The following is a 43,639-nucleotide window of genomic DNA, read 5'->3' as shown; positions in this document are numbered from 1 at the left end:
CCCCGCCCCCCTCCCCCCCTCCCCCTCCCCCCCTCCCCCCACCCCCCCCCCCCCCCCCCCCCCCCCCCCCCCCCCCCCCCCCCAAAAAACCCCCCCCCCCCCCCCCCCCCCCCCCCCCCCCCCCCCCCCGGGGCGTACTGACCGCTCGGTCGTACGAGTCGTACGGAAGGACGTGACGGTCCAGGTGGCAGCCCACCGCAAGCCCCCGCAACGCCCGCTCAGCGGCCACACGGCCCGGACAGCCGCCACGCTCGCCCTGGCGGGCGCGGCCACCGCGACGGCGTTCGACGGGACGGGACACGCCGAGCCGCAGCTGACGCCGACGCAGGTGAAAGCCAAGGTGGACACGTTGTACCGGGAGGCCGAGGCCGCCACCGAGAAGTACAACGGGACGAAGGAGAAGGCGGACGCGGCCCAGCAGCGGCTGACCGCGCTCCAGGACGAGGCCGCCCGCAGGCAGACGAAGCTCAACTCGGCCCGGGAGGCGCTCGGTTCCTTCGCGGCGGCGCAGTACCGGGACGGCGGCATCGACCCGGCCTGGCAACTGGCCCTCTCCAGCGACCCGGACCGGTACCTGGACGGTGCCGCGTTCGCCGAGCGCGCCGGTGACCGGCAGGCCGCCGCGGTCTCGCGGGTGCGCCAACAGCTGCGGGAGATCGAGCGGTTGCGCGGTGCCGCGCGCATCGAGCTGAAGTCGCTGCGGTCACGGCAGGCGGAGCTGAACCGGCAGAAGAAGACCGTCACCGGCAAGCTGGACGAGGCCCGGCGGCTGCTGACGCGGCTGACTCCGCGGCAGCGGACGGAGATCACCGGTGCGGGCGGCACGGGCGGCGCACACGTGTCCCGGTCGGCCGCGGGCCCACGGGAGCCCTTGGAACGGGCCGGCTCCGTCCCGGCGCCCACCGCACGCGCGGCGGCGGCCGTCGCCTACGCCTACGGCAAGCTCGGCAGCCCCTATGTGTGGGGCGCGACCGGTCCGAACGCCTTCGACTGCTCGGGCCTGGTCCAGGCCGCCTACCGCTCCGCCGGCATCTCCCTGCCGCGCACCACCTACGCCCAGATCAACGCGGGCCGGCGGGTCTCCCGCTCCGAACTCCAGCCGGGGGACCTGGTGTTCTTCTACTCCGGGATCAGCCACGTCGGCATCTACGTGGGCAACGGGCAGATGATCCACGCCCCGAACCCCTCGGCACCGGTGCGCCTGGCCCCGATCGACCAGATGCCGTTCGCGGGAGCGACCAGGGTGGCGTGAGGGTCCGGTGCGGGCTGGGCGCGGGCGGGCCCGTAGGGGTCAGACCAGTCGGCGTGCGGTCGCCCAGCGGGTCAGCTCGTGCCGGTTGGACAGCTGGAGCTTGCGCAGCACCGCCGAGACATGGGACTCGACCGTCTTCACCGAGATGTACAGCTGCTTGGCGATCTCCTTGTAGGCATAGCCACGGGCGATCAGCCGCAGCACCTCGCGCTCCCGCTGGGTGAGACGGTCCAGATCCTCGTCCACCGGCGGGGCGTCGGTGGAGGCGAAGGCGTCCAGGACGAACCCGGCCAGCCGCGGGGAGAAGACGGCGTCGCCCTCCTGGACGCGGAAGATCGAGTCGATCAGGTCGGTGCCGGTGATGGTCTTGGTGACATAGCCCCGGGCGCCGCCGCGGATCACCCCGATCACGTCCTCCGCCGCGTCCGACACGGACAGCGCGAGGAAACGGACCGGCTGCTCGGGGTCCGTCATCAACGCCGCGCACCGGCGCAGCACTTCGACCCCGCCGCCGCCCGGCAGATGGACGTCGAGCAGGACCACCTCGGGCCGGGTGGCGGTGATGACCGTGACCGCCTGGTCGACGTCCGCGGCCTCGCCGACCACCTCGACCCCGGTCTCGGCGGTCTGGCCGATCTCGGCCTGGACGCCGGTGCGGAACATCCGGTGGTCGTCCACGAGCACCACCCGTACGTGCCGCCCGCCCGCGCCGCCGTCGGGCCGGCCGGACTCCGCCGCCTCCGCCGCTCCCGCCGTGCCGTTCGCCTCGGTCGCGTCGCTCATGACGTCTTCTCCGCCCTCTCCATCTCCAGCTCGACCTCGGTGCCGCCGCCCGGCACCGCCCGCAGCCGGGCCGTGCCGCCGTTGCGCTCCATGCGGCCGATGATCGATTCTCTGACACCCATGCGGTCGGCGGGTATCGCGTCGAGGTCGAAGCCGGGGCCGCGGTCCCGCACGGACACGAAGACCGTCTTCCCCTCGACTTCGGCGTAGACCTGTACGGCACCGCCCTCGCCACCGTACTTGGCGGCGTTCACCATCGCCTCGCGCGCGGCCTGCATCTGCGCGCTGGTCTTCTCGTCGAGCGGGCAGTCACCGACGATCACGACCTCGATGGGTACGCCGTGCTTGTCCTCCACCTCGGCGGCGTTGCGCCGCACCGCCTCGGCGACCGTGTCCGGCTCGTCGGCCTCGTCCTTGCCGGTGCCCTCCGGCTTGTAGAGCCAGGTGCGCAGGTCGCGTTCCTGGGCGCGGGCGAGGCGGCGCACCTCTCCGGCGTTGTCCGCGTTGCGCTGGATCAGGGTGAGGGTGTGCAGCACGGAGTCGTGGACATGGGCGGCGACCTCGGCGCGCTCCTGGGCGCGGATGCGCATCAGCCGCTCCTCGGACAGGTCCTGGGTCATGCGGACCAGGTAGGGGCCGGCGAGCAGGGTGATGCCGACGAGGACGGCGAGCGCGGCCTGCAGGACCGCGCCCAGGTGGGCTGCGGAGCCCTGGAGGACGAAGATGGCGGTCACACCGGCCGTGACGAGCAGGACGCCGCCGGCCGCGCGGAGCAGGGTGAGGGTGCGGCGCCGGCGGCCGGCCTCGACCCAGCGGGCCCGGCGGGCGTTGTCCGCCTGCCGCCAGACGAGGGCGACACCGGCCGCGACGAGCACGGCGGGCACCAGATACGCCTTGGCCGCGCTGCCCAGGTTGACGCTGCCCACGAACACCATGGACACGATGACCATGAGGAGCAGGGCGACGATCTGGCCCCGGTCCGGCTTGCGCGCCACCAGTCTGCGGCGGCCGTCCGGAGAGGTCTCCGTGCCCACCAGCGAGGGCTTCTGGCCGCCGACGCCGCCGACGCCGAGCGGGACGAAGAACCAGAACGCGGCGTACAGCAGCGCTCCGAGTCCGTCGGCCATGAACAGGCCGGCGAAGACGAGCCGCACCCAGACGACGGGCAGCCCGAGATGCCCGGCGAGGCCCCGCGCCACTCCGCCGAGCCAGCGTCCGTCGCTGCTGCGGTAGAGCTTGCGCGGCGGCCGCGGGTCGTCGAGTGGCAGGCTTGCGGCTTCCGGCATGCCAACGATGGTCACACGGCAGGGCGGACGGAGCATCAGGGTCGGTCCCCGAGACGCCCCTGATCTTCCGCCGGGGCCGCTTGCGGGTGGGCGGGCCGGCCGGTGTTCCGCGGCGGTCCGTGCCGGTCGAACGCTTCCCCGCCCCGTCTCAGGGCCGATTTCAGGGTCGGCCCAGGGTCGTCCCGACTGCCGCGGCGGCGGCCGGGCCGTCACCATGGACGCATGACGGATCACGAGCACGCCGCGACGGGTCCGGGACCCGGCCCCGGCCCGCGCCCGGCCCCGGGCACCGGGCCGACGGATGCCGCGCCCGCCGCGACGGAGGAGACGGGAGCGGCCGGCACCGGCACGCACTCCCCCACCGACGAGCCCGGGCAGCAGGAGGGCGCCGGGGTTTCCGACCGGTTCCGGCGCGACCGCGGACACAAGATGATCGCGGGCGTGTGCGCGGGACTGGGCCGGCAGACCGACATGGACCCGGTGATCTTCCGGATCACGCTGGCCGTGCTGTCCGCGACCGGCGGCCTGGGCCTCATCTTCTACGGCTTCGCCTGGCTCCTGGTGCCGTACGGGGACGAGGAGGAGAACGAGCTGCGCAAGCTCTTCACGGGCCGGGTCGACGGCCAGGCGCTGGCCGCCGTGCTGTTCGCGCTGGTCGGCTGCGGGATCTTCCTGACCATGCTGAAGAACGGCGGGGTGCTGGCGTTCGCCACGGTGCTCTCGCTGCTGCTCGCGGGCGCGGGGTACTGGTCGCGGCGCCGTGGCGCCCCCGACCCGGATCCGCTGGCCGCGCAGGCCGCCGCCGACGCCCCGCCGGAGGCCCAGGCTCCGCCGGTGGTCACCACCTACCCCTCGTGGTGGCGGGACCCGATCGTCAAGGACGGCACCCATGTCGGCGGGACCGGCTATCTGTGGGGGCCGGGCGATGCCCGCGAGCGGGACCTGACCTCGGTCGTGGACGTCGGCATCGCCACCCCGTGGACGCACCACGGGTGGACACAGCCGCCGCACGCCGCGCCCCCGAGACCGCGCGGCCCGCGCTGGATCGGCGGCTGGGTGTTCCTCATAGCCCTGCTGGCGGGCGGCCTGGGCGCGGGGACCGGCTGGCACACGCAGCCGCTGGGCACCAGCCTGCAGACCGGTCTGGCGTGCGCGCTGGCGGTGTTCGGGCTGGGCATCACGCTCAGCGCGGTCCTGGGCCGGACCGGAGCCGGGACGGTGTTCCTGGCCCTGCTCACCGCGGCGCTGCTGGCCGGGGCGGCGGCCCTGCCCCGGGACATCACCACCGACTGGCGGGAGACGTCCTGGAAGCCGGCCGCGGCGGCCCAGGTGCGGTCCGCGTACGACCTCGGCACAGGTCGGGGCACCCTCGATCTGACCCGGGTGCACCCGGCGAGGGGGCAGACGGTCCCGACGGACGTCCGGGTGGGCGCGGGAGAGCTGAAGGTGGTCGTGCCGGCGGACGCGAGGGTGCGGATGAGCATCGATGTGGGGGTGGGCGACATCCGGTTGCCCGGGGACAGCGGAAAGGACGTGGATGTGCGGCCGGGCAGGCACCAGGAGGTGACGCTGGCGCCGGCCGAGGGCGCCGGGAGGGCCGGCACGCTCGATCTCACGCTCGGCGTCGGAGTGGGACAGGTGGAGGTCAGCCGTGCTGCGTCATGAGTTCCAGCCCGGGAAGCTGGTCGCCGGGCTCTTCCTCACCGCCACCGCTGCGGTCTACGCGGGGGACGCGGGCGGTCTGTGGGACACCCCGTGGTTCGTGGCGGTGCCGCTGGTCGTGGGCGGGCTCTGTCTGGCCGGGGCCACGGCCGCGCTGGCCCGGGGGATACGCAGACGGGGCGGTGCGGAGGGCGGTCAGCGGTAGCCGCCGGCCCGGCGCCGGGACCGCCAGGCCGCGTCCACGGAGAGGTAGGGGGCGCCGGCGAGGACCAGGGGGAGCCAGGCCATCAGGTAGGCGAGGTCGTTGCCGTAGTAGTAGGGGGTGGTCGCCCAGCTCATCGTCAGCCAGAGGCTGAGCGAGATCAGCGCGCCGCCGAGGGCGGCCAGCCGGCCGAGCAGCCCGAGCAGGGTGCCGAGGCCGACGGCCAGTTCACCGAGGGCGATGCCGTAGCCGAAGCCGACCGGGCTCTTCAGGGCCAGGTCGACCAGGGCCGGGATGGCGGCGGAGTCGCGGGCCGCGCGCATGGTCTCGCCGATCGAACCGGTGCCGCCGGACTGCATGAACGCGCTGTCGGTGAGCTTGTCCAGGCCGGCGTAGACGAAGGTGACGCCCAGGAAGAGGCGCAGCGGCAGCAGGGCGTAGTGGGCGGCGGTGTCCCGCCAGGTGCGGGGGCTGCTCAGCCCGGTGATGTGTGTCTCCGTCCGCATGCCGTGAGTCATCGCTGCAGCCGCCTCTCGCCCGCCGTGCCCCCTCGATTGACCATACGTATGACGAAGGGGACAGGTTCAATCCTCTCCGGATGATTCTCCGGATTTCGCCACCTGACGCGAGCGGCGGGCGGCAGGCGGCTCATCGTAGGTGAGGAAGGGACCGTCTCCCCGACCGCTCCTCCGGCACCCGGTCGCTCACCCCGTCACCCGGTCGCTCACCCCGTCACCGGTCGCTCACCCCGTCACCCGGTCGCTCACTCCGTCACCTGGACGATGCACCGGTTGGTCGCCACGCCGGCCGCGGTCACCACCTGGACCTCGACCGCGCCCGGCTCCACCTCGGCCGGTACGGGGACGGTCAGGGTGTTGTCCGTGGGGTTGCGGAAGCCGCCGGTGACGGGGACCAGGGGGACGTGGACGTCCACCGCGCCGATGCGGACGACCGTGCGGGAGAGCCGGTCGGCGGTCTGGGCGCCGGGCGGGACGAAGCCGCTGCCGCGGATCTCGATGTCGTCACCGGTGCGGATCGGGCCGTCCAGGTCGCCGGGTTCGCGGGCACGGACCACCGAGAGGATCACCGGCCGGCCGCCCTCGGCGTACTTGCCGGCCAGGTAGGTCGCGGCCGAGATCAGCACGACCACGGCCAGGCCCCAGGGCAGGTCGGGCAGTCGGTCGGGACGGCGGGCCAGCCGGACGGCGGCGAACAGCAGGGCGACGGCGCTGATGGCGACGTACTGGATGTCGGCGAAGGCGCCCCGGCCGGAGTCGTCGGTGAGCAGGTCGGCGGCGCGCGGGCGGTGGGCCGGGATCTTCTGCAGCCGCTGGGCGAGGACGCGCAGGCCCACCACCCGGCGGACCAGGACGGCGATACCGCATACCACGGCGAGGACGGTGACCACGCCCGCGCCGCGCGCGAGATCGAGGCCGGAGATCAGCGCGTCGCGTTCGGCGTGGCCGGAGGCGGCGGCGAGGCGGGCGGCCAGCAGCAGGACGGCGTACCCGACGAACAGCACCCAGCAGGCGGCGACGGTACGGGAGGTGGACATGCGGTTGTCCTCGCCGATGACCGGTGCGAGCGCTCCGCCGCGCGCCCGGTGGAGGAAGCAGGCGGCGGTGAGGGCACCGGCGACGGCCAGCGCGGCGAGCAGGGCCGCGGTGCGGGCGCCCGTCCAGCCCGCGCCGATCGCGGTGAGCGCCTCGGTGAGCAGCAGTGCGGTGACCGCGCCCCACACGGCGCACACCGTCCGCAGCCAGAGCCGGGCGAGCCAGGCCGCGCCCTCGGCCCGCCCCTGTTCGGCGACGGCCTCGGCCCGCTGGGTCAGTTCCTCGGAGACCCACTGGCGGGACGCCGAGGCGGAGTGCGCCACGGCCGTCGGCAGCCCTCGGCCGGCGGCGAACTCGTCGCGCCGGCGCAGGAACGCGGCGACGGCCCGCCGGTGTCCCTCCCGGGCGCCGTGCGGGCAGTCCCCGCAGGTGCAGCCGCCCTGGTGGACGCCCTCGGAACCCGTGTCCCTTCTCGCCTCCTGCACCGCCACGCCCGACGCCCGCCTTCCCCACGACCCACGACCCACGACCTGCCGATCCGGCCGTCGGCACCGCGGTGCGCACGACGGCCGGGCAACTCCCCTGTGCTGCCAGCGAATTGTGCCCTACGTCGGGCCCTTCGGGGCGGCCGGACGGGGTCACCGGGGGTGAAGCGGGGACCGCCGTGTTGACGCGGCCGCGCGGATCTCCGTACCGCCGGCCCGGTCCGCCGACCCGGTCCGCCGACCCGGTCCGGCGGGCCGGGGCGGCCGGCCGGGGCGGCGGCGGGGGGGTCAGCTGAGCAGGTCCGGTTCGCTGCGGCTGATGTCCTGCCACAGCGGCTGGTAGTTGATCCAGGCCACCAGGTCGCCGCCGAGTTGCTCGCGGGTGGCGACGGCGAGTTTGTGGTCGATCAGGACCGGGCGGCCCGCCGCCTTCGCCAGCAGCTGCACCTGGCAGGACCGGTCCAGGGAGAGAAACCACCAGGCCGCCGCGTCCACCGAGTCGCCGACGGTGAGCAGCCCGTGGTTGCGCAGCACCAGCGCCTTGCGGGAGCCCAGCGCGGCGGCGATCCGGCGGCCCTCCTCGGCGTCCACGGTGACGCCGGTGTAGGCGTCGTAGAGGGCGAGGTCCTCGTAGAAGGCGCAGCTCTCCTGCGTGATGGGGTCGATGAGGTCGCCGAGGGCGGCGAGGGCGCGGCCGTGCACGGAGTGGCAGTGGGCGACGGCGACCACGTCGGGCCGGGCGGCGTGCACCTGGGCGTGCACGGTGAACGCGGCCTGGTTGACGTGGTAGCGGCCCTCGACGACCTGCCCGTCCTGGTTGACGAGGACCAGGTCGCCGACGGTGACGTGCTTGAACGGCATGCCGAACGGGTTGACCCAGAAGCAGTCGCTGAACTCCGGGTCCCGGGCCGTGATGTGTCCCGACACCCCGTCCTCGAAGCCGGCCCGCCCGAAGATCCGCAGGGCGCCCGCGAGCCGCTCCTTGCGGTGCCGGCGCTCGTCCTCGACCGACTCGTGCATCGGCGGCATGGCGAACCGCAGCCGGTCGGTGGGCAGCGGCAGGGGCGGGTTGGGCCCGTGCATAGATCCTCCCGTACGGGGATTGCGGTACGGCCGGAAGGTACCGTCGGGCAGCGGAAAAAGGCAGAGCCGTGCTGTAAAGATGCCGTGCACTGCGCATACCCGACAGAAGATGTCGGGATTCCCGGGGAGAGTGATCCTCATGACCCCTGTGAACTGGGCGGCCTTCGGCACCGCCGCGCCCGAACTGGCGAAGACCGCGGAAGAGCGCTTCGGCGCCTACCGGCACCACGTCCTCGCGACCCTCCGCAAGGACGGCTCGCCCCGCACCTGCGGGATCGAGGTCCGCTTCCTGGGCGGGGAGCTGTGGCTCGGCATGATGCCGCACTCCCGCAAGGCCCTCGACCTGCGCCGCGACCCGCGTTTCACGCTCCAGGCCAATCCCGGCGACGGCACGGGCATGGGCGGTGGCGACGTCCGGATCGGCGGACGGGCGTACGAGGTCGAGGACGGCGAGGCCAGGGCCGCGTACGTGAAAGAGGTGGAACCGCCGCAGCCGTTCCACCTCTTCCGCACCGAGCTGACGGAGGTCGTACGGACCTACGTCGAGGATGACACGTATCTGGTCACCCAGGTCTGGAGGCCCGGAGAGCCGGTGCGCGCTCTCAAGCGGACGTGACCTTCACACGCGGGAGGACTACTCCCACTCGATCGTGCCCGGGGGCTTGCTCGTCACGTCGAGGACGACCCGGTTGACGTCACGGACCTCGTTGGTGATGCGGGTGGAGATCCTCCCCAGCACGTCGTACGGCAGGCGCGACCAGTCGGCCGTCATCGCGTCCTCGGAGGAGACCGGGCGCAGGACGATCGGGTGGCCGTAGGTGCGGCCGTCGCCCTGGACGCCCACACTGCGGACATCGGCGAGCAGGACCACCGGGCACTGCCAGATGTCGCGGTCCAGACCGGCCGCGGTCAGCTCCTCGCGGGCGATGGCGTCGGCCTCGCGGAGCAGGTCCAGCCGCTCCTTGGTGACCTCGCCGACGATACGGATGCCCAGGCCGGGGCCGGGGAAGGGCTGGCGCTGGACGATCTCCTCGGGCAGGCCCAGCTCCTGGCCGACCATCCGGACCTCGTCCTTGAACAGCTTGCGCAGCGGCTCGATCAGCTTGAACTCGAGGTCCTCGGGCAGACCGCCGACGTTGTGGTGCGACTTGATGTTCGCGGTACCGGTGCCGCCGCCGGACTCGACCACGTCCGGGTAGAGGGTGCCCTGGACCAGGAACTCGACGGCCGGGCCCTCGTCGGCGATGATCTCGGCCTGCGCCTGTTCGAAGACGCGGATGAACTCCCGGCCGATGATTTTGCGCTTCTCCTCGGGGTCGGTGACCCCGGCCAGCGCCTTGAGGAAGCGCTCCTCGGCGTCGACGACCTTCAGCTGGACGCCGGTGGCCGCGACGAAGTCCTTCTCGACCTGCTCGGTCTCGCCCTTGCGCATCAGGCCGTGGTCGACGTACACGCAGGTCAGCTGGGAGCCGATGGCCTTCTGGACGAGGGCGGCGGCCACGGCGGAGTCCACGCCGCCGGACAGGCCGCAGATCGCGCGCTTGTCGCCGACCAGCTCGCGGATGGCCTCGACCTGCTCCTCGATCACGTTGCCGGTGGTCCAGTTCGGCTTGAGGCCGGCACCGCGGTAGAGGAAGTGCTCCAGCACCTGCTGGCCGTGCGTGGAGTGCATGACCTCGGGGTGGTACTGGACGCCGTAGAGCTTCTTGTCGTCGTTCTCGAAGGCGGCGACCGGGACGACGTCCGTGGACGCGGTCACCGTGAAGCCCTCGGGAGCGGCGGAGCAGGCGTCGCCGTGCGACATCCACACGTGCTGCTCGTCCGGGGTGCCCTCGAAGAGGGTGGAGGAGTTCCTGGAGACGTGCAGATCGGTGCGGCCGTACTCGCGGGCGCCGGTGTTGTCGACGGTGCCGCCGAGGCTCTGCGCCATGAGCTGGAAGCCGTAGCACATGCCGAAGACGGGGACGCCGGCCTCGAAGATCGCACGGTCGAGGGTGGGGGCGCCCTCCTCGTACACGGACGAGGGGCCGCCGGAGAGGATGATCGCCGCGGGCTTCTTGGCGAGCATGTCGGCGACCGGCATGGTGCTGGGCACGATCTCGCTGTAGACCCGCGCCTCGCGGACGCGACGGGCGATGAGCTGGGCGTACTGCGCGCCGAAGTCGACGACCAGGACGGTGTCGGGGGTGGCGGCAGACTGGGTCGCTGATGACACGGGGTGCCTTGCCTTCCGGCGGATCGGGCGGGGGTCTGTGCTTCCGATTCTACGGGGTGGGCGGGACACCTCCGAGGGAAGCCGCCGTGGCATACTGAGCCCATGCTCCAGCACTCGATCTTCGTCTTTACCTATGGCACCCGGCCCGCCGGCTGCCATGGTCGTGCTGCTTGAGCGAACCGCCAAGCGACTTCCCAGGCGCCCCGGGCCGACAAGGCCCGGGGCGCCTGTCGTTTTCCGGGCCGTGCCGTTCCGGGGCACTCATCACCCCGAGGAGCCCCACATGACCACCACCGCACCCAAGACCGCACAGGAGACCGCCCCCGGCACCGCGCCGGAAGCGGTCATCGCCGGCGCCCGTGAGCGCATCGACGCGCTCGACGACCGGATCATCGGTCTCATCCAGGAGCGGATGGCCGTCTCCGCCGTCGTCCAGCAGACCCGGATCGCCTCCGGCGGGCGCCGGGTGCACCTCTCCCGTGAGATGGAGATCCTCGCCCGCTACCGGGACGCCCTCGGCAAGCCCGGCACCGCCCTGGCCATGAGCCTGCTGGAGCTGAGCCGGGGTCGTATCTGAGTTCGGTCCCGCTCTCACCCGTACGGCGCCGTGACCGGCCCGCGCACCGCTTCGTTGAGGGGGGTGTCCGTGCCAGCCAGGGGCGGGCCCGAGAGAACCACGCGTGGCTCGCTGGAGCGATGAGGCGTACGGGTCGTGCCGTACGCCGTGGGACCTCGCTCCAGGAAGTGACCGGACGGCAGGGGACAGCAGCCCGGTCACCCAAGAGAACGGCCGGCTCCGGGGACGCCCGGGGCCGGCCGGCGGAAAACTGCAGACAGGCCACAGGGCACACGAACAAGCGGCGCAATCCCCCGGCGCCGCTCCCGGGCACCGGCGCTGCCCTGACGCCGGTGCTGACCGAGAGAAGGGCCCCGCGGCCTCTCCGCCCCGCGGGGCCCTTCGTCATGCCCGCGGCCCGCGGCCCCCTCGTCGACGCGCCTCCGATGCGACTCGCCCCCGATGCGACTCGCCCCCGATGTGACTCGCCTCACACGAGAATCCCGGGCATCCGGAGCAACCCTTCACGCTTTTCGCTGATCAAACCTGCCGGATCAAGAAACGGTGAGAGGGACCTGCCTTCGGAGGGGGAGGCAGGTCCCTCTCTGCCGTTCCGGTCACTTCTTCGGCGGTACCGCCGGCATCCCCAGGAACGGCAGCCGCAGCGCGCCGAACGCGTCCGCCGGGACGGCCGGGGCCTGGGGCTCGACGGGCTTCAGCCGCTCGTACGCCGCTCCCGGCGCCGGCCGCGGGTCCTCCTCGCCCTTGTTCGGCCAGAACGACATCGCCCGCTCGGCCTGCGCGGTGATCGTCAGCGAGGGGTTCACGCCCAGGTTCGCCGAGACCGCGGCGCCGTCCACGACCGAGATGCCGGGATGGCCGTAGAGCCGGTGGTACGGGTCGATCACGCCGGTCTCCGGGGAGTCGCCGATGGGGCAGCCGCCGAGGAAGTGCGCGGTGAGCGGGGTGCCCATCAGCTCGCCGACGTTGCTGCCGGCGAAGCCGTTGATCTCGGCGGCGAGCGCGGAGGCGGCCTCGGTGGCGGCCTTGATCTGCTTGGGGTTCGGGGCCCCGTGTCCCTGCCGCGCGGTCAGCAGGCCCTTGCCGACGCCGCCGGGCTTCAGACAGGTGGTCAGCGAGTTGTCCAGGGACTGCATGACCAGGCCGATGATGGTCCGCTCCGACCAGCGCCGGTTGGACAGCGAGCGGGCGACCAGCACCGGGTGCCGGGCCGCGTTCGCCAGCCAGGCGAGGACGCGCGAGGAGCCCTCGGCGTAGGGCACCTGGAGGATGGACAGGCCGCCCATCGCGTTGGAGCCCTTGCCGTAGCGGACCGGCTCGATGTGGGTGTTCTCGTCGGGGTGGATCGAGGACGTGATGGCGACGCCCTGCGTGAAGTCGGCCTTCGGCGCGCCGGTCGCCCTGCGGTAGCGGCGGTTGTCGGTCTGCGCGCCGACCAGCGCCTCGGAGTTGGTGCGGGTCAGGTCGCCGAGCCGGGCGGACAGGTACGGCAGCTGGCCGCCGGCCTTCATGCGGTGCAGCAGGGTCTGGGTGCCGTAGGTGCCGGCCGCGAGGACCACCCGGCGGGCGGTGAAGAGCCGGCCCTCGCCCTTCCTCTTCCGGTCCGTCGGCAGGGTCGCCACCGCGTAGCCGCCGCGCGAGTCGTCGGTGACGGACACGACGGTCGTCATGGGGTGGACGACGGCACCCGCCTTCTCGGCGAGGTACAGGTAGTTCTCGTTGAGGGTGTTCTTCGCGCCGTGCCGGCAGCCGGTCATGCACTCGCCGCACTCGGTGCAGGCCTTGCGGTCGGGTCCGGCCCCGCCGAAGTACGGGTCGTTCACCTGCTCGCCCGGCCGTGCCTTCGTCTTCCCGTGGGCGTCCTTGCCGTCGCCGAAGAAGACGCCGACCGGGGCCAGGTGGAAGGTGTCGCCGACGCCCATCCGCTGGGCCGCCGCCTTCAGGTGGACGTCGGAGGGGGTCATGGTGGGGTTGAGCCGGACGCCGAGCATGCGCTGGGCCTGGTCGTAGTACGGCTTCAACTCCTCCTGCCAGTCGGTGATGTGGCGCCACTGGGGGTCGTCGAAGAACGCCTTCGGCGGTACGTAGAGGGTGTTGGCGTAGTTGAGCGAGCCGCCGCCGACGCCCGCGCCGGCCAGCACCATGACGTTGCCCAGCAGGTGGATGCGCTGGATGCCGAACATGCCGAGTTTCGGGGCCCAGAGGTAGTTCTTCAGGTCCCAGGAGTTCCTGGGCAGCGACGAGCGGGTGAAGCGGCGGCCGGCTTCGAGCACACCGACCCGGTATCCCTTCTCGGTCAGGCGCAGGGCGGACACCGAGCCGCCGAAGCCGGAGCCGACGATCAGGACGTCGTAGTCGTAGGCGTCTTGCGGCACGGGTGTCTCCTCGTCGAGTTTCGCGTGCGGGCCGTCTGTGGCTGGTCGCGCGGTTCCCCGCGCCCTTTCAGGGCGCATCACCTGAACCGGAAAGCCTTCATCAGGCGCAGACTCGTGCTCATGAAGCGGGCGTACGCCTCGTCCGTCATCCCCAGCGACGGCGCCATCGGCAGCAGCCGCTGCTGGGCCACCGTCTGGGCCTCGGTGTACTTGAGGATGCCCTCGGAGCCGTGACGGCGGCCGAGGCCGGAGTCCTTCATGCCGCCCATCGGGGACTGGACGCTGCCGTAGGCGGGGGCGTAGCCCTCGTTGACGTTGACGGTGCCGGTGCGCAGGCGGGCGGCGACGTCCCGGCCGCGGCGGGCGTTCGTCGTCCAGACGGAGGAGTTCAGGCCGTACGGCGTGGCGTTGGCGCGCTCGATCGCCTCGTCGTCGCTCTGGAAGCGGTAGACGGACACGACCGGGCCGAAGGTCTCCTCCTCGCACACGGACATGGACGACTCGACGCCGTCCAGGATGGTCGGCTCGAAGAAGTAGGGGCCGATGTCCGGCCGGGCGACCCCGCCCGCGATCACCTTCGCGCCCTTGGCGACGGCCTCCTCGACATGCCGCCGCACGGTCGTCAGCTGGCGTTCGCCGACCAGCGAGCCCATGTCGGCACCGTAGGCGAGGGAGTTGCCGAGGCGCATGGCCCTGGTGCGGGCGGCGAAGCGCTCCAGGAAGGCGTCGGCGACGGACTCGTGGACGTAGAGCCGCTCGATGGAGATGCAGAGCTGGCCGGCGGAGGAGAAGCAGGCGCGTACGGCGCCGGCGGCGGCCTTCTCGATGTCGGCGTCGTCGAGGACCAGCATGGCGTTCTTGCCGCCGAGTTCGAGGGACACGCCGACCAGGCGGGAGGCGGCGCCGACGGCGACCTCGCGGCCGGTGCGGGTGGAGCCGGTGAAGGAGACGTAGTCGGCGTGCTTGACCAGCTCCGGGCCGACGACCGGTCCCTCGCCGAGCACGACCTGGAAGACGCCCTCGGGCAGCCCCGCCTCGATGAGCAGGTCACGGGCCCACAGCGCGGTGAGGCAGGTCTCCGTGTCCGGCTTCATCACGACGGCGTTGCCGGCGACGAAAGCGGGCAGGGCGTCGCCGACGGACAGCTCCAGCGGGTAGTTCCAGGGGGCGATCTGGCCCACGACCCCGCGCGGGTGGCGGAGTTCGGTGACCTTCGTCAGGGTCGGCATGGCGCCCGCGTGCCGCTTGGCCCTCAGGTACGCGGCGGCCCGGCGGCCGTAGTGGCGGGCCGCGACGGCGACGGCCTGCACCTCCTCGTGCGCGTGCAGGCGGGCCTTGCCGGTCTCCAGCTGGATCAGGTCCAGGACCTCGGCCTGCCGCTGGAGCACCAGGTCGTGGAAGCGGAGCAGGACGGCGGCGCGTTGCCGGACCGGGGTCCTCTCCCACACGGTCTGGGCGGCGCGGGCCGCCTCGAAGGCCTTGCCGACGTCCTCCGGGGTGGACTCGGGCAGGTCGGCCAGTTTCTCGCCGGTGAACGGGGTGTGGTTGGCGGTGCGGCCGGAGCCGACGATGCCCTTGGTGAGCTGGGCCACCAACTCCGGGGTGACCACGTCGGCGGCGGTGCGGGCGCCTTCCGGGGCGGGCGCGAGCGGGTTGGTACCGGCGATGTCCGGGGCCTGCGTGTCCGTCATGACGCGCAGGGTATGCCGCGGCGGAGCCTTTGTGTACCCGTCGGTAACGGGGATTCACGGACCGCTCACACACTGCCAGTGATCACTGGCAGCGAATGCGCTGATCAGGGCGTTGAGAGCGACGCGGGGAGGGAGACGCGGGAAGGGGCGATCAGTCGGCCTCGGTCTTCCGGGCGAGGAGCAGGCCGAGGGCGGTGAGAGGGGTGCGGCGGGGTGCCGGCGCGGGCTCGGGGAGCGGGTCGGCGGCCGGGGACCCGGACGCGGGGAGCGGGTCGGCGGCCGGCGGGCCGGGCGCGGGCACAGGTCCCGGGTCGGCGGCCGGGGGGCCGGGCTCGCGCGCCGGTTCCGGTACGGCGGTGAGCCCCAGGTGGTCCCGGAGCACGGCCTCGGCCTCCGCCGCGTCCGGCCGCGCCGCCGGATCGTCGGCCTGGAGCCGGTCCAGCAGGGGCCCCAGCGAACCCAGCGAACCGGGATCGGCGTCCCCCACGGCGGCACGCAGCAGCGCGCCCAGGGACCACAGATCGCAGGCCGGGCCCGCGCCGGGCCCCGCCGCCACCTCCGGAGCGACGAAGCCGGCCGGCGCGTCCTCCGCGTGCCCGTCGCCGATGCCGAAGTCGGTGAGGACGACCCGCCCGGTACCGGACTCCAGCAGGACGTTGGCCGGCTTGACGTCCCGGTGCACGATGCCGACGGCGTGGGCGGCGCGCAGCGCGCCGAGCACCGCGAGTCCGATGCGCGCGGCCTCGGCCGCCGGGAGCGGACCGCGCCGCAGCACCTCGCGCAGGGACTCGCCGGGCACCAGCTCCATCACGATCCAGGGCAGGCCGGCCTCGGTGACGACGTCGTACACCGTCACCGCCGAGGGGTGCCGCACCCGGGTGGCGGCCCGGGCCTCGTGGTGCAGCCGGTGCGCGATGCGCCGGCTCTCCTCGTCGTCGGCCGGATCGCCGGGCAGCAGCGGCTCCTTGACGGCGACCAGTCCCTCCCCCTGCTCGTCCCGGGCGCGCCACACGGTCCCGGCCGGCCCGGACCCGAGGCGCCCGGCCAGCCGGTACCGGCCGCCGATCAGACGTGCGTCGGGCGGGTGTTCGCCGTCTTCGGTCATGTCCCATGAGTACCGTGCGCACCGCGCCCTTGTCGAAGCGAGCCGCTAACGAAGAGCAGCGGCGGCCCACCGGTGCAGGCTGAAACCGTGCGGTGCCCCGCGCACCTCCACCGCACCGGCCCCGCCGAAGTGGGCCGGCACCACCAACGCCCGCTCCTCGGCGGCCCGTTCCAGCACCCCGCGCCGGGTCCGGGCGGCCTGCGCCGGGTCGAGGCAGAAACAGCTGCTGCACTCGGGCCGCAGGATCTGCACCGGGCTGTGCAGCAGGTCGCCGACGAACACCGCCCGTTCGCCGCCGGACTCCACGCGCAGGACGGCGGAGCCCGGAGTGTGCCCGGGCGCGGCCTCCAGCACGAGGTGCGCGTCGATCCGGTACGTGTCCTCCCACAGCACCGCCTGCCCGGCCCGGTGCACGGGCGCGACGCTGTCCTCGTAGACCAGCCGGTCCACCGGGCGCGTGCCGCCCGCGTAGCCGCCCGCCGGGCCGAAGTGGTGGTCGTCGGCGGCCGGGAGGAGATAGCGGGCGTGCGGGAAGGCGGGCACCCACTCGCCGCCGGCGTCCCGGGTGTTCCAGCCGACGTGGTCGGCGTGCAGATGGGTGTTGATCACGACGTCGACGTCCTCCGGCCGGACGCCGGCCCGTTCCAGCCGGTCCAGGAAGTCGCCCTGACGCCGGTGGAAGAGCGGATTCCCGGGGCGCTCGCGGCCGTTGCCGACACCGGTGTCGACCAGCACCGTCCGTCCGCCGGTCCGCAGCACCCAGGTCTGGAGCGCCACCACGGCCCGGTCCCCGTCCGCCTCCCGGTGCTCGGGGACGAGCTGCGCGGCATGGGCGTCCCACACCTCCCGCCCGCACTCCGGCACCAGGTCGGCGGCGGGCACGTACGGCCCCTGCCACTCGACGATGCGGAGCACCTCGACGTCGCCGATCAGGAAACTCTGTACGCGGTCATCGGTCATACCCAGGACCCTAGGGGCCGCTGGTGAGCGCCCCAATGCTTGATCAGCGCATCCGAATACGCTGTCGTCTCATGGATGTGGTCAGTGACGCGATCGCCGCGGTCCGGGTGGGCAGCCCCTCCTCCGACCGGCTGCGGGTGGCCGGGGCCTGGTGTGCCCGGCTGGCACCGTACGAGGGGGCGGGCTTCCATGTGGTCCTGAGCGGCTCCTGTCTGCTCGTACCGGACGGGGGCGGCACGCCGGTGGCGCTCGGCCCGGGGGACGTGGTGCTGCTTCCGCACGGCGCCGGGCACGTGCTGGCGCACGCGGCGGCGGAACCGGCCGAGGTGCGGCGGGCGGTGCCCTTCGAGAAGGTCCGGGACACGGACGTAGGGCGCGCGGGGCCCGGGCCCGAGGTGGAGCTGCTGTGCGGCAAGTACCGTCTCGACCGCAGCCGTACGCACCCGCTGATGGCGGAGCTGCCGCAGGTGGTGCACCTGCCGCACCGGGTCGGTGGCCACCCGGAACTGCGCGCGGCCGTCGACCTGTTGGCGGGCGAGCTGGCGGAACGCCGCCCGGGCGGCTGCCTCGCCCTGCCCAGCCTGCTGGACCTGCTGCTGGTCTACCTGGTCCGGGCCTGGATGGCCGAGGGCGGGACGGGCGCGTGGCCGGCGGTGCTGAACGACCCGGTGACCACGGCCGCGCTGCGCGCCCTGCACTCCGATCCGGCGGCGCCCTGGACGGCGGACCGCCTGGCCGCCGAGGCGGGCGTCTCCCGGGCCACCCTGGCCCGCCGCTTCACCGCCCTGGTCGGCCGGCCCCCGATGGCGTATCTGACCTGGTGGCGGCTGACCCTCGCGGCGACCCGGCTGCGTGAGACGGACGCGCCGCTCGCGGCGGTGGCCCGCGAGACGGGGTACGGCAGCCCGTACGCCCTCTCGCACGCGTTCAGCCGGGAGTTCGGGATCACCCCGGGGCGCTACCGCGCGCTCAGGGCTTCGTGATCTCCAGGTCGGCGATCGCCTTCTTCGCCACCTCCCGGCCGCGGGCGGTGAAGTCGCCCCGGGCCGGGTAGCCGACGGCCAGTTCGTACATGTTCCCGGACGTGGTGCGGTAGTAGAAGATCCGCAGTTCACGGGGGCGTTTCCGCTCGTCGTCGCCCGGATACAGAACCGTGTTCCCGGCGGCCTGCCGGCCGTGGTAGGTGGCCTCCGCGTCCGGGACCGTCTTCGTGGCCTCGCCCATGTCCAGCTCGTAGTCGCCACGGCTCTTGAACTGTTCGTTGTCGTCGTACATCTGGGCCCGCGCGCTGGACTTGATCCGGCCCAGGGAGTCGTCCGTCCTGCGGGCCAGGTGCAGACGGATCCATATGCCGCCGCTCAGGTCCTCGTACGTCACCCAGTGCTGGTCGCTGTCGTCCTTCTCGGGCCGGACGACCTGGTAGCCCGCGGGCACGGTCAGGGTGGCCCCGAGCGCGCTCTCCGGCTTCTTCACCCAGCTGTCGTGCGACGCGCCCGCGAAGGGGTCGGCGAGGACGAGGTACGCGGTGACGGCCGCCGCGACCGCCGCCGCGCCGGCGGCGAGCCGGACGACACGGCCCCGGCGGCGGGGACGCGGGCCCGGGCCGGGCGCGGTGACGGCCGTGGGGGCGGGCGGCGCCGGGGGCTTGGCCGCCTCCGTCAGCAGGGCGCGGACCCGGTCCGCCGTCGGGCGGTGCGCGGGGTCCTTGTGGAGCAGCCCGTTGATGACCTCGGCCAGCGGGCCGGAGGCGGACGCGGGCGGGGCCGGGACGGCGTTGAGGACGGACTGGAGGGTGGCCGGCGTGTTGCTGCGGCGGAACGGCGACACGCCCTCCGTCGCCGTGTACAGCACCACGCCCAGGGACCACAGGTCGCTCGCCGGTCCGGGCCGCTGCCCGAGCACCCGCTCCGGCGCGATGAACTCCGGGGAGCCGACGAAGCCGCCGGTGTCCGTCAGCCGCGTGTCGCCCTCGATCTGCGCGATGCCGAAGTCGGTGAGGACCACCCGGTCGTACCGGCCCAGCAGGATGTTCTCGGGCTTGACGTCGCGGTGCAGGACGCCCGCCGCGTGCGCCGCCTCCAGCGCGCCGAGCACCTCCAGACCGATCCTGGCCGCCTCCCGCGCGTCCAGCGTGCCGTCCCGCAGCACGCTGCCGAGGGTGCGGCCGTGCACCAGCTCCATCACGATCCACGGCCGGCCGTCGACCACCGCGACATCGTGCACGTTCACCACCGCGGGATGGTCGAGCCGCGCCGCCGCGCGGGCCTCGCGGCGCATCCGCTCGAAGGCGTTGGCCTGTTCCCGCTCGGGAAGGTGGTCCGGTACGCGGGGTTCCTTGACGGCGACCTCGCGGTCCACCACCTCGTCCTTGGCGCGCCACACCGTGCCCATGCCGCCGTGGCCCAGCTTGCCGAGCAGCCGGTAGCGGCCCGCGACCAGCCGCCCGGCGCCCGGGTCGGCAAAGGTCTCACCACCCGGCGCCGGTACCGACGCCGCCTGTGTCTGCGTCTGCGGTTCCGTGCGCGGTATGGGCGGTTGCAGAACAAAACTCGTCGTGTCGTCGGCCACGCGGCCGGCTCCCCCGTCACTGCTCATACGTCATCTTTATCGCGCGTCCGGTGTGCACAGCCACTTGGAGGGCGAACCGGTCACACACCCGTGACGGAGAACGTGTCGACGGCCACGTCGAAGTACTCCCGCGCCTCCCGCACCTGCCCGACCGGTGCCGACACCCACACGTCGTACAGCAGCCCGTTCTCCTCCCAGCACAGGTCGTAGGTGTGCCGGGGGCCCTCCGCCGCGCTGAAGCCGTCCCAGGTGAACTCCCAGAGCGCGGCCGGGTGTCCGTCGTGCGTGGTCCGGACGACCCGGCCGTCGTGGTAACCGGGGTTGGTGGAGGGCCCGTCGGCGGCCGAACGGTCCATCACTCCCTCGGGGCCGCCCGGCTGGGTCGCGCCGACCCTGATGCCCAGGCGGAAGGTCTCGCCCGGCGAGAGGTAGAAGACGCGCCGCCCTTGCGGGCTGCGGGTGAAGTCCTCCGGGACGGCGAGGGAGAAGCCGGCCGGGTCCCGGGCCGTGCGGTAACCGGAGGGCGCGGTGTGCGAGCCGGTCGTACCGGAGGTGGGCGCCGGCCGGGTGCCGGTCGGCGTGGGCGACGGGGGCGTACCTCCCGTACCGGTCGGCGTGGGCGACAGGGCCGTACCACCCGTACCGGTCCGGGTGGCCGGGGTCGTCGCCGTACCGCCCGGGGTGCCGCCGCCCCCGTCGCCGTCCCGGTGCAGCAGCAGCGCCGCGGCCGACACGCCGGCCCCGGCCAGCGCGGCGACGAGCAGCGCCGCCACGAGCAGCCCGCGCGGGGACGACCGCGCCGGGGCCGGTTCCGCCGGGGTCCGGGCCGGGGCGGGCAGCGGCGGTCCGCCGTACGGCAGGTCCAGCTCGGTCGGCGAGTACGGCGTCGGGGCCTTCGGGGTGCGGCCGGCGCCGATGCGGTGGATGAGCCCGCCGCCGTGCGCTCCGGCCGTGCTGTGGCCGCCCGGCGCGTCGGGCGTCCGGCCGGTCTCCAGGTACGTCCGCAGCATCCGCTCGGCGTCCGCCGCGCCCAGCCGCCGGTCCGGGTCACGCTCCAACAGGCCCCGTACGACGGGCAGCAGCGGCTCGGCCTCGGCCGGCGGGCGGATCTCGTCGGCGACGACGGCGTGCAGGATGCCGCCGAGCGAGTCGCGCCGGAACGGCGACTCGCCGCTGAGCGCCGTGCACAGCAACGCGCCCAGCGACCACAGGTCGGACTCCGGCCCCGTGCGCAGCCCGGACATCCGCTCCGGCGCGGTGTACTCGGGCGAGCCCACGAAGGACCCGGTCTCGGTGAGCGTGGTGGCGCCCTCGACCTGCGCGATACCGAAGTCGGTGAGCACGACCCGGTCGGTGCCGGACTCGATCAGCACGTTCGCGGGCTTGATGTCCCGGTGCAGGACACCCGCCTCGTGTGCGGTGCGCACCGCGCTGAGCAGGGCGATGCCGATCCGCGCGGCCTCGACGGCGTCGACCGGGCCCTGCCGGTCGATCCGTTCGGCGAGCGAGCAGCCGTCGATCAACTCCATGATGAGGTAGGGCCGTTCGTCCTGCTCCACCACGTCGTGCACCACGATGATGTGCGGATGCCGCAACTGGCAGACCGCGCGGGCCTCGCGGAACGTACGGTCGCGGCGGCGGCGCGCGTCGTCGTCCGGCAGCGAGTCGTCCCGCAGGAGTTCCTTGACCGCCACCTGGCGGCCCAGCACCTGGTCGCTCGCCCGCCACACGACGCCCATGCCGCCGCGCCCGACTTGTTCCTCCAGGCGGTAACGGCCCGCGATCAGCCGGAAGCCGGCTCCCTCGGTCCCCATGCGCCCCATCATGCCGCACGGGGCGCCCGCCCTCCGGGGCACCGCTCGGCCAAGACACACCGCGCAGCCTGCCATTTTCGGCCGACTCGGCCGCCGTCCGCGCCGGTTCAGCCCTCGTCCGGCTCCTGCCAGCTGCGCAACACCCAGGTGAACTGCTTGCCGGCCGTCGCCCAGTCCTCGGCCGGCGAGGACATGTAGATCGCGTACTCGGTGCCCCGGCGCGAGATGTACGTCTCCTCGGTCGCGCGGCGCGGGCCGGGCATGTAGGGCCAGTCCTTCTTCAGCGCCGTCCAGGTGTACTCCCACCGCGCGCCCTTGCGGTCGCGGTAGATGTTCTCCTTCATCGTGACGCGCCGGTAGTCGACCAGCCGCTGGAGCTGCTGCTCCAGGTCCTCCTGGTGGCGCAGGGGGTCGGCGAAGTCCGGTGAGCCGTCGATGGCGATGCGGACGAAGTGCCTGCCGTTGTCGGGCGAGTAGTCGATCTGCTTGAGGGCGCCCTTGTCGCTGAAGACCGTGCGCTTCCAGCCCTTGGGCAGGGAGAGGCTGAAGCCGAGCGGGTCGTTGTACGTCTTCCAGCCCGCCGGGATCGTGCCCTCGGTGCCGGCCGTGTCGGCGGGGGCCGGGGCCGGGCTGGTAGTACTTCCCGACCCGGTGTCCTGTCCGCCCCACTGCTGGATCGCCACCGCGCCGGCGCCGCCGAGGACCGCCGCCATGGCGACGACCAGCGCGAGGGTGCGCAGCCGGCGACGGGGGCGGGCGGGCGCCGGGCCACCGGCCGCCGGCGCCACGGCCGTGGGACCGGTCACGAGAGGGCCGGCACCGGCACCGGCTGCGCGGCCGTAGGGGGCGGAGCCGGAACCGTAGGGGGAGGGTGCGGAGCCGTAGCCGGAGGGGTTGGACCCGGAGCCGTAGCCGGAGACGGAGCCGGCGGAACCGTGGCCCGGGGCCCGCGTCCCGGAACCGGAGCCGTAGCCCCCGCCCGGCGTGCCCGAGCCGTATCCGGCGGCCCGCGTCCCGGAACCGGAGCCGTACCCGGTGCCCGGAGCGCCGCCGGGACCGGGTGCGGCCGGGCCCTGGCCCCGGCCCGTGGGTATGCCCGAGCCCTGGGTCGGGACGAACGCCTGTGCCCCGCGCGGCCGGCGGCCCTCCGCCGCCTCGGCGAGCATCTGCTCCGCCTCCTCCGCGCCCGGCCGCTGGGCCGGATCCTTGCGCAGCAGCGCGGCGATGACCGGGGCGAGCGGACCGGCGTGGCGCGGCTCGTCCGCGTCCTCCTCGACGACCGCCTGCATGGTGCTCAGCGGCGAGGTGCGCCGGAACGGCGAACGCCCTTCGACGGCCGTGTACAGCGTGGCGCCGAGCGCCCACAGGTCGGAGGCCGGGCCGGGGTCGTGGCCGCGCACCCGCTCGGGCGCGAGGTAGTCGACCGAGCCGACGACCTCTCCGGTACGGGTGATGGTGGTGTCGCCCTCGATCTGGGCGATGCCGAAGTCGGTGAGCAGGACCCGGCCGTCCTCGCCGAGCAGGACGTTGCCGGGCTTGACGTCCCGGTGCAGCACCCCGGCGGAGTGCGCGGCGCGCAGCGCCCGCAGCACCCACAGCCCGATCCGCGCGGCCTCCCGCGGCTCGACACGGCCCCGTTCCTTGACCGTGTCGGCCAGCGAGGCACCCTCGACCAGCTCCATCACGATCCACGGGCGGCCGTCGTGTTCCAGCACGTCGTGCACGGTGACGACGGCGGAGTGGTTGATACGCGCGGCGGCCCGCGCCTCGGCCCGGGTGCGGGCGAGCAGGATCGCCTGGTCGCTGTCGGAGACGTAGAGCGCGGCGGTCAACTCCTTGATGGCGACCTTCCGGTGCAGCACCTCGTCGTGGGCGCGCCACACCCGGCCCATGCCGCCGCTGCCGATGGAATCGGCGAGCCGGTAGCGGCCCGCTATGAGCAGGCCCTGCATCTGATTCACGTTGCCCCGCAATGCTCTTGACAGGGTCAGACTAAGGACCACCCTCCCCGCAGGGAACCAGCGGGGCCCCAAGGAAACCGCACTGTGACGATGGTCATTTCCGCGCGAGAAAGGGAACCGGACCGCTCCCCTCCCGCCCCGGATACGCGCTGCTCAACCGGTGTAGCGATACGTCGCGGTAGCCTGCTCGTACAGCCGTGTGACCTCGTCCCGGTCGGCCTCCGGGCCGCGCACCTGGACGATGTGGTAGCGGCCGTTCAGCAGCAGCGCCATGTTGCGCACGAACAGGTCCCGCCCCTGCCCGTCGGTCCAGGTGAACTGCCCCTCGGCCATGGTCCGTCCGCCCACCTCGATGGTCCGCAGACCGGTGGCCGTGGCCCAGCTGGAGTCGCGGTACGGCTGGAGTTCACGCTCCTTGTCCCGCTGGTAGACCATCGGATCGCTGCCGTACGCGGACGTGCCGTCCCGCCCCGGTACGACGATCAGCTCGAAGTTCCCGTGCGCGTACACCACCTGGCCGCTGCCGTTCTTCGGGCTGCGGTCCCAGCCCTCGGCGACGGCGACCTGGAAGCCGTCCGGGTCCTTGCGCAGGGTGAACCCGTCGGGGACGGCGGGGTCTCCACCGGTCTGGGTCTCGGTCGCGGGCGCGGAGGCGGAGGCGCCGCCTTCCGGCGCGCTCGGTCCGCCGGACGGCTGCCGGGTGTGCGAGGGCGCGGGGTTCGCCTGCCCGGCACTGCCGGTGCGCTCCCCTCCCGCGGCGCCGTTCTCGCCCTGCCTGGGCATGAAGAGCATCGCGTACGCGATCGCGCCGGCCAGCAGGAGCAGGATCAGCAGGAGCAGGGTCCGGCCGAGGCTGCGCGGTGAACGGGCGCCCTCCCGGGCGCGCTTGTGCCGGCCGTGCGGATGGGCCGCGGGCAGTCCGGCACGCCGCCGGCGCACCAGCTCACCGCGGCGCCGGACGATCGGCAGCCGGCTCGGGTCGGCTGGCGGCACGGGGACGACACGGGTACCGGCGTCCGGTTCGGGCGCGGAGCGCACCAGCGAACGCAGCCAGCCGCTCAGTTCCTCCACGTCCGGCCGCTCGGTGGGGTCCTGGCGCAGCAGCGACTCCACGACCGGGCGCAGCGGCCCGCACTCCTCGGCGAAGGCGGGCGGCTCGGCGCACACCAGTTGCACCAGCTCGGCCGTCGACTCCTCCGGGTACGGCGCGTGCCCCTGCACGGCCCGGAACAGCAGCGCACCCAGCGCCCAGAGGTCGGTGGCCGGACCGATCGGCGCCGCCAGCTGCCAGTTCTCGTGCACGGGGCCGGCCTGCTCCGGCGCCCAGCGCTCGGTCACCGGTCCCACCACGGTCATCCGCACCTGCCGCGCCCGCTCGGCGGCGAGCGCGGTCCCGGGCCCGCGACGCACCGTACCGGGCTCGTCCCACCGGCCGCCCGCCTGCGCGGGAACCGCGGGTGCGGGGGCGGCGGGGGCGAGTTCGGCGTGCGCCGGTACGGCACCCTGGCGCCCGGTGCCGGGCAGCGGCCGGTCCGCTCGGCCCGGCTCACCGTCCGGTGTCCGCCCCGGGCCGTACCCCTGCCCCGGCACGGACGCGTGCCCGGCGCCGGGACCGGCCGCGGGCAGGCCCGGCCGCTGGGCACCGCCGCCCAGGGACGGGGCGGTACCGCCGCGCCGCTCGGCACCGTGCCACGGGGCGCCCCGCACCCCGTAGGGGTCGGCTATCCGGCCGGGCGGCGTGGCGCCACCGGCTTGTGAGCCGTACGGCGGATACGTCGACGGTGCCGCGCCCTCGGTCCGGCCGCTGCCGGGGTCGTCCTCGGCGGGCGGACGGGCGCCGGGCAGGGCGGCGCGCCCGCTCTGCTGGGCCTCGTGCACCCGGGCGGCGGCGCGGGCACCCGCGCGGTACGCGGCGATGGCCCCGGCCCGGGCGGCGCGAACGTCGGCACCGCTGTCCAGGGCCGGCTGCCCCACCGGACCGGCCGCGCCGGACGCCCCGTTGGCACTCGGCGCCGGCAGTCCTCCGGCCGCCCGCGCCTGGATCGCGGCCCGCCGCGCGGCCTCGGGATCGACGTCCGCGGCGGAGTCGCCGGCGCCACCGGGTCCACCGGAGGCACCGGACACCGGCCGTCCGGGCGCGCCGGCCGGTGCTCCGAGCCCTTCCGGCCTCTCCGGCCCCTCCGGTCCTTCCGGTTCCGCGTCTTCGGGCGCCGGTACCGGGTCGTATCCGCTCAGCGCCTCCTCCGCCGCGCCGACCGCCAGGCCGGTCAGCATCACGCGGCCGTCGTCGCAGACCAGGACGGTGCGTACGGTGATGTTGCGGTGCACCCAGCCGTGGGCGTGCAGCACCCGGAGCGCCATGAGCACGTCGGAGGCGACCTCGGCCGCCCGGTACGGCGTCAGCGGCTGCTCGGTGAGCAGGGCGGCCAGCGGGCGCGCGGCCACCAGCTCGCTGACGATCCACAGCGAACCGCCCTCGGCGAACACGTCGAAGACCTGGTCCAGCCGGGGGTGGTCGGGGATGCGGGCGGCGGCCTGTGCGGCCTCCACGGCGCGCCGCACCGCCGGATCGGCGGGCTGCCGGGTGGCGGTCCTGGCCTCCGGTGCGCGGCGGGACCCGCGCTCCCGTGCGGTGAACCCCTGGGGCAGCCCCTCCGCGTCGAGCACCTCGGCCTCGACGACCTCCGGCAGCGGCACCTGCCGGACGAGGACTTCCTGACCGCTGTAGGTGTCGAAGGCGCGGGTCTCGGTGAGTTCGTACTCGTCGGACGGCGGCAGCGGCAGGCGGTAGCGGTCGGCGAGCACCCGACCCGCGTAGTCGTCCACTTTGCCTCCCCCGGCCGCCCGGTTGGTCATACCCGATCGCCTCACGGCCCGTTTCGCACACGCATGCGGCTGCGTACGGTCCGCGACCCTTCACGATACGTGCCGGAGGCAACCCGCATTGAGAGGATGACGGATTCTCACGTACCAAACCGGCGGACGGCGCCTACGACTTGGGTTCGAAGGACTTCGTCAACGTCTTCCAGGTGTCCTTGCGCAGATCGCCGTGCCAGTCGGCGCTCTTCGCGGTGTACATCAGCGCGTAACCGAGGTGGTCGTTCACCACGAAGCCCCGGTCGATCGTGCGGTACCCGGTACCGCCCTCGGTGTAGGTGAACTCCCAGTCGGCGGTGTTCCAGCCGCGGTAGTCCACCTTCTCGATACGGATCATGTGGTACTGGGAGCGCACCATGTAGCGCTCCTGGTTCTTCCAGTCCGCCACCGGGTCGTCCTTGGGCGTACCGGTCCAGGCGACGAGCAGCTTCTGTCCGCCGGGCCCGGTGTAGCGGTCGCCGGCGGTGCCGGCGGACTGGTACTTCCACCCCTTGGGCAGCCCGATCGAGTATCCCTGGCCGCCCTTGCGGGTCGAGACGACCGGAGCGCTCCCGCCGTCCTTCGACCCGGAGGAGCCGGACGACTCGGAGTCGGTGCCGGAGTCGTCACCGGACCGGCTCGCCTCGGCGCCGGCCGTGCCGTCCGACCCCGCACCGGTGCCGACGGACGCCGAGGTCGCGCCGTCCGTCCGCTTCCCGGTGTCCGTGCCGCCCCCGGCGTCCTTGTCCCGCTTGGCGGACGCGCTCGCGCTGCTCACGGCCTTGGCCCCGCTCGCGCCGTCCTTGTCACCGTCACCGTTCAGGGCGAAGGCCAGCACGGTCCCGAGCACCGCGAGCACCACCAGCACGGCGATGACCACCAGGGTGCGCTTGGGCACCACATCGGTCAGCGGCGCCCTCGGCACCGGCCGCGGCGGCAGGTCCAGGTCCGGCGGCGGCACCACGGGCCAGCCGGAGCCGGCCTTGTTCGCGCTGGAGTTCGGCACACCGGCGGCACCCGGGCCCGGACCCCCCGGCCGCACACCGCCCCCGGCCACCGGCCCAGCGGGAGCCCCGGATGCCCCGGAGCCCCCGAGAACACCGGACCGGGCACCACCGGACACCGCGCCCCCGGCAGTCGGCGCACCGCCGGCACCCGGCGCGGCCGTCGTGCCCGGCTCGCTCTTCGCCCGGGCCGCCGCCGCGCCGGTGGCCGCCCCGGCCGCCTTGCGGACCGACCGCAGGGCGCCGCGCAGCTTCTCCCCGGCCTCCTCGCCCCGCTTGCCCTCCGGCCCGCGGGCCTGCGTGGGCAGCGGCACCACCTGCGTGGCGTCCAGCGGCTTCGGCTCCGGTGCGTGGATCACCGCGTTGAGCATGGCCCGGGCGCCGGCGTCGTCGAGACGCTTGGCCGGATCCTTGGTCAGGAGGCCGTAGATGACGTCCCGCAGCGGTCCCGCGTTCTTCGGCTCCTCCAGCGGCTCGGTCATCACCGCGGTGAGCGTGGCGATCGCCGAACCCTTGTCGTAGGGCGGCGTGCCCTCGACCGCCGCGTACAGCAGACCGCCGAGCGACCAGAGGTCGGCCGCCGGGCCCGGCTTGTGACCGCGGGCCCGCTCCGGGGAGATGTAGGAGGGGGCGCCGACGAGCATGCCGGTGGAGGTGATGGACGGGTCGCCCTCGACCTGCGCGATACCGAAGTCGGTGAGCACGACCCGGCCGTCGTCGGCGATGAGCACGTTGGACGGCTTCACGTCCCGGTGCAGGATGCCCTCCCGGTGCGCGGAGCGCAGCACGTCGAGGATGGCGAGCCCCACCTCGGCGGCGCGCTTCGGCTCCAGCGTGCCGTCCTCGCGGATGACCTCGGCGAGGGACTTGCCCTCGACCAACTCCATGACGATCCACGGCCGGTCGTCCTCGTCGACCACGTCGAAGACCGTCACCGCGCTGTTGTTGCGGATCCGGGCGATCGCCTTGGCCTCGCGCAGGGTGCGCGTGATCAGGCGCCGCTTCTCCTCCTCGTCGATGTTCGACGGGAACCGCAGCTCCTTGACGGCGACCGTCCGGCCGAGGGTCTCGTCCTCGGCCCGCCAGACCGTGCCCATGCCGCCACGGCCCAGCACGTCTCCCAGCCGGTACCGCCCGGCGAGGAGACGCCGCTCGCTCTTGTCCTGACGAGTCTCCTGACGAGATGTACCCGCCCGCTCCGCCTCCGACATGCGTCCCCTCATACAACCCGCCCTGACAGAGCCTCCATTGTCTCTCACCCGACAAGTGCCCGACGCCCAGGGTGCCCCTGGCCCTGGCCCGCCCCCGGAGCACGGGAAGCCCCCCTGAAGCGAGCGTTCCGCTTACCGGGATGATGGGCCGTAAGAAGGGAGGAACCGGGATGCCGACGCTTCGGACAGTCCTGTCCATACCGGTGTCTCTGGCGTTGCTGCTCGCCCCGGCCGCGTCCCAGGACACCTCCCCGGCCGCCGCCACGGACTCGGTCCTGCCGCTGCTGGTCAACGACGGCAGGGCACCGGCCGCGGCCCTGCTGACCCGGGACGACGACGGGGACGGCGTCCGCTCCCGCTACGCGTCAGCCGGCGAGGGCATCGCCCGCGCCGACCACTTCCGCGCCGGCAGCATCACCAAGACCTTCATCGCGACGGTCGTGCTCCAGCTGGCCGCGGAACACCGGCTCTCCCTGTCCGACACCGTGGACCGGTATCTGCCGGGACTGCTCCACGGGCGCGGCACCGACGGCCGGAGCATCACCCTGCGGGCCCTGCTCACCCACACCAGCGGACTGGCCGACTTCACCGAAACCACCCGAGGCACCGTGCCCCTGACCCCGCTTCAGGCGGTGCGCATCGCTCTCACCCTCCCTCCGGCCCACCCGGGCCGCTTCTTCTACTCCAACACCAACTACGTCCTGCTCGGCCTGGTCGTCCGCCAGGTCACCGGTCACTCCTACGCCGCCGAGGCCGAGCGCCGCGTCATCGCTCCGCTGGGTCTGACGGGTACCTCCTTTCCCGGGGCCCTCAGGTCACTGCCCTCCCCGCACGGCCGGGCCTACGCGGCCGACGGATCCGACGTCACCCGGCTCGACCCGCGCGTGGCCGGCGCGGCGGGTGAGCTGGTGACCACGCTGGCCGACCTCGACCGCTTCTACGCGGCTCTGCTCGGCGGCCGGCTGCTGCCCTCGCACTGGCTGCGCGAGATGCTCGACACCCGTGCCGCACACGGCTCGTACGGCATGGGCCTGTTTCCGGAGAAGCTGCCGTGCGGCACCACCGTGTGGGGGCACAACGGCCGGATATCCGGCAGCTACGTGCGCAGCGCAGCCACCGCCGACGGCCGCCGTGTCCTCACCTTCCGGGTGAACACGGACGCGATCGCAGACCCCCGCCCCGAACCGTCCCTGCTCGCTGCCGAGTTCTGCCCTCGCACCTGGTAGAACGCCCGGGGTTCGAGCGGAGATCCCGAAGTCGTCCACCCGTTCGAGTGAACCTCTGCCGGGGACCTACAGCGGCACGATGTCCGGCGCGCCCAGCCTGGCCGCGTCCGCCGTCTGGTCGTCCGGCTGGAGCTGGGACTCCCGCTCGGCCTCCACCCGCTTCTCGTAGTGCTCGACCTCGCGCTCGATCTGGTCCTTGCCCCAGCCGAGGACCGGCGCCATCAGCTCGGCCGCCTCGCGGGCGCTGCGGGTGCCCCGGTCGAAGGTCTCGATGGAGATGCGGGTGCGGCGGGTGAGGACGTCGTCCAGGTGCCGGGCGCCCTCGTGCGAGGCCGCGTACACCACCTCGGCGCGCAGATAGTCGTCGGCGGCGTGCAGCGGCTCGCCGAGCGAGGGGTCGGCGGCGACGAGGTCCAGGACCTCCTCCGCCATCGAGCCGTACCGGTTCAGCAGGTGTTCCACCCGGACCACGTGCAGTCCGGTGCGGGCGGCGATCCGGGCTCGCGCGTTCCACAGGGCCTGGTAGCCCTCCGCGCCGAGCAGCGGGGTCTCCTCGGTCACGCAGTCGGCGACGCGCATGTCCAGGCCGTGCACCGCCTCGTCGACGGCGTCCTTGGCCATCACCCGGTAGGTCGTGTACTTGCCGCCCGCCACGACCACCAGCCCCGGCGCCGGATGGGCCACCGTGTGTTCCCGGGACAGCTTGCTGGTGGCGTCGGACTCGCCGGCGAGCAGCGGGCGCAGCCCGGCGTACACCCCCTGCACGTCGTCGCGGCCGAGCGGCACGGCGAGCACCGAGTTGACGTGTTCCAGCAGATAGTCGATGTCGGCGCTGGACGCGGCCGGGTGTGCCTTGTCCAGGTCCCAGTCGGTGTCGGTGGTGCCGACGATCCAGTGCCGGCCCCACGGGATGACGAACAGCACGGACTTCTCGGTGCGCAGGATCAGGCCGGTGGTGGAGTGGATGCGGTCCTTGGGCACGACCAGGTGGATGCCCTTGGAGGCGCGGACGTGGAACTGCCCGCGCTCGCCCACCATGGCCTGCGTGTCGTCGGTCCACACGCCGGTGGCGTTGACGACCTGCTGGGCGCGGATCTCGTACTCGCCGCCGGCCTCCACGTCCTGCACCCGGGCGCCGACGACCCGCTCGCCCTCGCGCAGGAACCCGGTCACGCGCGCGCGGTTGGCCACCTTCGCGCCGTAGGACGCCGCCGTGCGCACCAGGGTGGCCACGAAGCGGGCGTCGTCCATCTGGGCGTCGTAGTACTGCAGGGCGCCGACCAGGGCGTCCTTGCGCAGGCAGGGGGCGACACGCAGGGCGTGACGGCGGGTCAGGTGCCGGTGCACGGGCAGGCCCCGGCCGTGGCCGCGGGCCATCGACATCGCGTCGTAGAGGGCGACGCCCGAGCCGGCGTACAGCCGCTCCCAGCCCTTGTGCTGGAGCGGGTAGAGGAACGGCACCGGCTTGACCAGGTGCGGGGCGAGGCGCTCCAGGAGCAGGCCGCGCTCCTTGAGGGCCTCGCGGACCAGGGCGAAATCGAGCATCTCCAGATAGCGCAGGCCGCCGTGGATCAGCTTGCTGGACCGGCTGGAGGTGCCGGACGCCCAGTCACGGGCCTCGACCAGGCCGGTGGACAGGCCACGGGTGACGGCGTCCAGCGCGGTGCCCGCGCCCACCACCCCGCCACCGACCACCAGCACGTCCAGCTCGCGCTCCGCCATCGCCGCCAGTGCCTCGGCGCGCTGCGCCGGCCCCAGAGTCGCTGTCCTCACCGCTGCCTCCCGCTGTCGCACACTCGCTCGCGTCGGCCGCACCCGGTGGGCGAAGCCCGGTTCATGCCCTCCTCATGCCCAAATTCTGACCGGGTTGCCCGGCTTCAGCCACCACGGGCTCCCCACCTGTGGACAACTCGCGCACAACCACGGGAAGACACACGAACACAATCACACATAGCGGTCATATGTGTACCTAGTCTGACAGTGCGCTCGCTCTGCTTGTCCACAGCGGTTGCGCACCTGTCCCGCTTCGGCTACTGGGAAGGACGGCTCACGCCATGCCCGCAGACCTCGCCGTCATCGGACTCGGTCCCTACGGCTTGCCGCTCGCCCAGGCCGCCGTCGCCGCCGGCATCGCCACGGTCGGCTACGCCACCGGCCCCGAGGCCGGCTCGCTCAGCCCGGCGGAGCTGCGCCGGATGCACTCCGCCGGATTCCGGCCCGTCACCGACGCGGCCCAGCTCGGCCGGGTACGCACCGCGGTGATCTGCGCGCCCACCCCGCGCGGCACCGACGGCGCCCTCGACCTCGCCCAGGTCGAGTCGGCCGCCCGCACCCTGGCCGCACGCCTGCGGCCGCACACCACGGTCATCCTGGAGTCGCCCGTGCTCCCGGGGACCACGGAGGACTTCCTGCGCCCGCTGCTGGAGGAGGGCTCGGGGCTGCGCGCCGGCCGCGACTTCCACCTCGCCTACGCCCCCAGCCGGGTCGACCCCGGCAGCCGCGACCACACGCCCGCCGGCACCCCGAAGGTCATCGGCGGTCTCACCCCCGCCTGCACCGAGTCGGCCGCCGCGTTCTACGGCCGGCTCACCGACAAGGTGGTCCGCGCGCGCGGTCTGCGCGAGGCGGAGGCCGTGCAGCTGCTGGAGACCAACTTCCGGCACGTCAACATCGCGCTCGTCAACGAGATGGCCGTGCTCTGCCACGAGCTGGGCGTGGACCTGTGGGACGTCATCCGGTGCGCGGAGACCAAGCCCTTCGGCTTCCAGGCGTTCCGGCCGGGCCCGGGCGTCGGCGGGCACGGCGTCCCGCAGGACCTGACCGGGCACGCCACCCGCACCCTGCGCATGGTCGAGCTGGCCCAGCAGGTCAACAGCCGGATGCCCCGGTACGTCGTCCAGCGCGCGGCCACGCTCCTCAACGAGCACGGCAAGTCCGCGCGCGGGGCCCGCGTCCTGCTCCTCGGCGTCACCTACAAGCCCGACCTCGCCGACCTCCAGGGCACCCCCGCCCAGGAGATCGCCGTACGGCTCATGGGGCTGGGCGCGGCCGTCAGCTACCACGACCCGTACGTGCCCGCCTGGAGCGTCCTGGACCGGCCCGTGCCGCGCGCGGACTCCTTCTACGAGGCGGCAGCCGACGCCGACCTCACGATCCTGCTCCAGCAGCACCGGACGTACGACCTGCAGGGGCTCTCGGTGAAGGCGCAGCTGCTGCTGGACACGCGGGGCGCCACGCCCACGGGGGCGGCGCATCGGTTGTGAAGGGGGGCGCGTGGGGGTGTGGGGGCCGGGGGTTGGTGGCGTGGGGATTCGGCGCCGGTACCTTGGGGACAGGTGGAGCCCACCGCAGCAGGCACTGCGGCAGGCTCCGGAGAAGTGATTGGAGTGTCACCCCTGGTTCGCGTGGGGGTGGCCGCTCACTTCCCGTTGATCCACAAGACACACCTCCTCCGGAACTTCACCAGCCGAAGCCGGATGCGGTCCCAGTGGGTGGGCTTGCGGTGGCGTCCCATGGGCGCCCTCACACACAACGCGGCCCCCGCCAAGGCCCAGCCGGCTGAACCCGGGCATGCGAAAGGGCCGGTCATCCACTCGGGATGACCGGCCCTTCAGGCGTCGTAACGACCGCTCCGACGACTACCGCCGGTGCTGGCTGTCCGCCACCGTCACCTCGACCCGCTGGAACTCCTTCAGCTCGCTGTAGCCGGTGGTGGCCATGGCGCGGCGCAGGGCGCCGAAGAAGTTCATCGAGCCGTCCGGAGTGTGGGACGGGCCGGTGAGGATCTCCTCGATCGTGCCGACCGTGCCCAGGTCGACCTTCTGGCCGCGGGGCAGCTCCTCGTTGACCGCCTCCATGCCCCAGTGGTGGCCCTTGCCGGGCGCGTCCGTGCCACGGGCCAGCGGGGAGCCCATCATGACCGCGTCGGCGCCGCAGGCGATCGCCTTGGGCAGGTCGCCGGACCAGCCGACGCCGCCGTCCGCGATCACGTGCACGTACCGGCCGCCGGACTCGTCCATGTAGTCCCGGCGGGCCGCGGCCACGTCCGCGACGGCCGTGGCCATCGGGACCTGGATGCCCAGCACGTTGCGCGTGGTGTGCGCGGCGCCGCCGCCGAAGCCCACGAGCACACCCGCGGCACCCGTGCGCATCAGGTGCAGGGCCGCCGTGTACGTGGCGCAGCCGCCGACGATCACCGGGACGTCCAGCTCGTAGATGAACTGCTTCAGGTTCAGCGGCTCGTGCGAGGAGGACACGTGCTCCGCCGAGACCGTCGTACCCCGGATGACGAAGATGTCCACGCCCGCGTCCACGACCGCCTTGGAGAACTGGGCGGTGCGCTGCGGGGAGAGCGCGGCCGCGGTGACCACGCCGGAGTCGCGCACCTCCTTGATGCGGGCACCGATCAGCTCCTCCTTGATCGGGGCCGCGTAGATCTCCTGGAGGCGGCGGGTCGCCTGCTCGGCGGGCAGCTCGGCGACCTCGTCCAGCAGCGGCTGCGGGTCCTCGTACCGCGTCCACAGGCCTTCGAGGTTCAGCACGCCGAGGCCGCCCAGCTCGCCGATGCGGATCGCGGTGGCCGGGGAGACCACGGAGTCCATGGGGGCGGCCAGGAACGGCAGCTCGAAGCGGTAGGCGTCGATCTGCCAGGCGATCGAGACCTCCTTCGGGTCCCGCGTACGGCGGCTGGGGACGACGGCGATGTCGTCGAAGGCGTACGCCCGGCGGCCGCGCTTGCCGCGCCCGATCTCGATCTCAGTCACGTTGGTGGCCTTTCCCTATGCGTTGCAGCGCCTTCCAGTATCGCCGACGGGTACGACAACGGCGGCCCCGGATGCTCCGGGACCGCCGTGGTACGAGCCTCACGCGCGCGTGGGCGTCACCGCTTGCTGCTGTAGTTGGGCGCCTCGACCGTCATCTGGATGTCGTGCGGGTGGCTCTCCTTCAGGCCCGCCGAGGTGATCCGCACGAACCGGCCGCCCGCCTGCAGCTCGGGAACCGTCTTGCCGCCGACGTAGAACATCGACTGGCGCAGGCCGCCGACCAGCTGGTGGACGACGGAGGACAGCGGGCCGCGGTAGGGCACCTGGCCCTCGATGCCCTCGGGGACCAGCTGCTCGTCGGAGGCGACGCCCTCCTGGAAGTAGCGGTCCTTGGAGAACGACTTGCGGTCGCCACGGGACTGCATGGCGCCGAGCGAGCCCATGCCGCGGTACGACTTGAACTGCTTGCCGTTGATGAACAGCAGCTCGCCCGGGGACTCCTCGCAGCCCGCGAGCAGCGAGCCGAGCATCACCGTGTCGGCGCCCGCGACCAGGGCCTTGGCGATGTCGCCGGAGTACTGCAGACCGCCGTCGCCGATCACCGGGACACCGGCCTCGCGCGCGGCCAGCGATGCCTCGTAGATCGCGGTGACCTGCGGGACGCCGACGCCGGCGACCACGCGGGTGGTGCAGATGGAGCCCGGTCCGACGCCGACCTTGATGCCGTCCGCGCCCGCGTCGACCAGGGCCTGGGCGCCGTCGCGGGTGGCGACGTTGCCGCCGATGACGTCGACGCCGGAGGAGTTCGACTTGATCTTGGCGATCATGTCGCCGACCAGACGGGAGTGGCCGTGCGCGGTGTCCACGACGATGAAGTCGACACCGGCCTCGATCAGCGCCTGGGCGCGCTCGAAGGCGTCACCGGCCACGCCGACCGCGGCGCCGACCAGGAGGCGGCCGTCGGCGTCCTTGGCGGCGTTCGGGTACTTCTCCGCCTTGACGAAGTCCTTGACCGTGATCAGGCCCTTGAGGACGCCCTCGTCGTCCACCAGCGGCAGCTTCTCGATCTTGTGCTTGCGCAGCAGCTCCATGGCCTCCGGGCCGGAGATGCCGACCTTGCCGGTGACCAGCGGCATCGGGGTCATGACCTCGTGCACCCGGCGGCTGCGGTCGCTCTCGAAGGCCATGTCACGGTTGGTGACGATGCCGAGGAGCTTCTTGTCGCCGTCGGTCACCGGGACGCCGCTGATGCGGAACTTGGCGCACAGCGCGTCGGCCTCGGCGAGCGTGGCCTCCGGGTGGATGGTGATGGGGTCGGTGACCATGCCGGACTCGGAGCGCTTCACCAGGTCGACCTGGTTGGCCTGGTCCTCGATGGAGAGGTTGCGGTGCAGGACGCCGACGCCGCCCTGGCGGGCCATCGCGATCGCCATGCGGGACTCGGTCACCTTGTCCATGGCGGCGGACAGCAGCGGGATGTTGACCCGCACGTTCTTGGAGACGTACGAGGCGGTGTCGATCTCGTCGGGTGCCATGTCCGACGGGCCCGGCAGCAGCAGCACGTCGTCGTAGGTCAGCCCGAGTGTCGCGAATTTTCCGGGCACTCCGTCGACGTTGGCAGTCATGACACCTTCCCCAAATGGCCTTGATCGGTGCGGATGTCCATGCTAACGGGAAGCGTCGCTAGCAAATTCCACGGTAAGGGGTCGCTTCAGGCTTCGTATGTTCATACGGAACCGGTGGCGCACCTGTTCAGCGAAGGAGCTACGGCGGCTCCACGCACGGGGATTACTGTTCGGCGAGCGCCCTGAGGCGGCTCAGGGCCCGGTGCTGGGCCACGCGGACCGCGCCGGGTGACATTCCCAACATCTGCCCCGTCTCCTCCGCGGTCAAGCCCACCGCGATGCGCAGCAGGAGCAGCTCGCGCTGGTTCTCGGGCAGGTTGGCCAGCAGTTTCTTGGCCCACTCGGCGTCGCTGCTGAGCAGGGCGCGCTCCTCGGGGCCGAGGGAGTCGTCGGGCCGCTCGGGCATCTCGTCGGACGGCACCGCGGTCGACCCGGGGTGGCGCATCGCCGCGCGCTGGAGGTCGGCGACCTTGTGGGAGGCGATGGCGAAGACGAACGCCTCGAAGGGGCGGCCGGTGTCGCGGTAGCGGGGCAGGGCGAGCAGGACGGCGACGCAGACCTCCTGGGCGAGGTCCTCCACGAAGTGACGCGCGTCGCCGGGGAGCCGTGACAGCCGGGTGCGGCAGTAGCGCAGCGCCAGGGGGTGCACATGGGCGAGCAGATCGTGCGTGGCCTGCTCGTCCCCGTCGACGGCACGATGCACGAGCGCACCGATCGCCCCATGGGCCGTGCCCGCCTCGTCGTCGCGCATCGGTCCATGGTGCCCTGCGGCCGTCCGGTCCGTCGCATCGTGTTCGTGGTTGTGCACCGAAGCGTTATGAGCAGGTGCGCCGGCACTCATCCCCTGCGCCCTCCCCTTCCGCTCGACCGACTCGTCCCCGAGAGACTCCACATCTCAAGGATGCGGCATCGGCGCCGAAACGAGCAGCGCCCGTCCGGCGGGCCGCCTTGCGCACGCCCCTCCAGGGGGTTCCCGGGGGTGGTGCGACGGCGCACACGGGCACCTCTTGAGGCGGTTTCGCACCCCGGCAGACGCCGCCTCGCGCCGGAGCCTCCGGGGTGCGACGCGTACGACCGAGGCGTAGGCCCGCCTGTCCGCGCGTACGGCGATGACCCCCAGGAGGGCCCCGAGGGCTCCCTGCCCGGCGCGCTCCCCCGGGTGCTTCGAGGGATGCGCCGCAGCGGCATCGGCACGGCCTCCCGCGCCCCTATCAAGGCGCGACCTGGTCAGAGCGCGCCCACCACACCCGTGTACGGCACGGCATCCCGCCGTCGGCCCGGGCTTCCGTGGTCGGCGCGGAGCCCGCACGGGCACCGCCGAAGAGCATGCGAGCGCCGGACCGGGGCGCCCACGGGCGGCGAAGGAACGCGCCGGGCCGAGGCGTACACGAGCACTCAAGGAGCACGCCGGACCGGAACGCCCACGAGCACCGAAGGAGCACAGCGGGCCTGAGTGCACACCAGCGCCGAAGGACCGCGCCAGGCCGGAGCCCGCACGGCGCCCCGCCATGCACCGGGGCGCTTCGGGGTCCGGGAAAAGCGGCGCCGTACCGGAACGCCGCACCGCTGCCGCTCCACGGCCACGACTCGCCGTCCAGAGCCGGACCGCTGCCGGTCCACGGCCACGACTCGCCATCCGGAGCCGCACCGCTGCCGCTCCACGGCCACGACTCGCCGTCCGGAGCCGGACCGGCCGCCGCGAAGCCGGCCGGCCGCCCGTGCGGGAGCGCCGGGCGGGAGCAGGGCCGGGTGGTGACCGGTGCCGGGCGGCCCGCAGGGCCTCGCACCGGTTACCGGACCAGTCCCCAGCGGAAGCCGAGGGCCACCGCGTGGGCCCGGTCGGAGGCGCCGAGCTTCTTGAACAGGCGCCGCGCGTGCGTCTTGACGGTGTCCTCGGAGAGGAACAGCTCACGCCCGATCTCGGCGTTCGAGCGGCCGTGGCTCATGCCCTCCAGGACCTGGATCTCGCGCGCGGTGAGCGTGGGCGCGGCGCCCATCTCCGCCGAGCGCAGCCGGCGCGGGGCGAGCCGCCAGGTCGGGTCGGCGAGCGCCTGCGTCACCGTGGCCCGCAGCTCCGCGCGCGAGGCGTCCTTGTGCAGGTAGCCGCGGGCGCCGGCGGCGACCGCGAGGGCCACGCCGTCGAGGTCCTCGGCGACCGTGAGCATGATGATCCGCGCGCCCGGGTCGGCCGACAGCAGCCGGCGCACGGTCTCGACGCCGCCCAGACCGGGCATGCGCACGTCCATCAGGATGAGGTCGGAGCGGTCGGCGCCCCAGCGGCGGAGGACTTCCTCGCCGTTGGCCGCCGTCGTCACGCGCTCGACACCGGGCACGGTCGCCACCGCGCGGCGCAGCGCCTCTCGGGCAAGCGGGGAGTCGTCGCAGACGAGGACGGATGTCATGACCGCCCTCCGCAGCTGATGCGCGTCACCTTGAGCCTCCAGGCTGGTACGGAATCGTCACCTGTGCGGTCGACCGTCTCGGACGCCTGCCCGAGCGCTTGTGGTTTCAACCGCCTCCGCACTCTCAACGACGGTCACTCGAAAGAGTTACGGCTCCGCGTGCCGTCTTCGGCACTCTACGTGAGGGGACCGACACGGTGCAGACATGCCCAACGGACTCTCAACTTTTCATCACAACCTATGCCCCATTCGGCCCCTTTTCTTCCCGTTTCGCAGTGTCCGGGGCTAGATTCGCAATGAGTCATATTTTCATCTCCTTAGACCGGAGATGTACGGTCGTTGGCACCGTATCCGCCCAGAACGGCGACAAGGGGTCACGTAATGGCAGATTTCTCCCGCCTTCCCGGACCGAACGCGGACCTGTGGGACTGGCAGCTGCTGGCTGCCTGCCGCGGGGTGGACAGCTCGCTCTTCTTCCACCCGGAGGGCGAGCGCGGGGCGGCTCGGAGCGCTCGCGAGAACTCGGCCAAGGAGGTCTGCATGAGGTGCCCGGTCCGTGCGGAGTGCGCGGCGCACGCGCTGGCGGTGCGCGAGCCGTACGGGGTCTGGGGCGGACTGACCGAGGACGAGCGTGAGGAATTGATGGGGCGGGCACGCAACCGCCTCGTGGCGGCGTCGACCACCAGCGGGGACACCGCCTCAGATCACTGAAGGAACGTTTCTGCAAGCATGGGCAGCCCTTCCTTCCCTACCGGGCACGCGCGCGCGTGCCCATGACTCTGCCGCCGTACCCGCTGCCGTACCCCCACGTGGACCCGCCGCCGTACCCCTACGCGCGCCCGGCCGGCCGTGCCGCCCGGGCCAGTTGTTCCAGCGTCGCCGACACGGCCGGCACCTGTGCCAGGTCGGGCAGGGTGAGGGCGACGATCTCCCGCCGTACCGCCGGTTCCAGCCGTACCGTGCGCACGCCCCGCGGCCGTACCGACTCCACGGCCAGCTGAGGCAGTACGGCGACCCCGAGGCCCGCGCCGACCAGGCCGACCACGGCCGGGTAGTCGTCGGTGGCGAAGTCGATGCGCGGGGTGAACCCGGCCCCCTCGCAGACCTCGATCAGCTGGCCGCGGCAGCGCGGGCAGCCCGCGATCCAGGGTTCCTGGGCCAGCTCGCCGATGGCGACGGCCTCCGCGCGCGCGAGCCGGTGCCGCTCGGGCACCAGGGCGACCAGCCGGTCCGTCAGCAGGGGGCGTACGACGAGGTCGTCCCACTCCTCGGCGACCGCCGCCCCCTCGTAGCGGAAGGCCAGGGCCAGGTCGCAGTCGCCCTCGCGCAGCAGCTCGACGGAGCGCGGGGGCTCGGCCTCCTCCAGGGAGACGCGGGTGCCGGGGTGGGCGGCGCGCAGGGCGGCCAGGGCGGTGGGGACCAGGGTGGAGCTGCCGCTGGGGAAGGAGACCAGCCGGACCCGGCCCGCGCGCAGGCCGGCGATGGCGGCGACCTCCTCCTCGGCTGCGGTCAGCCCGGCGAGGATGCCGGAGGCGTGCCGGACCAGGGCCTCGCCGGCCTGGGTGAGGCGCATCTCGCGTCCGGTGCGGACCAGCAGCGGGGTGCCCACGGAGGTCTCCAGGGCCTTCATCTGCTGGCTGACGGCGGGCTGGGTGCAGCCCAGCAGGCGCCCCGCCGCGGAGAAGGATCCGGTGGTGGCGACGGCGCGCAGGACGCGGAGATGACGGGCCTCGATCACCTGTCGAGCATAAGGCAGCCTTGGATCGGGTGCCCGATAATGCGTCGACACTTTGGGACCCGATCACTTACCGTGCGGGGATGAAGCTTCTTTCCGTCAATCTGGGCAGCCCGCGGCAGGTCACCTACACGAGCCAGCCGGAGGGCCTGACCGGCATCGACAAGCGCCCGGTCGAGGGGCCGGTGCGGGTGGCGGCGCCGGGCCCCAAGGGGGTCGGCGCGAGCGGGCTCGCCGGGGACGCGGTGTGCCACACGCGCCACCACGGCGGGGACGACCAGGCGGTGTACGCGTACGCCCGCGAGGACCTCGACGCGTGGGAGCGGGAACTCGGCAGATCGTTGGCCAACGGTTGCTTCGGCGAGAACCTGACGACGGACGGCCTGGACGTCTCCGGGGCACTGATCGGCGAGCGCTGGCGGATCGGTTCGGAGGTGGTGCTGGAGGTGACCTCGGGCCGCATTCCGTGCAACACGTTCCAGGGCCATCTGGGCGAACGCGGCTGGGTCAGGAGGTTCACACAGAAGGGCGCAACGGGTGCCTACCTCCGGGTGATCGAGCCGGGTGAGATCCGCGCGGGTGATCCGGTGGAGATCGTGCACCGTCCGGACCACGGGGTGACGGCGGCGATGCAGTTCCGCGCGGTCACCACCGAGCGGGAGCTGCTGCCGCGGCTGCTCGCGGCGGGCGAGGCGCTGCACCCGGAGACGCTGGCGCGGGCCCGGGAGTACGTGGCGGAGCACGGGGCCTGACGTTCCGTCAGAAAGCTGCCGGGGAGTGGGCGCGCGGGAGCGGAGGCTGTCGGTCCGGGTCACTACCCTTGGGCCATGACAACGTCTCTGATTACGGGATCGACCGCGGGAATCGGTGCCGCGTTCGCGCGGCGGCTGGCGGCTGACGGGCACGACCTCGTCCTGGTGGCGCGGGACACCGGGCGGCTGCGCGAGCAGGCGACGGAACTGCACGACCGGCACGGCATCGAGGTGGAGGTGCTGACCGCCGACCTGTCCGAGGACAAGGGCATCGAGGCGGTCGCCGAGCGCCTCGGCGACCGGAGGAACCCGGTCGACCTGCTGGTCAACAACGCCGGCTTCGGCAACAAGGGCCGCTATCTGGAAGTGTCGATGGCGGACGAGCTGCGGATGCTCAAGGTGCACTGCGAGGCGGTGCTCCGGCTGACGTCGGCGGCGGCCGAGGCGATGCGCGAGCGCGGCCGGGGCGGGGTGGTGAACGTCGCCTCGGTGGCCGCGTTCGTCCCGCGCGGCACGTACGGCGCGTCCAAGGCGTGGGTCGTGCAGTTCACCCAGGGCGCGGCGAGGGACCTGGCGGGCAGCGGGGTGCGGCTGATGGCGCTGTGCCCGGGGTTCGTGCGGACCGAGTTCCACCAGCGGGCCGGGATGGGCACGGACAACATCCCCGGCTGGATGTGGCTGGACGCCGACAAGCTGGTCGCGGCGGCCCTGGCCGACCTCGCGCGCGGCAGGACACTGTCCATCCCGGACCCCCGGTACAAGGCGCTGATGGGGCTGGTGAAGGTGACGCCGCGCGGGCTGCTGGGCGGGATCAGCTCCCGGACGGGGCGTAAGTACGGGCCGCAGTAGCGACGGGTGACGCCGCCGTCCCGGTGGGAAAATGGGCGGGACGGTACCGGACCCAGGGGGGCCGGAGGCGGTGTCATGACCTTCGTACAGCTCATCGAGTGCAGGACGAGCCGGATGGACGAGATGAACCGGCTCATGGACGACTGGGTCCAGCAGACCAAGGGGAAGCGGACGGCGACGCACGCGCTGGTCGGCACGGACCGCTCGGACACGTCGCACGTCGTGGAGGTGGTGGAGTTCCCGTCGTACGAGGAGGCGGTGCGGAACTCGAACCTCCCGGAGACCGACCGGATCTTCCGGGAGATGGTCGCGCTGTGCGACGAGATGCCGAGGTTCACCGACCTGGACGTCGTCCGGGACGAGCGCCTGGCCGAGGGGGTCGTGCGCGGGTTCTTCGAGGCGCTGTGCACGGCGGGCGAGCTGCCGCCGCTCAACGACCTGCTGGACGAGGACATCCACAGCCACGAACCGATGAACCCGCAGGACACCATCGGGCTGGACAACGTCCGCGCCGAGTTCCGGATGTGGCGCGGCGCCTTCGACTTCGCGTTCACGGTCGAGGACGTGCTCGCCCAGGGCGACCGGGCGTGCGCGCGGTGGACCTGGAACGCCACGCACCAGGGCGACTTCCTGGGGATCGCACCCACGGGCCGGCAGGTCACCATGACCGGGATGACGCTGTTCCGCTTCACCGGCAACGGCAAGATCGCCGAGATGTGGTGGCAGCACGACCAGCTGGGGCTGATGCAGCAGCTCGGGGCGCTGGACGAGTTGGAGCAGTAGACGCCGCAGCGGCGGACGCCGGAGGAGCGGACAGGGCGAAGGCCCGGTCCCCTCTCCGGGGTACCGGGCCTTCGCTCAGGAGCGGTTGGCTCAGTGGGCGTGGCCGTGGCTGTGGCCCGCGGCGGCCGGCTCTTCCTCTTCCTTCTTCTCGACGACCAGGGTCTCGGTCGTGAGCAGCAGGGAGGCGATGGAGGCGGCGTTCTCCAGGGCGGAGCGGGTGACCTTGACCGGGTCGATGACGCCGGCCTTGATCAGGTCGCCGTACTCGCCGGTGGCGGCGTTGTAGCCCTGCCCCTTCTCCAGGTCCTTGACCTTGGAGACGATGACGTAGCCCTCCTGGCCGGCGTTCTCGCCGATCCAGCGCAGCGGCTCGACCACGGCGTTGCGGACGACCGCGACACCGGTGGCCTCGTCGCCGGTCTTGTCGAGGTTGCCCTCGAGGACCTTGGAGGCGTGGACCAGGGCGGAGCCACCACCGGAGACGATGCCCTCCTCGACCGCGGCGCGGGTCGCGGAGATGGCGTCCTCCAGACGGTGCTTCTTCTCCTTCAGCTCCACCTCGGTGGCGGCGCCGACCTTGATCACGCACACGCCGCCGGCCAGCTTCGCGAGGCGCTCCTGGAGCTTCTCGCGGTCCCAGTCGGAGTCGGTGTTCTCGATCTCGGCCTTGATCTGCGCGACGCGGCCCTGCACGTCCTCGGACTTGCCGGCGCCGTCGACGATCGTGGTGTCGTCCTTGGTGACGGTGACGCGGCGGGCGGAGCCGAGCACGTCGACGCCGACCTGGTCGAGCTTGAGGCCGACCTCCTCGGAGATGACGGTGGCGCCGGTGAGGACGGCCATGTCCTGCAGCATCGCCTT

General features: G+C 73.2%; 34 protein-coding genes (1 of these 34 cut by a window edge). 12 read left to right on the top strand and 22 right to left on the bottom strand.

Annotation, left to right across the window (positions count from 1 at the left end; genetic code table 11):
* The first annotated feature begins 184 nt into the window (after window positions 1–184).
* A complete protein-coding gene (locus ACZ4U1_RS22665; protein WP_467905714.1) occupies window positions 185–1,252 on the top strand; it encodes a C40 family peptidase in 1,068 nt (355 codons plus the stop codon).
* 39 nt (window positions 1,253–1,291) lie between these two features.
* Here the strand turns inward: ACZ4U1_RS22665 and ACZ4U1_RS22660 are convergent, their stop codons facing one another.
* Window positions 1,292–2,035 carry a LuxR C-terminal-related transcriptional regulator gene (locus ACZ4U1_RS22660; protein ID WP_467905467.1) on the bottom strand — a complete coding sequence of 248 codons (744 nt, stop codon included), beginning with the start codon at window positions 2,033–2,035 and terminating at the stop codon, window positions 1,292–1,294.
* Entirely contained in the window at window positions 2,032–3,321 is a 1,290-nt protein-coding gene (locus tag ACZ4U1_RS22655; RefSeq protein ID WP_467905466.1) for an ATP-binding protein, read from the bottom strand. The genes ACZ4U1_RS22660 and ACZ4U1_RS22655 overlap by 4 nt, the downstream gene beginning before the upstream one ends.
* Window positions 3,322–3,543: 222 nt before the next feature.
* On the opposite strand from ACZ4U1_RS22655, the gene ACZ4U1_RS22650 reads away from it, so the two are divergent.
* Complete coding sequence (locus ACZ4U1_RS22650; RefSeq protein ID WP_467905465.1) at window positions 3,544–4,986, top strand: PspC domain-containing protein; 1,443 nt, start codon at window positions 3,544–3,546, stop codon at window positions 4,984–4,986.
* Window positions 4,973–5,188 (top strand): hypothetical protein, encoded by a 216-nt coding sequence (locus ACZ4U1_RS22645; protein ID WP_467905464.1) that lies wholly within the window; start codon window positions 4,973–4,975, stop codon window positions 5,186–5,188. Before ACZ4U1_RS22650 ends, ACZ4U1_RS22645 begins: the two co-directional genes overlap by 14 nt.
* Here ACZ4U1_RS22645 and ACZ4U1_RS22640 read toward each other — a convergent pair.
* The 3 genes from ACZ4U1_RS22640 to ACZ4U1_RS22630 all read right to left on the bottom strand — a co-directional run bounded on the left by ACZ4U1_RS22640 (window position 5,179) and on the right by ACZ4U1_RS22630 (window position 8,306).
* Window positions 5,179–5,703, bottom strand: a complete 525-nt coding sequence (locus ACZ4U1_RS22640) for a DoxX family membrane protein (protein WP_467905463.1) — start codon at window positions 5,701–5,703, stop codon at window positions 5,179–5,181. The genes ACZ4U1_RS22645 and ACZ4U1_RS22640 overlap by 10 nt on opposite strands.
* A 245-nt stretch (window positions 5,704–5,948) precedes the next feature.
* A complete protein-coding gene (locus ACZ4U1_RS22635; RefSeq protein WP_467905462.1) occupies window positions 5,949–7,229 on the bottom strand; it encodes a hypothetical protein in 1,281 nt (426 codons plus the stop codon).
* A gap of 282 nt (window positions 7,230–7,511) precedes the next feature.
* Window positions 7,512–8,306: a class II aldolase/adducin family protein gene (locus tag ACZ4U1_RS22630; RefSeq protein ID WP_467905461.1), complete on the bottom strand. Its 795-nt coding sequence runs from the start codon at window positions 8,304–8,306 to the stop codon at window positions 7,512–7,514.
* A 139-nt stretch (window positions 8,307–8,445) separates the two neighbouring features.
* Between ACZ4U1_RS22630 and ACZ4U1_RS22625 the strand changes: the two genes are divergently transcribed.
* Window positions 8,446–8,922 (top strand): pyridoxamine 5'-phosphate oxidase family protein, encoded by a 477-nt coding sequence (locus tag ACZ4U1_RS22625; protein ID WP_467905460.1) that lies wholly within the window; start codon window positions 8,446–8,448, stop codon window positions 8,920–8,922.
* An 18-nt stretch (window positions 8,923–8,940) separates the two neighbouring features.
* Here the strand turns inward: ACZ4U1_RS22625 and guaA are convergent, their stop codons facing one another.
* Window positions 8,941–10,521, bottom strand: coding sequence for a glutamine-hydrolyzing GMP synthase (guaA, locus tag ACZ4U1_RS22620; RefSeq protein WP_467905459.1), 1,581 nt, complete (start codon window positions 10,519–10,521; stop codon window positions 8,941–8,943).
* Between the two features lie 283 nt (window positions 10,522–10,804).
* Here guaA and ACZ4U1_RS22615 point away from each other — a divergent pair, with 283 nt between their 5' ends.
* Window positions 10,805–11,098: a chorismate mutase gene (locus tag ACZ4U1_RS22615; RefSeq protein ID WP_467905458.1), complete on the top strand. Its 294-nt coding sequence runs from the start codon at window positions 10,805–10,807 to the stop codon at window positions 11,096–11,098.
* A 596-nt stretch (window positions 11,099–11,694) separates the two neighbouring features.
* Here the strand turns inward: ACZ4U1_RS22615 and ACZ4U1_RS22610 are convergent.
* The 4 genes from ACZ4U1_RS22610 to ACZ4U1_RS22595 form a co-directional block, all read right to left on the bottom strand.
* The gene (locus ACZ4U1_RS22610) at window positions 11,695–13,473 is read right to left on the bottom strand and encodes a GMC family oxidoreductase N-terminal domain-containing protein (RefSeq protein ID WP_467905456.1); all 1,779 of its coding nucleotides are present in this window, start codon (window positions 13,471–13,473) and stop codon (window positions 11,695–11,697) included.
* 77 nt (window positions 13,474–13,550) lie between these two features.
* A complete protein-coding gene (locus ACZ4U1_RS22605; RefSeq protein WP_467905454.1) occupies window positions 13,551–15,164 on the bottom strand; it encodes a succinic semialdehyde dehydrogenase in 1,614 nt (537 codons plus the stop codon).
* 151 nt (window positions 15,165–15,315) lie between these two features.
* Entirely contained in the window at window positions 15,316–16,269 is a 954-nt protein-coding gene (locus tag ACZ4U1_RS22600; RefSeq protein WP_467905452.1) for a serine/threonine-protein kinase, read from the bottom strand.
* A 45-nt stretch (window positions 16,270–16,314) separates the two neighbouring features.
* The gene (locus ACZ4U1_RS22595) at window positions 16,315–17,229 is read right to left on the bottom strand and encodes an MBL fold metallo-hydrolase (RefSeq protein ID WP_467905451.1); all 915 of its coding nucleotides are present in this window, start codon (window positions 17,227–17,229) and stop codon (window positions 16,315–16,317) included.
* Between the two features lie 71 nt (window positions 17,230–17,300).
* On the opposite strand from ACZ4U1_RS22595, the gene ACZ4U1_RS22590 reads away from it, so the two are divergent.
* Window positions 17,301–18,212 (top strand): AraC family transcriptional regulator, encoded by a 912-nt coding sequence (locus tag ACZ4U1_RS22590; protein ID WP_467905450.1) that lies wholly within the window; start codon window positions 17,301–17,303, stop codon window positions 18,210–18,212.
* Here ACZ4U1_RS22590 and ACZ4U1_RS22585 read toward each other — a convergent pair.
* From ACZ4U1_RS22585 to ACZ4U1_RS22565, 5 genes are all read right to left on the bottom strand, one after another.
* Window positions 18,199–19,824 (bottom strand): serine/threonine-protein kinase, encoded by a 1,626-nt coding sequence (locus tag ACZ4U1_RS22585; RefSeq protein WP_467905448.1) that lies wholly within the window; start codon window positions 19,822–19,824, stop codon window positions 18,199–18,201. The two genes, ACZ4U1_RS22590 and ACZ4U1_RS22585, sit on opposite strands and share 14 nt — an antisense overlap.
* A 53-nt stretch (window positions 19,825–19,877) precedes the next feature.
* Entirely contained in the window at window positions 19,878–21,611 is a 1,734-nt protein-coding gene (locus ACZ4U1_RS22580) for a serine/threonine-protein kinase (RefSeq protein ID WP_467905447.1), read from the bottom strand.
* Between the two features lie 107 nt (window positions 21,612–21,718).
* The gene (locus ACZ4U1_RS22575; protein WP_467905446.1) at window positions 21,719–23,563 is read right to left on the bottom strand and encodes a serine/threonine-protein kinase; all 1,845 of its coding nucleotides are present in this window, start codon (window positions 23,561–23,563) and stop codon (window positions 21,719–21,721) included.
* 162 nt (window positions 23,564–23,725) lie between these two features.
* Window positions 23,726–26,428, bottom strand: a complete 2,703-nt coding sequence (locus ACZ4U1_RS22570; protein WP_467905445.1) for a protein kinase — start codon at window positions 26,426–26,428, stop codon at window positions 23,726–23,728.
* Between the two features lie 133 nt (window positions 26,429–26,561).
* Window positions 26,562–28,643, bottom strand: coding sequence for a serine/threonine-protein kinase (locus ACZ4U1_RS22565; protein WP_467905444.1), 2,082 nt, complete (start codon window positions 28,641–28,643; stop codon window positions 26,562–26,564).
* Window positions 28,644–28,813: 170 nt separating this feature from the next.
* On the opposite strand from ACZ4U1_RS22565, the gene ACZ4U1_RS22560 reads away from it, so the two are divergent.
* The gene (locus ACZ4U1_RS22560) at window positions 28,814–29,869 is read left to right on the top strand and encodes a serine hydrolase domain-containing protein (RefSeq protein ID WP_467905442.1); all 1,056 of its coding nucleotides are present in this window, start codon (window positions 28,814–28,816) and stop codon (window positions 29,867–29,869) included.
* 66 nt (window positions 29,870–29,935) lie between these two features.
* Here ACZ4U1_RS22560 and ACZ4U1_RS22555 read toward each other — a convergent pair whose 3' ends face one another.
* Window positions 29,936–31,642 carry a glycerol-3-phosphate dehydrogenase/oxidase gene (locus tag ACZ4U1_RS22555; protein WP_467905441.1) on the bottom strand — a complete coding sequence of 569 codons (1,707 nt, stop codon included), beginning with the start codon at window positions 31,640–31,642 and terminating at the stop codon, window positions 29,936–29,938.
* A 281-nt stretch (window positions 31,643–31,923) separates the two neighbouring features.
* Here ACZ4U1_RS22555 and ACZ4U1_RS22550 point away from each other — a divergent pair, with 281 nt between their 5' ends.
* A complete protein-coding gene (locus ACZ4U1_RS22550; protein ID WP_467905439.1) occupies window positions 31,924–33,132 on the top strand; it encodes a nucleotide sugar dehydrogenase in 1,209 nt (402 codons plus the stop codon).
* Window positions 33,133–33,507: 375 nt separating this feature from the next.
* Here ACZ4U1_RS22550 and ACZ4U1_RS22545 read toward each other — a convergent pair whose 3' ends face one another.
* From ACZ4U1_RS22545 to ACZ4U1_RS22530, 4 genes are all read right to left on the bottom strand, one after another.
* A complete protein-coding gene (locus tag ACZ4U1_RS22545; RefSeq protein WP_208033807.1) occupies window positions 33,508–34,632 on the bottom strand; it encodes a GuaB3 family IMP dehydrogenase-related protein in 1,125 nt (374 codons plus the stop codon).
* Between the two features lie 116 nt (window positions 34,633–34,748).
* Window positions 34,749–36,257, bottom strand: a complete 1,509-nt coding sequence (gene guaB / locus ACZ4U1_RS22540; RefSeq protein ID WP_467905437.1) for an IMP dehydrogenase — start codon at window positions 36,255–36,257, stop codon at window positions 34,749–34,751.
* Window positions 36,258–36,420: 163 nt separating this feature from the next.
* Window positions 36,421–37,008 carry a sigma-70 family RNA polymerase sigma factor gene (locus tag ACZ4U1_RS22535; RefSeq protein ID WP_030641278.1) on the bottom strand — a complete coding sequence of 196 codons (588 nt, stop codon included), beginning with the start codon at window positions 37,006–37,008 and terminating at the stop codon, window positions 36,421–36,423.
* A 1,039-nt stretch (window positions 37,009–38,047) separates the two neighbouring features.
* Window positions 38,048–38,659 (bottom strand): response regulator transcription factor, encoded by a 612-nt coding sequence (locus ACZ4U1_RS22530; protein WP_003948568.1) that lies wholly within the window; start codon window positions 38,657–38,659, stop codon window positions 38,048–38,050.
* A 381-nt stretch (window positions 38,660–39,040) separates the two neighbouring features.
* Here ACZ4U1_RS22530 and ACZ4U1_RS22525 point away from each other — a divergent pair, with 381 nt between their 5' ends.
* On the top strand, window positions 39,041–39,370 hold the full coding sequence (locus tag ACZ4U1_RS22525; RefSeq protein WP_030641276.1) for a WhiB family transcriptional regulator: 330 nt from the start codon (window positions 39,041–39,043) through the stop codon (window positions 39,368–39,370).
* Window positions 39,371–39,488: 118 nt separating this feature from the next.
* Here ACZ4U1_RS22525 and ACZ4U1_RS22520 read toward each other — a convergent pair whose 3' ends face one another.
* Window positions 39,489–40,397 carry a LysR family transcriptional regulator gene (locus tag ACZ4U1_RS22520; protein ID WP_467905435.1) on the bottom strand — a complete coding sequence of 303 codons (909 nt, stop codon included), beginning with the start codon at window positions 40,395–40,397 and terminating at the stop codon, window positions 39,489–39,491.
* Window positions 40,398–40,477: 80 nt separating this feature from the next.
* Here ACZ4U1_RS22520 and ACZ4U1_RS22515 point away from each other — a divergent pair, with 80 nt between their 5' ends.
* From ACZ4U1_RS22515 to ACZ4U1_RS22505, 3 genes are all read left to right on the top strand, one after another.
* A complete protein-coding gene (locus ACZ4U1_RS22515) occupies window positions 40,478–41,146 on the top strand; it encodes an MOSC domain-containing protein (protein ID WP_467905433.1) in 669 nt (222 codons plus the stop codon).
* 75 nt (window positions 41,147–41,221) lie between these two features.
* Window positions 41,222–41,995 (top strand): SDR family NAD(P)-dependent oxidoreductase, encoded by a 774-nt coding sequence (locus ACZ4U1_RS22510; protein WP_467905432.1) that lies wholly within the window; start codon window positions 41,222–41,224, stop codon window positions 41,993–41,995.
* Window positions 41,996–42,070: 75 nt separating this feature from the next.
* Window positions 42,071–42,778, top strand: a complete 708-nt coding sequence (locus tag ACZ4U1_RS22505) for an ester cyclase (protein WP_467905431.1) — start codon at window positions 42,071–42,073, stop codon at window positions 42,776–42,778.
* A gap of 90 nt (window positions 42,779–42,868) precedes the next feature.
* Here the strand turns inward: ACZ4U1_RS22505 and groL are convergent, their stop codons facing one another.
* Window positions 42,869–43,639: the 3' portion of a chaperonin GroEL gene (gene groL / locus ACZ4U1_RS22500; protein WP_467905430.1), read on the bottom strand. 855 nt of this gene lie beyond the right edge of the window; the window shows 771 of its 1,626 coding nt (coding positions 856–1,626); the start codon falls outside the window, past its right edge; its stop codon occupies window positions 42,869–42,871.

This window comes from Streptomyces sp. NPDC028928 (genome assembly GCF_055564915.1).
This window is presented reverse-complemented; position numbering and strand designations above follow the sequence as displayed.

Bases quoted from the DNA above. Each gene is read 5' to 3' on its own strand.
- ACZ4U1_RS22660 (WP_467905467.1), bottom strand. From the start codon at position 2,035: ATGAGCGACGCGACCGAGGCGAACGGCACGGCGGGAGCGGCGGAGGCG.
- ACZ4U1_RS22655 (WP_467905466.1), bottom strand. From the start codon at position 3,321: ATGCCGGAAGCCGCAAGCCTGCCACTCGACGACCCGCGGCCGCCGCGC.
- ACZ4U1_RS22650 (WP_467905465.1), top strand. From the start codon at position 3,544: ATGACGGATCACGAGCACGCCGCGACGGGTCCGGGACCCGGCCCCGGC.
- ACZ4U1_RS22640 (WP_467905463.1), bottom strand. From the start codon at position 5,703: ATGACTCACGGCATGCGGACGGAGACACACATCACCGGGCTGAGCAGC.
- ACZ4U1_RS22630 (WP_467905461.1), bottom strand. From the start codon at position 8,306: ATGCACGGGCCCAACCCGCCCCTGCCGCTGCCCACCGACCGGCTGCGG.
- ACZ4U1_RS22625 (WP_467905460.1), top strand. From the start codon at position 8,446: ATGACCCCTGTGAACTGGGCGGCCTTCGGCACCGCCGCGCCCGAACTG.
- ACZ4U1_RS22615 (WP_467905458.1), top strand. From the start codon at position 10,805: ATGACCACCACCGCACCCAAGACCGCACAGGAGACCGCCCCCGGCACC.
- ACZ4U1_RS22605 (WP_467905454.1), bottom strand. From the start codon at position 15,164: ATGACGGACACGCAGGCCCCGGACATCGCCGGTACCAACCCGCTCGCG.
- ACZ4U1_RS22600 (WP_467905452.1), bottom strand. From the start codon at position 16,269: ATGACCGAAGACGGCGAACACCCGCCCGACGCACGTCTGATCGGCGGC.
- ACZ4U1_RS22595 (WP_467905451.1), bottom strand. From the start codon at position 17,229: ATGACCGATGACCGCGTACAGAGTTTCCTGATCGGCGACGTCGAGGTG.
- ACZ4U1_RS22590 (WP_467905450.1), top strand. From the start codon at position 17,301: ATGGATGTGGTCAGTGACGCGATCGCCGCGGTCCGGGTGGGCAGCCCC.
- ACZ4U1_RS22585 (WP_467905448.1), bottom strand. From the start codon at position 19,824: ATGAGCAGTGACGGGGGAGCCGGCCGCGTGGCCGACGACACGACGAGT.
- ACZ4U1_RS22580 (WP_467905447.1), bottom strand. From the start codon at position 21,611: ATGGGGACCGAGGGAGCCGGCTTCCGGCTGATCGCGGGCCGTTACCGC.
- ACZ4U1_RS22575 (WP_467905446.1), bottom strand. From the start codon at position 23,563: ATGCAGGGCCTGCTCATAGCGGGCCGCTACCGGCTCGCCGATTCCATC.
- ACZ4U1_RS22570 (WP_467905445.1), bottom strand. From the start codon at position 26,428: ATGACCAACCGGGCGGCCGGGGGAGGCAAAGTGGACGACTACGCGGGT.
- ACZ4U1_RS22565 (WP_467905444.1), bottom strand. From the start codon at position 28,643: ATGTCGGAGGCGGAGCGGGCGGGTACATCTCGTCAGGAGACTCGTCAG.
- ACZ4U1_RS22560 (WP_467905442.1), top strand. From the start codon at position 28,814: ATGCCGACGCTTCGGACAGTCCTGTCCATACCGGTGTCTCTGGCGTTG.
- ACZ4U1_RS22550 (WP_467905439.1), top strand. From the start codon at position 31,924: ATGCCCGCAGACCTCGCCGTCATCGGACTCGGTCCCTACGGCTTGCCG.
- guaB (WP_467905437.1), bottom strand. From the start codon at position 36,257: ATGACTGCCAACGTCGACGGAGTGCCCGGAAAATTCGCGACACTCGGG.
- ACZ4U1_RS22535 (WP_030641278.1), bottom strand. From the start codon at position 37,008: ATGCGCGACGACGAGGCGGGCACGGCCCATGGGGCGATCGGTGCGCTC.
- ACZ4U1_RS22530 (WP_003948568.1), bottom strand. From the start codon at position 38,659: ATGACATCCGTCCTCGTCTGCGACGACTCCCCGCTTGCCCGAGAGGCG.
- ACZ4U1_RS22525 (WP_030641276.1), top strand. From the start codon at position 39,041: ATGGCAGATTTCTCCCGCCTTCCCGGACCGAACGCGGACCTGTGGGAC.
- ACZ4U1_RS22515 (WP_467905433.1), top strand. From the start codon at position 40,478: ATGAAGCTTCTTTCCGTCAATCTGGGCAGCCCGCGGCAGGTCACCTAC.
- ACZ4U1_RS22510 (WP_467905432.1), top strand. From the start codon at position 41,222: ATGACAACGTCTCTGATTACGGGATCGACCGCGGGAATCGGTGCCGCG.
- ACZ4U1_RS22505 (WP_467905431.1), top strand. From the start codon at position 42,071: ATGACCTTCGTACAGCTCATCGAGTGCAGGACGAGCCGGATGGACGAG.